Raw genomic sequence first — 56,247 nt, forward strand, 5'->3', positions numbered from 1 at the left:
TCGACAATCCGCGCAATCGCTTTTTTGCGCTGTCGGCACTGCACGCGGCCATCCAGGATGTGTTCAACACCCACGGCGTGCAGATCATGTCGCCCCATTTCATCGACCAGCCGGGCCAGAGCGTGGTGGTACCGCAGGCCCGCTGGTTCGAGGCGCCGGGCCATGCCGAGGTGGACCCGGCCGCGCACCCGCATCGCCGGGCCACGCGGCCGTGAGTGCAACCTCGGCCAGCTTCGGACTTACTCCGCCACGTGGCGGGCCTTCCAGGCGCCGTTGGACTGCTTGCAGAACCAGCCCGACCACGCTTCGGTGGCGCTGCCGCGCTGCAGTTCGGACTTCAGGCGCCGGCACTTTTGGCCCTTGTCTTCCTTGGTGGTGACGGGCGTGATGGTGCCGAGGATGGCGGCGCGCTTGCCGGCGCCCGGGTAGTTCCAGGTCACGCTTTCGTTGTCGGGGCCGCCGTCGAGGATCTTGCGCACGGTCTGTTGCAGCGAGGCGGCTTCCTTCTGGTTCAGCGTGCCGATGATGCTGCCGGACAGGTAGTTGTCGAAGTAGGCGAGGGCGGGCTGGGCGGTGCCAAGCAGCAGGGCGCAGCCAAGGCTGGCGGCAAGCGCCAGTCGAAGATGGGAACGGCGAAGGGTACCCCGGGCGTGCATGACGATTCCTCGTGAGAATGGATGACGAGGCGATTGTAAGCGCGCCCAGGCCGCTTGGGGGCATCGCGATGCTTCCCGAGACACTTGGCGCCCCGGTGCGGCGCAGCATCGCCTCCGCCGCAGTGCGGTTTGACACCGTGCCGCCGCTGACCTAGCGTGGATTGCCATGTGTCCGCGCAGCCATCCGGGCGCGGCACGGTCATGGGCCGGACGCTGGGGCGAACCCTGCCCATATCCCGGAAACGCTTGTCCCAAGCGGCTTTGGAGCTACCGCTTGAACATTTTGTTGCAAACGTTGCGCCAGCGAAACGTGACTTTTAAGTCTCGAATTGTTATGGTTTCGCATCGCAATGCAACAAATCCGTTACGGACCGGTCGATACCGATCCCGACTGAATCGGATCCGACGCCTGGTCCGTCTCTTGCTCTGGAGACCTGCGACCGACAGTCGGACGCACGCTGAAACGTCTGTTGAACACTTTCGATCCGCGCCGACGTGCCGGGTCGCCATCCATCCATTTTCCGGCCTTCATGACCGCAACCACCTCGCCGTTCCGCCCCATCCACGCCCCGACCGATGCGCCCGCGCGCCGCTTATCCGGGATGCTGGGAGGGCTGGGACGCTGGCTGGGGGGCGGGGTGCTGGCCGTGGCGGCGCTGTCCGCGCATGCGTTCGACTTCGAGACCGTCGCCGCCAAGGCCCGCCAGTTGTCGGGCGCGCCCTACAAGCCGGCGCCGCAGAACCTGCCGACCGAGCTGAAGGATCTGAGCTACGAGCGCTATCGCGAGATCGAATACAAGCCGGAGCGCTTTGCCTGGCGCGGCGCGCGACTGCCGTTCGAGGTTTCGTTCTACCACGAGGGCATGGTGTTCGATCAGCCCGTGCGCATCAACGAGGTGGTGGGCAACAGCGTGCGCGAGTTCCGCTTCGACCCGGGCGCGTTCAACTACGGCTCGCACAAGGTGGATGCGGCCAAGCTCAAGGGACTCGGCTTTGCCGGTTTCCGCCTGCTATACCCGCTGAACCAGGGCAAGCGCAAGGACGAACTGGCCTCGTTCCTGGGCGCCAGCTACTTCCGCGCGCTGGGCAAGGACCAGTGGTATGGCCTGTCGGCCCGCGGGCTGGCTGTGGACACGGCACTGAATTCGGGCGAGGAATTTCCGCGTTTCGTCGAATACTGGATCGAGCGGCCGTCCGCCAACGACAAGCAGGTGACGATCTACGCGCTGATGGATTCGCGCCGCATGAGCGGGGCGTACCGCTTCGTGATCAAGCCGGGCAACGAGACGGTGATGGAAGTGAAGTCGCGCCTGTTCCTGCGCGAAAACGTGACCAAGCTCGGTCTGGCCCCGCTGACCAGCATGTACCTGTATGGCGAAAACCAGCCGTCCGCCAATGCGGACTTCCGACCCGAGGTGCATGACTCGGACGGCCTGTCCGTGCAACTGGGTACCGGGGAGTGGGTCTGGCGCCCGCTGGTCAATCCCAAGCGGCTGCTGGTGACGTCGTTCGCGGCGACCAACCCGCAGGGCTACGGCCTGATGCAGCGCGACCGCACGTTCGACAATTACCAGGAGCTGGGCGCGTGGTACGAGCGCCGGCCAAGCGGCTGGGTGGAGCCCAAGGGCAAYTGGGGCKCSGGCCGYGTGGAGYTGGTGCARATYCCGACSCCGGACGARACCAACGACAACATCGTRGCSTTCTGGGTGCCGGACAACCCSCCCAAGCCCMRGCAGGCCTTCGACTATGAATACCGCCTGAAATGGCAGAAGGATGGCGAGAACCTGCCGCCGCTGTCGTGGGTCACGCAGACCCGGCGCGGCCAGGGGCTGACCCGCAAGCAGGACGACACGAGTTTCTCGCTGACCGTGGATTTCGAAGGCCCGGCCTTCAAGAAGCTGGCCGAGGATGCGCGGCTGGACCCCGTGATCTCGGCGGACGCCAACGGCGAACTGCTGAAGACCTCGGTCCGCCGCAACGAAGCCACGGGCGGCTGGCGCATGACGCTGTTCATGCGCCGCAAGGACGAGACAAAGCCGGTTGAGTTGCGCGGCTATCTTCGCAACGGCAATACAACCCTATCCGAGACATGGAGCTACATCATTCCCCCCGGCTAAAGCATCGCCCGGCCCAGGCGGCAGCATGCGAGCGCTATGTCGACCGCCTGCCTGCCTCGCCCGAGCTGCGCAGCGAACTGCTGGCCGACACCCCCATGCCGCCGGTGACCTCCGTGCCCGCCGAGGGCATCGAGGTGCCTTCCGCAATGATCGAACTGCAGACCCGCCTGGCCCGCCGCGACCCCAAGGAGCGCGAGGGCGATGAGGCCGCTGTCACCGCCACGCCCGGCGGTCCGACCTACGCCTCGGTGCCGCGCCGCCTGACGATGGCCTACGGCAATCCGCAGGTGGACGGCGAGCCGCTGCTGCAGCGCCGCGACGATGGCACCGTGCGCGTGGATACCGGGCCGAAGCCCGAGCGCGCGTCGATGGTGCCGCGCCAGTGGCCACCCCATGTGGTGAGCGGCTGGCTGCGCAATACCTGGCACAAGATGATGGGCCGCCCGCCCGTGCCCGAGACCTGGGACACCCTGCACGATGGCCCCGACGCCGAGGGCAAGTGGCATCCCGCCGGCTCGCATCGCCGCTGGTTCCTGCTGGGGCTGGTGGTTGCCCAGACCACAGTGGCCACGTACTTCATGGCCAAGGTGCTGCCGTACCACGGCGCCGATCCGCTCGAAGTGGCCATCCTGGCCCTGTTCGCGATCCTGTTCTCGTGGGTGTCCGCCGGGTTCTGGACGGCGATGATGGGCTTCCTGGTGCTGGCCAAGGGCGGCGACCGCCATCTGATCTCGCGCAGCGCCGCGCCGGACGCGCCAATCGATCCATCCGCCCGCACGGCGGTGATCATGCCGATTGCCAACGAGGATGTGACGCGCGTCTTCGCCGGGCTGCGGGCGACGTATGAGTCGCTCGAACGTTCGGGCGACCTCGCCCACTTCGATTTCTTCGTCCTCTCTGACAGCGGCAACCCCGACCTGCGCACCGCCGAGCACGATGCCTGGATGGAAATCTGCCGCGCCGTGGGCGGCTTCGGCCGTATCTTCTACCGCTGGCGCCGCCATCGCGTGAAGCGCAAGACCGGCAACGTGGCCGACTTCTGCCGCCGCTGGGGCAGCAAGTATCGCTACATGATCGTGCTCGACGCCGACAGCGTGATGAGCGGCGAATGCCTGGGCACGCTGACGCGCCTGATGGAAGCCAACCCCGGCGCCGGGATCATCCAGACCGCGCCGCTGGCGGTGGGACGGGACACGCTCTATGCGCGGGTGCAGCAATTCTCGACGCGCGTCTACGGCCCGCTGTTCACGGCCGGCCTGCATTACTGGCAGCTCGGTGAGTCCCACTACTGGGGCCACAACGCGATCATCCGCATCAAGCCGTTCATGGAGCATTGCGCGCTGGCGCCGTTGCCGGGCAAGGGGCCGCTGTCGGGCGAGATCCTGTCGCACGACTTCGTCGAAGCCGCGCTGATGCGCCGGGCAGGGTGGGGCGTGTGGATTGCCTACGACCTGCCGGGCTCGTTCGAGGAACTGCCGCCGAACCTGCTGGATGAGGTGAAGCGCGACCGCCGCTGGTGCCAGGGCAACCTGATGAACTTCCGGCTCTGGATGAAGCAGGGTTTCCACATGGTGCACCGCGCCGTGTTCCTGACCGGGATCATGGCCTACCTGTCGGCGCCGCTCTGGTTCCTGTTCCTGCTGCTGTCCACCGCCGCGCTGGCCAAGCACGCGCTGGTGCCGCCCGAGTACTTCACGCAGCAATACCAGCTGTTCCCGACCTGGCCCGAGTGGCACCCGGAGAAGGCGCTCGCGCTGTTCTCGGCCACGGCCACGCTGCTGTTCCTGCCGAAGCTGGCCAGCGTGATCCTGCTGCTCAAGGACGCGCGGCAGTACGGCGGCCCGGTGCGGCTCATCGTCAGCATGCTGCTGGAAATGCTGATGTCGGCGCTGCTGGCACCCACGCGGATGCTGTTCCACACCAAGTTCGTGGTCGCGGCGTACAGCGGCTGGGGCATTTCGTGGAAGTCGCCCCCGCGCGAGGATGCCGAGACCTCCTGGGGTGAGGCGTTCCGCCGCCACGGCTGGCACACGGTGCTGGGCCTGGTCTGGGGCGCGGGCGTGTACTGGCTGAGCCCGGGCTTCATCTGGTGGCTGCTGCCGATTGTCGGTTCGCTGGCGCTCTCGATTCCGCTGTCGGTGCTGCTCTCGCGCGTGACGCTGGGCCGGGCCATGCGCCGCGCCGGGCTGTTCGTGATTCCCGAGGAAGCCAATGTGCCGCGCGAGATCGTGGAAACCCAGCAGCACGTGGAGGCGGCACAGGACGTGCCGGGCTTCGTCGATGCCGTGGTGGACCCGGTGACCAATGCGCTGATGTGCGCCACGGCCACCGCCCGCAAGGTGCAGCCCACGCCCACGCGCCTGCAGCATGGCACGCTGGTGCAGCATGCGCTGACGCATGGTCCGCAATCGCTGTCGGCGGCGCAGAAGCATGTGCTGCTCGGCGATCCGTTCGCACTCTCCAAGCTGCACGAACTGGTCTGGGGCTCGCCCCTGGCCGATGCAGCGTGGAAGGAGACGCGCGTGCTGATGCGCCGCGCCGCCAACGTGCTGCCGCTGCGGCCGCGCGCGGCCTGATCAACGACTCAAGCCGCGCGCAAAGCCAAAACGGCAGGTCAGCCTAGGGAAGGCTGACCTGCCGTTTTTTTCGTCCTGTCGTTTTAAACCGTTGTATCGGGGGAGGGGTGGGTCTTATCTCAGGGCCGACACGCAGATCGGCGCATTGATATAGACATCGCCCACGCGGCGCTCGCCGCGGTCCTTGCGGGTCATGTAGCGGAACATCATGCTGACGCCAAGCTTGGTCAGAATTTCCACGTCGCGGTTGGCGCAGATGTTACGTTGCAGCGGCGCGGCGTAGTTGACCTCGAAGCTGGCCAGGTCAAGCATCGGCCCGCGATAGTTGGTCAACTCCAGCTGGAAGAGCACATGCTTGCCCGGCACCGACTGGCAGCGGCGCAGGCGCGTCTCGCCATCGATCTCGATCGGCAGGGCATCGTTGAGCTGGCGGCAGGCGCGGGCCAGCACGCCGTCGGGGCGGCTGGTGTTGCGGAGCAGTTCGGGAACGCCGGCGCCGCCGGTGTTCTGCCCGGTGGCGGCACCCTTGAGCATGCGCGACAACGCGTCGGCTTCATCCACCACAGGCACGGGAGCGGGTGCCGGCGCGGAAGCCGTGACCGGCGCCCTGACCGGCGCGGCCCACGCGGGCAACGGCGGCAGGGTTGCCATGGCAACCAGGCTCAGCGAAACAATAATCGGCGTTTGTCGTATGGTCATGCGGGCTAGCGTTGCCGGGGACGGCTCCCGTGACCCGTCTCCCGCTGTGCGTCCGACTACGCGGTCGGCGCAACATCCGTGCCGACAGGCAGGCATTGTACCCTCCACCCCCGTGCATGCGAAAGCCACGCCACACCGAAAGCACGCTTTGTAACCTGTGCAACAATTGCGCCTTGTCTTCGGAACCGTTTCATGACTGCCAGCCCTCGCGCCTCCACATCTGCTCCACGTTTTCCCCTCTGGCTGTTGATCTGCGCGTCGCTGACCGCGTTGGCGCCCCTGTCCATCGACATGTATCTGCCGAGCTTTCCGGCGCTCGCGGCAGACCTCCACACCGAGATCGGGCAGGTGCAACTGACGCTGGGCACCTTCCTGGTCGGGCTGGCGATCGGGCAGGCGTTCTATGGTCCGATCAGCGACCGCTACGGCCGCAAGGCGCCTCTCTATATAGGACTGACGTTGTACGGCGCCGCCGCTGCCGGCTGCGCGCTGGCCGGTAGCGTGGAGTCCCTGATGCTGTGGCGCTTCCTGGAGGCGCTTGGCGGCTGCACCGGCCTGGTGGTGTCGCGCGCCGTGATCCGGGACCGGCTCGAGGCCAAGGATTCGGCGCGGGCGTTTTCTTCCTTGATGCTGGTGATGGGCCTGGCGCCGATCCTCGCGCCGCTGATCGGCGGGGCCGTCCTCTCTGCCCTGGGCTGGCGCGCGATTTTCTGGATCCATTGTGGCGCGGCCGTGCTGATCCTTTGGTTCGTTCACGCACGGATGGAGGAGTCGCTCGATCCGGCGCACCGCCGCACGCTGCACCCGGGCACCGTCTTGCGCAACTACTGGGAGCTGCTGCGCGACCGCGAATTCCTGGGCTACTCGCTGGCGGCCGGCTGCGTGCAGGCAGGCATGTTCGCCTATATCGCCGGTTCGCCGTTCGTGCTGATCGAGTTGCATGGCATCGACCCCTCGCACTATGGCTTCGTGTTCGGGGCGAACGCGTTCGGGCTGATCGCGATGTCCCAGATCAATACGCGCCTGGTGCGTGCGCGCTCGCTCGACGCCGTGCTGGGCATGGCCCTGTACGCGCCGCTGCTGGCCGGCCTGATGCTGGCCGTCGCGGCGCTGGCGGGCATGGCCGTGCTGCCGGTGCTGCTGGTCGGCTTCTTCGTCTTTCTGGCGGGTATGGGGTGCATCACGCCGAATGCGTCGGCGCTGGCGTTGGCGCACCAGAGCCATCGCGCGGGCACCGCGTCCGCGCTGATGGGCACGCTGCAGTTCGGATTTGGCACGCTGGCTGGCGCCGCCGTCAGCGTATGGCACGACGGTACCGCGCTGCCACTGGCCGTGGTGATGGCGGTGTGCGGCTGCAGCGCGGTCCTGCTGCGGCGCTACGGGCGGGCCGGCGCGGCCGTGCCCGCCTGATCAGGCGGCCTGGTTGGCGGGCGTCGCCGGCGCCATCGGCATGGCCGGCGCGGGCTGCATGACCACCATCTGCGCCGGCATCGGGGCGGCAAATCCGGCTTGGCCAAAACTCTCGCGAATCACGCGGTTGGTATCGAAATAGACCTGCCAGTAGTGATCGTTATGGCAGTACGGCCGCACGGCGAGCACCGGGCCGACCAGCGTGAACTCGAGGATCTCCACGTCGACAGGCGGTTCGGCCAGTACGTTGGGAATCGCGCCGATGCGCTCCTTGAGCAGTGCCACGGCGGCCATCGCGTCAGTCGAGCCGGCCAGCTGCGCCTTCAGTTCCACGCGCCGGTAGGCATTGGCGGTGAAATTCTGGATGGTGTCCGAGAAGATCTTGTTGTTGCCGACTACGGTCAGCACGTTGTCCGGCGTGTCGAGCGTGGTGGCGAACAGGCCGATCTCCCTGACTGTGCCGGTCACGCCGCCGATGGTCACGAAATCGCCCACCTTGAACGGCCGCAGCACCACGAGGAAGGCGCCGGCCGCGAAATTCGCCATCAGCCCCGACCACGCCATGCCGATGGCCACGCCAGCCGCCGCAATCAGCGCCGCGAAGGTGGTGGTCTGGATGCCGAAGTAGCCGAGGATGCCGATCACCAGCACCACGTTGAGGGTGACGGTGACGATGGAGCCGACGTAGCGCAGCAGCGTGGGGTCCACCTTCTGCCGGGCCAGCGAGTTCTGGACCAGCCGGACGACGAAATGGATCAGCCAGCGGCCGATCACCCAGAAGGCCAGCGCGGCCAGGATCTTGACGCCGAACACGGTGGCGTAACCGACGATCAACTCGCGAAAGCTCTGCAACGAAGAGGTATCCATGGGGCATGCTCCTGTTAGGCAAGGGCATTATTGGCCTCGTCGCGGGCAAGTTCAAGTTAATAATTTCGCGAAAATCCGCCGTTCGATATGCGCAAATAACAAAGCGGCCGGAACGCTGTCCGGCCGCTTTCTCCCAGTCCCAACAAGGGTGGATTACCAGTTGGTCTCGCGCTCCGGGGTGGCCGAAATGCGGTGCAGGGTCAGGTCCGCGCCATTGAACTCGGCTTCGGCATCCAGTCGTATTCCGACGAATTTCTTCAGTGCACCGTAGACTACCGTGCCGCCCACCAGCGCGATGACGATGCCGAGCGCCGTGCCGATCAGCTGCGCGACCAGCGACACCCCGCCCATGCCGCCGAGCGCATGGGTGCCGAAGATGCCCGCCGCGATGCCGCCCCAGGCGCCGCACAAGCCGTGCAGCGGCCAGACGCCCAGCACGTCATCGATATGCCACTTGTTCTGGGCCAGCGTAAACAAATAGACGAACAGCACGCCGGCCACCGCGCCGGTGATCAGCGCGCCGAGCGGATGCATGAGGTCCGAGCCGGCGCACACGGCCACCAGCCCGGCCAGCGGGCCGTTGTAGGCGAAGCCGGGGTCGTTGCGGCCGGCCCACCACGCCGCCAGCGTGCCGCCGGCCATCGCCATCAGCGAATTGATGGCCACCAGGCCGCTGATCTTGTCCACGGTCTGGGCGCTCATCACATTGAAGCCGAACCAGCCCACCGCCAGCACCCAGGCGCCGAGCGCCAGGAAGGGGATGTTCGAGGGCGGATGCGCGCTGATGCGGCCGTCCTTCGAGTACCGGCCGCGCCGGGCGCCCAGCAGCAACACGGCGGGCAGGGCGATCCAGCCGCCCACGGCATGCACGACGACCGAGCCTGCGAAATCGTGAAACGGCGAGCCCGCAACCGAGGCGATCCAGTCCTGGATGCCGAAGCGGTTGTTCCAGGCGATGCCTTCGAAGAACGGGTAGACAAAACCGACCAGGATGAATGTGGCGACCAGTTGCGGATTGAATCGCGAGCGCTCCGCAATGCCTCCCGAAATAATCGCCGGAATGGCCGCCGCAAATGTGGCGAGGAAGAAGAATTTCACCAGTTCATATCCGCTCTTTTGTGCCAGGACTTCGGCACCGGACATGAATTGCACCCCGTACGCCACCGTATAACCGACAAAAAAGTAAGCAATCGTGGAAACGGCAAAATCAACAAGGATTTTCACCAGTGCATTCACCTGGTTTTTCTTGCGCACCGTGCCGAGTTCCAGGAATGCAAATCCCGCGTGCATGGCGAGTACCAGGATGGCGCCGAGCAGGATGAACATCGCATCGGCGCCCGTTTTCCAGTTTTCCATTGCTACCTCAATGCTCAAAATGGGAGCACGAGTATGCAAAATCCGTTCCAGACAGCGATGCAAAATGGGGAAAATAGCGCCGAGGCGGTGCGTGGCGCACTGGTGTGGCGTTTCCGGGCGAGTTGTCGGATCAACTATTGCGCGCAGCGGCTGCGCCGCCGTACGAGCCACGCCTCATTATGGATCGCCATGCGCCAAAAGCGGGCGTATAGCGCGCGCGGTGCGATCCAGAATGGTGCGTCCTCGCCCGGGGGGAGGCCGACGAAGCGCGGCCCCGTGCATGTGCGCCGCACGATACGTGTCGGGCTGAAAAAGTGACGATTCCATTTGGGGAAAAGAGGGGTAAAACCCCCGCTAAGTCTTGCCAGAGAACGTTTTCCGGCCGTTTTCGTTGCTTCGGTGCCACTGGGGATTGCCCAAGGCGCAAAGGGCAGATTAGACTGCGCCGATCGGTAATTTGCCGGCAGGCAGATGTCCGGTGACGACGACCAACAAGGGAAATCTAGCCATGAATAAAGGTGAACTGGTATCGGCCATCGCCGCGGAAGCAGAACTCAGCAACGCCGCCGCCGAGCGCGCGCTGAACGCCGCGCTGGACAGTATCAAAAAGGCAGTGGCCAAGGGGGACTCGGTCACCCTGGTGGGGTTTGGTAGCTTCAGCTCGGGCAAGCGTGCTGCCCGTACCGGCCGCAATCCGCGCACCGGCGAAACGATCAAGATCCCGGCCGCCAAGACGGTGAAGTTTTCCGCCGGCCAGGGTTTCAAGGACGCCGTGAACAAGAAGAAGTAAGCAAGTTCGCGTTCTTGAAAGTAAGGAAAGCGGCCTTCGGGGCCGCTTTTCTTTTTGGGCCATGATGTCCACGCGCGGATTTGCCCATTGGCGCGCCTCGTCGGGTTACACTGCCCGCGCCTCAGGCTCGATTTCTGGATTTTCTGCGATGAACGATCTGTCCCACCAGCTTTCCATGACCGTGCTGATGACGCCGGACATGGCCAACTTCTCCGGCAACGTGCACGGGGGCACCATCCTGAAGTACCTGGACATGGTGGCCTACGCCTGCGCCAGCCGCTACGCCGGCCGCTATGTGGTCACGCTGTCAGTGGACCAGGTGATGTTCCGCCAGCCGATCCACGTGGGCGAACTCGTCACCTTCCTGTCTGCCGTGAACTACACCGGCCGCAGCTCGATGGAAATCGGCATCAAGGTGGTGACTGAGAATATTCGCAGCAAGGTGGTACGGCATACCAATAGCTGCTACTTCACGATGGTGGCCGTGGACGACAACGGCGCGCCAGCCGAGGTGCCGCCGCTGCAACCGCGTGACGAGGTGGAGCGCCAGCGCTTTGCCGCCGCCCAGCAGCGCCGCGCGCTGCGCCAGGAAATGGAGCGCCGGCACGACGAGATCAAGGGTTCGGCGGACTGACCATGGCGAACATCCGCATCGGAATGATGGCCGTCGCCGGCCTGTGGGCGCTCTCCGGCATCACGCAGGCCGAGGAAATCGGCAGCGTCAGCACGAATTTCCGCGTCACCGGCTCCGACAAGGTGGTGATCGAAGCCTATGACGATCCGCAGGTGGACGGCATCACCTGCTACGTCTCGCGGGCGCGCACGGGCGGCATCAAGGGCTCGCTCGGCATGGCCGAAGACCCGCCGGAAGCGTCGATTGCCTGCCGCCAGGTGGGCCCCATCACCTTCAAGGGCCCGGTCAAGGCGCAGGAAGACGTGTTTTCCGAGCGGATGTCGATCCTGTTCAAGACCCTGCACGTGGTGCGTGCGGTGGACCGCAAGCGCAACACGCTGGTCTATCTGACCTACTCCGACCGCATCGTCAGCGGCAGCCCGCAGAACGCGGTGACGGCGGTACCGGTGCCGGCCGGGACACCGATCCCCGTCAAGTAAGCCTCAGCCCCTCAGCAACCTCAGGCTTCAAACAGCTTGCGCAGATTCGATTTCAGAATCTTCCCATTGGGATTGCGCGGCAGCATCTCCCCGCTGACGATAATCCGCACTGGCACCTTGAACGCCGCCAGCTGCTGCCGCACGAAATCCTGCAACTCCGCTTCCGTGGCAGCCATGCCCGGCTTCAGGCTCACCACCGCACCGGGCTCCTCGCCCAGCGTGCGGTGCGGGATGCCGACCAGCGCCGCATCCATGATGGCCGGATGGGCGTACAGCGCGCTTTCCACCTCGATGCAGTAGATGTTCTCGCCGCCGCGGATCAGCATGTCCTTCATCCGGTCGACGATATAGAGGAAGCCGTCCGCATCCAGCCGGGCGATGTCGCCAGTGTGCAGCCAGCCATCGACGAAGGTCTTGGCCGTCGCCTCGGCCTTGTTCCAGTAGCCGTGCACCACGTTCGCGCCGCGCACCATCAGCTCGCCGGTCTCCCCCAAGGGCAGCGCGCGCCCGAAGCCATCGTCGATCTTCATCTCGCCGATGGGCAGGGCCGGGCCGCTGCTGTCTGGCCGGAACACGTACTCTTCCGCGCTGTGGCTGGTGAAGGTGGCCGAGGTCTCCGTCATGCCCCAGCCAATGCCGGGAGCCGCGTGTGGAAACACTTCCTTGATGCGCCGCACCAGTTCCGGCGAGGCCGGTGCGCCGCCATAGTTCATGTTCTCCAGCGATGACAGATCGAAGTCGCCGCGCCGGGGATGCTCGATGATCTGCCAGGCGATGGTCGGCACGCCGCCGGCCCCCGTGCAGCGTTCGCGCTCGATCAGCGCCATGGCCTGGAGCGTGTCCCAGCGATGCAGCAGCACGATTTTGCCGCCCGTCGCGAGTGCGCCATTGAGCACTGACATGCAGCCCGTGACATGGAAGAACGGTACCGCCAGCAGCGCCGCCTTCTGCGGGGCGTTCGGATCCGGCTCGGGCACCGGCTCGCCGCGCCGCAGCAGGTTGCGCAGCGGGCTGAACTGGGCCGCCACGGCCACGGAGGTGGCGTTGCGGTGCGAGCCCACGGCGCCCTTCGGCTTGCCGGTAGTGCCCGAGGTGTAGAAGATCGTCGCGTCCTCGTCCGGGTCCAGCGGGATGGCCGGCAACGATTGCGAGGGCAGGCCGTTCCAGGCCGACGACGGGCCGATCACCGATTCGAGCGTAGCGATATGGGCGTCGCCCGTGATTTGGGAAAAGTCGCCGCTCTCAGGCAGTCGCGACACATAGACGCGCTCCAGCGCCGGGCAGGCCGGCAGGTGCTCGAGGATGCGGCCGAGCCGCTCGTTATCGACGATGGCGATCCGGCTGCCCGAATCGGCCAGCCCGTATTCGAGTTCGGCGCCCGTCCACCATGCATTGAGCGGCGTGACGATGGCGCCCGCCAGCAGCGCGCCAAAGAACGCCACCGGCCATTCGGGCAGGTTGCGCATGGCCACGGCAACGCGGTCGCCCTTGCGTACGCCGTCCCGGATCAGCTGGTGCGCCAGCGCCGTGGCGGCCAGTGCGAACGCGCGGTAGCTGACGCGCTCGTCCTCATAGACGACGAAGGTCTTCTCGCCCCAGCCGGCGGCCACCAGGAACAGGTCGCGTAGCGTGGGCGGGGCGTTTTTCCAGACAGTCGTGGGAATGCCACGGATCACGCGCGTCTCGGTTTCGAAGGGCGCGCCGGGCGCGGTCAGGCGGGCGTGGGCTTCGGCGAGGGACATCACCGGCCACGCGGCGGTTTGCTGAGGATGTTGCGACATGACTGCCTCCGGGGCTGCATTGCAGGTGGACGTGCAGAAACGCGAAGGGCGGCAGGGGCCGGAGCCACCGCCGCCCGGGAGGGGGTGGGGTCAGATCGTGACGCCGCCGTCCACGACCATCGCCTGGCCGGTCATGAAGGTGCTGGCGGCCGAGGCCAGGAAGCAGGCGGCGCCGGCAATCTCGACCGGCTCGCCGATGCGGCGCAGCGGGGCGCCCTGGGTCGATTGCTTGTAACGCTCGGGATCTTCCCACAGCGCGCGCGCGAAATCGGTCTTGATCAGGCCGGGGGCGATGCAGTTCACGCGCACGTTATGCGGCCCGAACTCCACGGCCAGGTTGCGCGCGAGCTGGAAATCGGCCGCCTTGGAGACGTTGTAGACGCCAATCGTCGGGGAGCCGCGCAGGCCGCCAATCGACGACACGATGATGATTGAGCCCTCGCGGCGTTCGATCATCTGCGGCGCCACCATCTGGATCAGCCAGTGGTTGGAGATGACATTGTTGTCCAGCACCTTGCGGAACTGGTCGTCCGTCACGCCGCTCATCGGCCCGTAGTACGGGTTCGAGGCGGCGTTGCAGACCAGGACGTCCACCTTGCCGAAGGTGCGGTTGGTCTCGTCCACCAGGTGCTGGAGGTCTTCCTTCGACGAGATATTGGCCGGCACGGCGATGGCGGTACCGGCGCCGTGGCGCGCGTTGATGGCGTCCACCACTTCGGCGCAGGCTTCGGCCTTGCGCGACGAAATGACCACCTTGGCGCCTTGCACGGCCATCTGCTCGGCGATGGCGCGGCCGATGCCGCGCGACGAACCGGTGATGATGGCAACCTTGCCCGACAGATCGAACAATGACATGGTGTCTCCTGAGGATCGCGGCGGTCTTGCCGTCGCTGGATATATGAGGTGCCGGGACATTATGGGGACGCCGCCCCCCTCAGTCCACCCGCAAACCGCCACGCCGGGGGTGGTATCAGCAAACTTTCTGCGGGCAATTCACGCGATGCATGACGCGTGCCGCAGCGTGGAACGCTCTGCCCCTTATATGCCCCTCATGCCTCCTTGTCGGCGGCGAGCACGCGCGGCAGGGTGGCGGCCAGCGCACCGCGCAGCGGCGCGTCCAGGGGGATGCCGAAGCGGTGGATGATCAGGTCGATGACGGCCTCGGCGTCGTCCAGTTCCTGCTTCTGGACGCTGCCGTCGGCGGCGCGCGCGGCGAACTGGCCGTTGCGAAGCGCCAGGCGCACCCCGTCCACCACCCGCGCCACCATCAGCGTCTGTGTGAACTGGCTGTCTGGATGGGTCGACACGTACCAGTTGCGCGCCACGTAATCGATCTTCGGCTGCGGGGTCAGGTCGAAGCGGTACATCACGCGCCAGTCGTCCGCGCCGGTGCCGTCATCGGACCGGAATTCGAGGTCGTAGGCGTGGAACGCGGTGCTGGCCAACTGCGCCGCCGGTGTGGGCGTCAGCCGGAACGGCACGTCAGGGTCGACCGGCAAGGACAGCGGTAGCGCGCGGTCGAGTGTGGTCCCGCCGAAGCCCACGTCGGCCAGATAGCTCTCGTGGGCCACCTCGACGCGCAGCAGCATGTGGGAGAGCCCGGTGGGCGGATGGTCCGCCGGCAGCCGCCAGCGCACGCGCGCGGCCAGGGGCACCACGGTATAGCCGAGCGCCTTGAGCCCGGCGCAGAACAGGGTATTGAGCTCGAAGCAGTAGCCGCCGCGCCCCTGGGTGACGAGTTTTTCGAACACGTCCGGCACGTCGATCCGCACGGGTCGGCCCGTGAGCGGATTCAGGTTCTCGAACGGGAGATGGGCGAGCTGGGCTGCGATCAGCGCGTCCAGCGCGGGGAGGTCGGGGCTGGCTGGCGCGGCATCGAGGCCGATCCGCGCCAGCCACGCCGGTAGCTGATCGGGCGAGAGCGGGGAAATTTCATCGACGGGAAGCATGGGGTTCGCTGTCTCCGTGGGGGTCCGATAGCGGCCCGGGTGGCGGTTGGTTTGGCGAGAATGCCAGGCTGCGCCGACGGAATCCGCTTCGTCAGCGGTGGGGTAGACCGAGGCCGGCGCGCCCACTACTATAAGTCCACAACGCCACCGGCACCGATGCCCCACGCATGACAGGGTCATCCTCAGCCGGGCCCTCTCACAGGAGACGCCCCGTGAAAACCCTGATCGAGCATCTGTCGCATTACGCGGCCTATCACCGCGATCGCCGCAACATCGTCACCCATTTCGTCGGCATCCCGATGATCGTGCTGGCCGTGACCACGCTGCTCGGCCGGCCCGCCCTGCCGCTCGGCGAGGGGGCGGCGTTCCTCACCCCGGCCATGGTCGTCTACGCGCTCTCGTGCCTGTTCTACCTGCGGCTGTCGTTCGCCTTCGGCCTCGCCATGGCGGTCATTCTGGCCGTATTCCTATGGGTTGGGGCATGGATTGCCGCGCTGCCGACGGCGGCCTGGCTCGCTTCCGGCATCGGCCTGTTCGTGGTGGGATGGATCATCCAGTTCGTCGGGCACTACTACGAGGGGCGCAAGCCGGCGTTCGTCGATGACCTCGTCGGGCTGCTGATCGGCCCGCTCTTCCTGGTGGCGGAGACCGCGTTCGCGATGGGCCTTGCCCGCGAAACGCACGACGCGATGGCCGCGCACGTGCACTGATCGGGTCAGATTCCAGATCTTCGGGCACACGCCGCGCACGCCAAAGTGGGGGGACGTACCCCCTTTACGCGTGCGCAAGGCCCGCTCGCGAGCCCGTTGCTGACGCAAAGCAGCGACAAAACCCGGGGTTTTCACTGGGTTTGACGTGCCTCATGTACGAAAACCCCTTGACTTGCGGTACTTTCCGCTATGATTCAGTGCGTACCGGCACCCGTGATTCGCAACGTGCCACTGCGGTGAGACGCAGCGATACGCAGCGATACGCCGGGACACATTCTTCAACTCACGTATATCGATATGGCGACCAAAGCGAAACCGACCACGAAGACTGCAACCAAGCCCGCTGCCAAGAAGGCACCGGCAACCAAGGCACCCGTGAAGGCTGCCGCCAAGAAGGCCGCTCCGGCCAAGAAGGCTGCTCCCGCCGCTGCTCCGGCCCCGAAGCCGCTGAAGGACACCTTCAACAAGTCGAGCCTGGTCGCTCACCTGGTAGCTCAGACCCAGCTGGAAGCCAAGGCCGTGAAGTCGGTGCTGGCCCATCTGGAAAACACCATCGTCAGCGCGCTGAACAAGAAGGGCGCCGGCGAATTCACGCTGCCGGGCCTGCTGAAGGTGACCGCACAGCAAGTGCCGGCCAAGAAGAAGCGCTTTGGCAAGGACCCGTTCACGGGTGAAGAGCGTTGGTTCCCGGCCAAGCCGGCCAGCGTCAAGGTCAAGGTCCGTCCGCTGAAGAAGCTGAAGGACGCCGCGGCCTGATCGCCACGCATCTTTGGTAGTCCTGAAAACCCCACCCGCTCCGGCGCGTGGGGTTTTTTGTTGCCCGGATGCCCGGGCGGCGAGGGCGGCGAGGGCGGGTCAGTACGCCTTGAAATTGGCCGCCACGCGCTGGCGCAGGAAATCGCCCGCCGAGATGGCTGGGTACAGCCGCGCAGGGCCCTCGATCGTCGCCTCGCGGTTGGCCTGGCAGAAGAACGCCAGGCTGTAGCGCGGGCCCATGTACTCGCCCGGCGCGGGGTTGCGTACGCGGTGGAAGTTGGACGGCAGGCGGTCATCGCTCCAGCGCATCAGCATGTCCCCGATATTGCACGTGATGACGTCCTCGTCCGGGGCGATGGGCGTCCACGCCTGCGCCTCCATCTCCTTGCCCGGACAGACCTGCAGGCCGCCCTGGCCCTGGCGCTGGAACAGCAGCGTCAGGCAGTCGAAATCCGTATGGGCACCGGCACGCCAGAGTTCGAGTTTGTCCTGCGCCTCGGGCGGAATCGCGTAGTAGTGCAGCAGCCGCAGCGTGCTCTGGTAGTCCGGCGCGGCCGGGTCGTGGGCGCGCGTGAAGAATTCCGGATCGAAGCCGAGCTTGTCGGCGAAGCAGGACAGGAGCTTCATGCCCACCTCCCAGCACTGGCGCTCGAAGGCCAGCATGGTGGCCTGGAAGCCGGCCAGCTCCGCCTCAGTGGGCCATAGCGGCGCCATGTGCGGGCGCGTGATCTGGTAGGACTCCTTCTGGTCCGGCGTGCCCGTGGACGGCCGTACCTGCGCGCGGGACTCCCAGCCGGCGTTGTTGGCCTTCTGCAGCGGATACAGGCCCTTCACGGCCTCCGGCAGCGCGAAGAAGCGTTCGGTCATGGCGAAGGCTTCGCGCACGGCGGCGAGGTCGATGCCGTGGTTCGCAACCTGGAAGAAGCCGACGTCCACGGCCGCATGCCAGAGTTCGTCGGCGATCTCGGCCTTGCGGCGGGGGTAGTCGGAGAGGTCGATGCGGCGGATCTCGCGCGCGCTGGTCTCGTGGCCTTGCGCGCCCATGCGGGATTCGCGGGCCAGTTCGTGGAGGGAGGCGGTGCTGGTCATGATCGTTCCGGAGTCAGGAAAGGTTGGGTGCGGCCCTGCCTTTCGCGCGATGACTGCCGGGGGATCTGACCTGCGGACGATCTCTTGAGCCCCGGTGCCAGTCGCGCAAGGGCGGGGCACGGACGTCAAGAGCAATTTCCTGCCGCGCACCGGGGGTGGGCGGTTGAACGCTTCTACTCTTCGGGGGGTGAGATTGCAGGTTTCGGGCCAGCCGGCACGACCCGGTTTTGACCCAGTTCCGGGCCGATTTGCGCCGGGGTGGCGCACGCCATGCCGCAGGATGGTGCGGCGCGCCCAAAAAAAACGCCGGCGCAAAGGCCGGCGTTCAGTTCTTTCCTCCCGCAGCGGGGAGGGCACCACATGACCGCTTACTGCGGTCCCAGCTTGCGGATCAGGGCGTCCAGCTTGCCCATTTCCTCTTCGTTCAGGTCCGTCAGCGGTGCGCGCACCGGGCCGGCATCGTGGCCAACCAGCTTGGCGCCGGCCTTGACGATCGACACCGCGTAGCCGTGCTTGCGGTTRCGGATGTCCAGGTASGGCAGGAAGAAGTCGTCGATCAGGCGACCCACGGTAGCGTGGTCGTCCGCCGCGATGGCGCGGTAGAAGTCCATCGCCGTCTTCGGGATGAAGTTGAACACGGCCGACGAGTACACCGGCACGCCCAGCGCCTTGTAGGCAGCGGCGTAGACCTCGGCGGTGGGCAGGCCGCCCAGGTAGGCCAGGCGGTCGCCGAGCTTGCGGCGCACGCGCACCATTGCCTCGATCTCGCCCACGCCGTCCTTGAAGCCGATCAGGTTCGGGCAGCGGTCGACCACGCGTTCCAGCAGGTCGGCGCCGATGCGCGAGTTGGCGCGGTTGTAGACGATCACGCCGCACTTGGTGGCCTTGCAGACCTCTTCAATGTGGTTGGCGATGCCTTCTTCGCTGGCTTCGGTCAGGTAATGCGGCATCAGCAGGATGCCGTGCGCGCCCAGGCGCTCGGCTTCCTTGGCGTATTCGATGGCCACGCGGGTCGGGCCGCCGGCGCCGGCCAGGATGGGTACCTTGCCACGGCAGGTTTCCACCGCGGTGCGGATCACGTTCGAATAGTCCTGCTGCGTCAGCGAGAAGAACTCGCCCGTGCCGCCGGCTGCGAACAGGGCCGAGGCGCCGTACGGGGCCAGCCATTCCAGGCGTTCGATATAGGTCGACGGGCGGAAATTGCCCTGTTCGTCAAAGTCGGTCACGGGGAACGAAAGCAGGCCGTCCGAAATAATCTGCTTGAGTTCTTGCGGTGTAGTCATGTCGCTCATCCTGATCGCCACATGGCGAAAATGGTGTGGTTTGTTAATGGGGCAAGGCCCGTTCGATGACCTCGCACCCAACTGCTGAGTGGATTCGAGATAAGTCATCGTACAACTAACAACTTGACGGTGCAAGGGCTAAGGGCACGACCGAGGGAAAACCCCGGCATTTTTGCCCGCACCGGGGGTGGGCAGACGAGGGGGGCGTCACATCGCCCAGACCGGCCGATCGCCCGCCAGGCCGCAAGCAGATTGAAAGGAAGGCCATCGGGCCCGATGCCCGAAAGCAGGGCGATTTGCACCGTTCAGGGTAAACGCGCACTGTGTCTGACGGAACCGCGTCCCTATAATCGCAGTCGTACGACGACATATCACAAGCCGGTTCCCACGCATTCTGCACCCGGTCCCCGGCTGTGAGGAGACCCCGATGAACGCAAGCCCCACTTCCAGCACCGCCGCCGCGACTTCTGTCGAAGGCGCGCGCCGCACCAACGTCCGCTACTGGATTCTCCTGCTCATCTTCATTGTGACCACGGTCAACTACGCCGACCGGGCCACGCTGTCGATCACCGGCCCCGCGATGCGCGAGGAGTTCGGCTTCAGCGCCGTGCAGATGGGCTATATCTTCTCCGCCTTCAGCTGGGCCTATGTGATGGCGCAGATTCCAGGCGGCTGGCTGCTCGACCGCTTCGGCGCACGCCGCATCTACGCGGCCAGCATCTTCGTCTGGTCGTTCTTCACGCTGCTGCAGGGCTGGCTGGGCGTGTTCGCCACCATCGGCTCGGTCATGACCGTACTGTTCGCGCTGCGCTTTGCCGTGGGCCTGGCCGAATCGCCGGCTTTCCCGGCCAACGCCAAGGTGGTCGCCAGCTGGTTCCCCACCGCCGAGCGTGGCACGGCATCGGCCATCTTCAACGCCGCCCAGTACTTCGCCGCCGTGGTCTTCACGCCGCTGATGGCCTGGGTCGTCCATAGCTGGGGCTGGCACCACGTCTACCTGTGGATGGGCCTGATGGGCATGGCGCTGGCGCTGGTATGGCTCAAGATCATGCGCAGCCCAGCCACGCACCCGGCCGTGAACCGCGCCGAACTCGACTATATCGAGCAGGGCGGCGGGCTGATCCATATGAACGAAGGCGCCGGCCAGGCCAAGGAAAAGGCACCGGCGGGCTGGTTCTACGCCAAGCAACTGCTCTCCAACCGCATGCTGGCTGGCGTGTACCTCGGCCAGTACTGCATCAACGTGCTGACGTACTTCTTCCTGACGTGGTTCCCGGTGTACCTGGTGCAGGCGCGCGGCATGTCGATCCTGAAGGCGGGCTTCGTGGCCTCGCTGCCGGCTATCTGCGGCTTCCTGGGCGGGGTGCTGGGCGGGGTGATCTCCGACAGCCTGCTGCGCAAGGGCTACTCGCTGACCTTCGCGCGCAAGCTGCCCATCGTGGTCGGCATGCTGCTGTCCGTGTCGATGATTGCCTGCAACTACGTGGATGCCGAGTGGCTGGTGGTCGGCATCATGGCGCTGGCCTTCTTCGGCAAGGGCATTGGCGCGCTGGGCTGGGCTGTGGTGGCCGATACGGCGCCCAAGGAGGTCATGGGCCTCGCCGGCAGCATTTTCAACACCTTTGGCAATATCGCCGGCATCGTGACGCCGATCGTGATCGGCTATATCCTCAGCGTCACGGGCTCGTTCAACGGCGCGCTGGTTTTCGTGGGCATCAACGCCCTGGTCACCGTGGTGAGCTACCTGGTGATCGTGAAGGACATCCGGCGCGTGGAACTGAAGCACGCCTGATATAGAGAGAAGACAAGGACCCCCCAACATGTCTGAACAGGATTCCCCGGTGGCCGCCCAGGCCGTGGCTGCCGACCCCAAGCCGCTGTACATCCGCATCCACGCCGACGACAACGTGGCCATCATCGCCAATGACGGCGGCCTGCCCGCCGGCACGGTGTTCCCGTGCGGCCTGACGCTCGTGGAACGCGTGCCGCAGGGCCACAAGGTGGCGCTGGTGGACCTGAAGCAGGACGACGCGGTCATGCGCTACAACGTGGTGATCGGCTACGCGCTGAAAGACCTGCCGCGCGGCAGCTGGATCAACGAGCGCGTGCTGCGCATGCCCGAGCCGCCGGGCCTGACCGACCTGCCGATCGGCACGCGCGTGCCGGCGCCGCTGCCGCCGCTGGAAGGCTATACCTTCGAAGGCTTCCGCAATCCGGACGGCTCCGTGGGCACCCGCAACATCCTGGCGATTACCACCACGGTGCAGTGCGTGTCCGGCGTGGTCGAGCACGCGGTGCGCCGCATCAAGGCCGAACTGCTGCCGCGCTACCCCAATGTCGACGACGTGATCGGCCTGGAGCACACCTATGGCTGCGGCGTGGCGATCGACGCCCCCGATGCCATCGTGCCCATCCGCACGCTGCGCAACATCGCCCTGAACCCCAACTTCGGCGGCCGCGCGATGATGGTGAGCCTGGGCTGCGAGAAGCTCCAGCCGGAACGCCTGATGCCGCCCGGCACGATCCCCATCCAGACCGGCGCCGGCGAGGTGCAGGTGGGCGTAGTCTGTCTGCAGGATGACCAGCACGTGGGCTTCGGGTCGATGATCGACTCGATCATGACCATGGCCGAATCACACCTCGAAGTGCTGAACGCGCGCCAGCGCGAGACCTGCCCGGTCTCCGAACTGGTGGTGGGTGTGCAGTGCGGAGGCAGCGACGCCTTCTCGGGCGTGACCGCCAACCCCGCCGTGGGCTACGCCACGGACCTGCTGGTGCGTGCCGGCGCCGCCGTGATGTTCTCGGAAGTGACCGAGGTGCGCGACGGCATCGCCCAGCTCACCGCACGGGCCGCCACCCCGGAAGTGGCCGAGGCCATGATCCGCGAGATGGACTGGTACGACCGCTACCTGGACCGTGGCCGCGTGGACCGCAGCGCCAACACCTCGCCCGGCAACAAGAAGGGCGGGCTGTCGAACATCGTGGAAAAGGCGATGGGGTCCATCGTCAAGTCGGGCAGCTCGGCCATCTCCGGCGTGCTGTCACCGGGCGAGAAGCTCAAGCAGAAGGGCCTGATCTACGCCGCCACGCCGGCCAGCGACTTTATCTGCGGCACGCTGCAACTGGCAGCCGGCATGAACCTGCACGTGTTCACCACTGGCCGGGGCACGCCGTATGGCCTGGCCGAGGTGCCGGTGATCAAGGTGGCCACCCGCAACGACCTGGCGCGCCGCTGGCACGACCTGATGGACATCAACGCGGGCCGCATCGCCACCGGCGAGGCCACCATCGAGGATGTGGGCTGGGAGTTGTTCAACCTGATGCTGGACGTGGCCAGCGGGCGCAAGAAGACCTGGGCCGAGCACCACAAGCTCTACAACTCGCTCGCGCTGTTCAACCCGGCGCCGGTGACCTGAGTCACTGGCTGGGCAGGGAAGAGAAGGGGCCGCCGTCGCGCGGTCCCTTTTTTTGCCGATGCGCTGCGCCCGGGGCGAAGCCCGCTTCGCCGCACCCCCATCCCCATCCCCCGGATCACGAATCCGCCTTCGCACTGCCCACGCGCCCGCGCCGCGACGTCGAGATCCCGCCGAGGGAAGCGGTGCCGAGCGAGCCCAGTTTCCACCCGCTGGACGACCCGATCGCGGACCGCTCCGGGCCGCTCGACACCGAGCAGTACGTCAGCCCGACCACGGTGCGCCTGCAGCGGACCCCGCGCGCGCTCACCGGCGACGTGGCCCTGTGGCTGCTGATCAAGATGAATGCCGACATGCTCGGCTGGGACAACTACGTCAAGCAGATCGATTCGCTGTTCTTCCCGGACGCGAACACGCCGCTGGGCAAGGATGGCGAGCCGTTCCTCTATGGCGGCGCGGCCCGGCTCAGCCGGCGCCGTTTCCTGCCCTTCACGGACACCGACGCCTACCGGGCCCTCAAGGTGGCGACGGAAGCCTTCGTAGTCACCTGGGGGGCCGTGGTGCCCAGCGGGCCGACGGCCAACGACATCGCCCGGCTGCTGGCCTATGACCCGACCGCCATCGCCCTGGCCAACGACCGCCTCGGCCTGAAGATCACCAAGCCGGACGTGCTGGCGAACAAGTATTTCGGCGGCGGGGCCTCGCCCACGCTCCCGTACCTGCAGCGGATTGCCTCCGCCCTGCAGGGCACGGACGCGGCGGAGCGGATCAACCGGGCGCTGACGGACCGGACCGTGCCGGAAGAGCGCGCCGCGCTACCGGGCGAAGGCGTCACGCCGACGCCCCAGCGCCACCTCGACCAGTGCGGCGAAGGCTGCCTGTGGCTCGACCACTGGAACCAGGACATCTCGGCCAAGCTGACCTATCCGCCGCTGATCGAGCTGATCTGGAGCTACTGGATGGAGGAACTCCAGCTGGTGCAGACCATGAACGCGATCTCCCGGCGCTTCCAGAACGTCTCCGCCGGCCCACGCGACCCGCTGGCCCAGTTCGAACTCGATTCCCTGCGCCCGCTCAACAACATCATCTGGGGCTGGGTGCAGGACGAGCAGCACCGCCTGCCGATCGAACGGCGCGCGGCGGAGTACCAGCACGAGTACGGTTTCCAGCTCATCGGCCGGGCCGTGCCGCAGGTGCAGCCGGCCGACACGCGCAGCAAGTTCCTGGGCGCGTTCCACACGCTGCTCAACCTGTGCGTGCCGTTCTTCCGCCAGGCCGACGACACCACGGTGGTGCCGGACGGCTTCCCGCTGCTCAACGCGCTGCGCGAGGTCCACCTGATCCTGTCCGAAGGGGCCCACAACCAGTTCCGCGACCTGCCCACCACCTCCCGCGTGGAAATGATGATGCAGCAGTGGATGCTGGCGCGCCCCGAGTTCCGTGAGTTCCTGCCCCGGCGCGCGATGGTGGCGTATCCGGAGCCGTGGATGCACTCGGTGGAGAGCATGCGCAAGCTGCAGGGCTGGGGCGATACCAACACCTACCAGTTCTGGCAGTTGGCCACCACGGGCGAGCAGATCGTCTCGTCGATCCGCTGGAGCGACTGGAACTCGGTGAGCGACCCGGTCAACGCCGCGAACTGGGCCGCCTTCTTCCGGCCGGAGATCCAGACCTATATCCACTCCTACCGGGCAGTGACCGGCGTGGATGTGGGCGTGGAGCCGGTGGACGTGCAGGTGCCCGGCATGCACCTGCTGCGCAGGCTGCACGAGCACAAGGGCGGGCTGCGCATCGCCTAGCGCGGACGGAGCGGCGCCATGATCGACTTCGCCTCGGCCTTGTATCTGGGCCTGCGGCACCCGGCGGACCAGTTGGGCGACTACGCCGCGCTGACCACTGGCTACCCGGCCTCGCTGGCCGCTGCGCCACTGGCGCGGCGGCTGGCGGCGGACGCGGCGGCGCTGCAGGGCTGCGAGGCCGGCATGGTGGCGCCATCCACGCTGCATCTGGCCATCGACGTGTTCGAGCAACTGGGCCGCACGCACGCGCTGATTGCCGACGAGGCGCTGTATCCGGTGATGCGCTGGGGCCTGGAGCGCGTACGCGGCCTGGGCGCGCCGGTGGCGTGGTTCCGGCACGGCGATCTGGCCGATCTGGCGCGGCGGATTCGCGATCACCGCCTGCGCCGGCGGGGCAGGCCGCCGGCAGTGATTGCGGACGCCACCCGGCTGGCCGGCCTGCCGTTGCCGCTGGCGCGCTATCTGACGCTAGTACGCCGGCATGGAGGATTGATCGTGATCGATCACAGCCAGATGCTTGGCCTGATGGGCGCCGCCGCGTCGCCGCGCCAGCCGTGGGGCAGCGGCGGCGGCGGCGCGCTGCGCCACGCAGGGTGCGATCCGGCGCAGCCGGTGCTGCTGGTGGCGTCATGGGCCAAGGCCTTCGGCGCGCCGCTGGCCACGTTGTGCGGGCCCGCCGCGCTGGTCCAGGCGATTGCCCGGGACGGCCCCACCCAGACCCACAGCAGCGCCGCCAGCGAGGTCGCGCTGCGCGCCGGGCTCCGTGCGCTGGAAATCAACCGCATGGCGGGCGATGTCCTGCGCGCGCGGCTCTGGCAGCGCCTGCGCCGCCTGCAGGCCGGCCTGCGCGCGCTGGCGCGGGGCTGCCTGCCGGACCTGCACGCGCCGCCGCGCGACCATCCGATGCAACACGTGCGGCTCGCCAGTACGGAACGCACCGTGGCGCTGCACACCGGCCTGCGCGCCGCCGGCTTCCGTACCGCGCTGCTGCGCCAGCCCGAGGGGCGCCACGCGCTGGCGCTGATCGTCCGGGCCAATCATCGCCGCGCGGATATCGACGCTTTGCTGGCCGCCATGACGCGGCTCGCGCCGCACTTGCCCGATGCCGCGCGCCAGGCGCCGTGGCCGTCTTCGACCCCAATGGAGGAACCCCAGCATGTTTAAGACCGCTGATGGAGACACGCTGGAGCTTGCGCCATGGCGCATGCGCCGGCTGATGGGGCTGGTGGCGGCCATGCGCCGCTATCCGCCCGGCACGCCCCCGCAGGCGCTGGTCAACGACCTGCGGCTGATCATCGCCCGCGCGCGGCGTGTGAGTACCCAGCCACGGCTGGGCATGGCCCGCTTCGAGAGCACCGACGCGTGCTGCCGGGCCTGCCTGCTGGCGCGGCAGCAGCCGCGCGGGGGGATGGAACTGGTGGGGTTGCAGCTGGCGGCGCCACGGCCGGGCGGGCACCTGTACGAGGGCTTCGCGCCGGAGCTGGAGGAGGAAGTCACGCGAGAAGTCAACGTGACGCTGGCGTGGCGGAGGTTCGAATCGCTCAAGCTGGCGGTTGATGACCGGACCGTATCGGGGCCGGGCGTCTACATCCTCGTCCGTGGCACGACGCCGATCTATGTCGGCCTGTCGAAGACGCTGGGTAGCCGCATGAAGCAGCACCGGTGGTGCGCGGGTGTGCACGGCGCGCTGCGCGGGCTCGGCGTCTGGGTAGCCAGCGTCAGGAAGGAGAAGGACCTGTCTGCCGTCGAGCACGCCGTCATCCGCGCCTTGCGTGGCAGCATTCACAACAGCGCGCTGGTCGGCGATGTTCTGCTCGCAGGGCCTTCCGGCATCACGATTGTGAACATCCTGCCGCCGAGCCTGCTGCGACGGGCGACCCAGATCAACGCCTTCCGCACGGGCGACGACAAGCGCACGCTGGCGATGAAGTCCGGCGAGAAGCTCGAACTCGAATGGCGGCTGCCATGATCGTCGACTTCCACGTCCACGCCGGCCAGGGCGACGGCATGACCGGCCCGTGGGACACCACCGCGCCGCTGGCCGCCTACGCGCGCCGCGCCAGCGAGGCCGGCATCGTGCGTTCGGTGCTGCTCCCCGTGTTCCAGTCGGACTACGCGCAAGGCAACCGTGACGTCGCTGCGTTGGTGCGGTCCGACCCGCGCCGCTGGATCGGCTTCGCCATGGTCCACGCCGAGCGCGACCGCGACCGGCTGCACGCGATGATCGAGGAAGCCGTGCTGCGGCTGGGGCTGCGCGGCATCAAGGTACATCGTCACGATGCGCGGATTCACCGGCAGGTCTGCGACGCCGCGCGCCGCTGGCGGCTGCCGGTGCTGTACGACGCCGGCGGCGATACCGGCGCGCTCTCGCTGCTGGCGCAGACCCATCCTGACGTGGCGTTCGTGTTCGCCCACCTCGGCAGCTTCGCGGACGACTGGGCCGCCCAGCGGCAGGTCATCGACCTGATCGTGCGGCATCCGAACCTGTTTGCCGATACGGCCGGCGTGCGCCGCTTCGACCTGCTCGAGGAAGCCTTCGCCCGCGCCGGCCCGGACAAGCTGCTGTTCGGCTCGGACGGCCCGTGGCTGCATCCGGGGCTGGAGCTGGCCAAGATCCGCGCGCTGCGCCCATCGCCGGAAGCCTTCGCGCGCATGGCCGGCGGCAACGCGCTGCGGCTGATTGGCGGCGCCCCCGTGGCAACGTCAGGGCCGACCTCACGGGCAGCCCTCCGTGGGCCGCCCCTGCCGGCGCAATTGCAGCGCACGCGGCGTGACGCGCAATAGCTCGGCGGCGCGGCTGGTGGACCCGGCGCGCCGTTCCGCCACCTTCACGGCGATGGCTTCCGCGATCTGGCCGATGTTCTTCAGCCCCAGCCCGGCATCGAGCGCCCCCTCGACGGCGCGGGCCAGCACGCCCTCCCAGCCGTCCATCAGGCCGGTGGCGGCCATGACATCGGCCAGCGGCAGGTCCAGGCAGCCCGTGCTGAGCACGTGGAAGCCTTGCTGGCGGTCCGCCATGCGCAGCACCACGTGGCGCAGTTCGCGCACATTGCCGGGATAGTCGCGTGCCATCAACTGCTGCATGACCTCGGGCATCACGCGCGGCGGCGTGCCGGCGTGCTCGGCCAGGAAGTGTTCGACCAGCAGCGGGATGTCGTCGCGCCGCGCCGCCAGCGGCGGGGCGTGGATGGTCCATTGGGTGATGCGGAAGTACAGGTCGCTGCGGAAGCGGCCTGCTGTCACCTCCGCGTCGAGGCTGCGGTTGGTCGCGCAGGTCAGCCGGAAGTCCGAGCGCCGCCAGTTGTCGTCGCCCACGCGCTTGTAGGCGCGCTCCTGCACCACGCGCAGCAGGCGGGCTTGCAGCAGCAGGTCCAGTTCGCCGATTTCGTCGAGGAACAGTGTGCCGCCATCGGCCAGCGCCACGGCGCCGTCACGCGCGGCCACGGCGTGGGTGAAGGCGCCGCGCGCATGGCCGAACAGCTCGCTGCCGGATAGCTCGGGGCTCAGCGTGGTGCAGTCCACCACGATGAAGGGGCCGCTGCGCCGCACCGGATCGAGATCATGGATCAGCCGCGCCAGCAGCTCCTTGCCGCAGCCACTGTCGCCGGTCAGCAGGCAGGCGCCGCTGCCGAAGCGGCCGACCTGCGCCACTGCGCGCAGCGTTTCACGCCAGGGCGCCGAGTGGCCCACCGCGCGCTTGCGCAGCCAGTCGGAGGTGAGGATCGATTCCAGCTCGTGCAGGCGCTTCAGGCGGAGCGCCAGTTCGGTCAGCATGCCCGGCTCGTCGTCAGCCGCTACCACGTCGCAGATGCCGCCGGGCCACCATGGCTCCTGCCGGCATTGCGCGCGCGTGGCGGCGGTGCAGGCGGCGATGAAGGCGTCCGGGCGGGGCACGCTGCGCAGCCAGTGCTCGGCGGCGGCGGCCACGCGTGTGTCCCGGGCCAGGACGACGACCACCAGCATGCCGTCGCCCGCGCCGGACAGGTCGATTTCCTCGGGAAGGCCGTGCTCGCACAGGCGTTGACGGAGCCGCAGCGCCTCTTCCTGATAGAGCACGACACGCATAGACACCTCGCAGGGGAGCGAAGACGATGGGAGATCAAAAACGGGGAGGGTGGGCGCCGGGTCCGGGGGGCAGGCCGGCAGGCATCCCAGAACATACTAGGCGACGGTCACGGCCGCCCCATGTCAAAAATGCTCAGCACAGGGTTGCCGGATGTTAAAGGCACAACGGGGGTGTATCGCGGGTGAAACGAGTCTTGCCGCCGGATGGCGGCCGGGGGCGAACGCGGCGGCGTCAGATATTGCGATGCATATGGCTGACAGTGCAGACGCCGCCGCGCTGGCTTACTCGCCGATGATCTGCTTGGTGAACACGGCGCGCTCCATCTCCTGCACGTTCACGCTGACCTGCACGCTCTGGCCGGCGCCGGGGCGCACCGCGTCGGTGAGGACATCGCACACGGCCTGCGCCACCTGCTTGCGCACGGCCTGCTCGCGCCCGTCCAGAATCCAGACGGTGGCGTGCACGAAGGCGCGGTCACGGTTTTCCGTGCCCTGGCGGTAGGTGGTCAGCGTCACGCAGCGGGACTTGATGTCCGGCTCGCGGAACTGGCCGGTGGCCAGCAGCGCGGCGTTGGCTTCGTCCAGCAGCTCGTCCTGCGAGCAGGTCAGGCGGGTGTTTTCGGTGAGTTCGATGATCAGTTGCGGCATGGCGGGAGCGTCGAAGGATCGGAGGGAAAGCCAGCATCGTACGGCAAACCGGCGCCCTCCGGGAAACCCCCCGGCTCAGGCCGCCACGCCGAACGCGGCCTCGATGCGGCGGATGTGGTCGCGCAGCAGCGGGCGCACCTTTTCCAGCAGATGCGCCGGCGGCACGATGGCGTTCGGGCCGCTGCAGCTGAGGGTCATCGGCGGCAGGGACTGGCCGGGCCGGAAAGCGACGGCGATCGAGTTGATGTCGGGCAGCCATTCGCCGAACGAGGTGGTGCAGCCCAGCCGGCGCGCTTCGTCGCGGCTGGCGGAGAGCACGCCCTCGGCATGGGCCGCGCTGACGCGGTCATCGGCGCGGAAGGCGGTCAGCGCCTGGCGCTGCTCGGCCGGCGGCAGGGCCACAAGGTAGGCCCGCCCGGCCGCCGTATTGAGCCCGGAAACGCGGCTGCCCACGGCCACGCGCAGCGTGAGGTAGCTCTCCGACTGGCAGTTCTCGTAGATCAGCATGCGGCCCCGGTCGCGCACGATCAACGAGGCCACGCCCTGCGAGAGATCCGCCAGTTCCTGCATGTACGGCCGCGCAACCGCCAGCACGTCCGCGCCGGGCTGGCCGGACGGCACCAGTGCCAGCGCGGAACTGCCCAGCCGGTAGCGCATCGGCTCGGTCAGCGCCTGGAGGTAGCCGAGTTCGGTCAGCGTGTGCGTGAGCCGGGAAATGGTCGACTTCGGCAGCCCGCAGCGCTGGGCCAGTTCGGCATTGCCGAGTTCGCTGTCGAAGGCGCGGAAGCACGCCAGCACGTCGAGCCCGCGCGCCAGCGCGGTCACGAAATGGCGGTCTTCCTTGCGGTTGTCCACCTTGGGCGTGGCGGGCGGGAGGTCGGGGAGGGAATCGGCCTGGCTATCCATGTGCGTGGCTCAAAGGTTGCCGGAGGCAAGCTGCTCGCGCAGCTTCGCCTTGAGGATCTTGCCGGAAGGCGCCGCGGGTAGCTGCGCCACCACGCGGATTTCGGCCGGCATCTTGTAGGGCGACAGGCGGTCGCGCAGGAAGGCGCGCAGCGCGGGCTCGTCCAGCGTCATGCCGCCGCGCACCTCGACGAAGGCGATCACTTCCTCGTTGCCCTCGGTGGCCCGGCCCACTACGGCCGATTGCAGCACGGCGGGGAACGCATTGAGCGACTGCTCGACTTCCTCCGGATACACGTTGAAGCCCGAGTGGATGATGATTTCCTTCGAGCGGCCGACGATGGATACCGCGCCGTCCGGATCGATGCGCGCGAGGTCGCCCGTATGGAGCCAGCCGTCGGCATCGATGGTCTGCGCCGTGAGGTCCGGGCGCCGGTAGTAGCCCTTCATCACGTTGGGGCCGCGCACCAGCAACTCACCGCTGCCGTCGGGCAGGGGGGAGCCGAGGCGGATTTCCACGTCCGGCACCACCGGGCCGACCGAGCAGTCGGCGCGCGGGGCATCCACGCGGGTCTGGCACACGGTGGGCGAGGTCTCCGTCATGCCGTAGCCGTTGTTCAGCACGATGCCGAAGGCGTCTTCGAACGATGCCTTGAGCGACGCCGTGAGCGGCGCGCCGCCCGACTGCGCCATGCGCAGCGACGGCGTGCGCAGCGACTGGCCCTGCGCGCGGCTCCATTCGATCACCTTGGCGTACATCGCCGGCACGCCGTGCAGCACGGTGAGCTGTTCCTCGACCAGCGTGCGCGCCAGCTTCTCCGGGCGGAAACGCGGTTCGTAGTAGACCGTGGCGCCGTTGGACACCGGGCCCACCAGCAGCACGGACAGCCCATAGACGTGCGAGATCGGCAGCACGCCGTAGACGCGGTCGCCGGCCTGTACGCGGGCCTGCAGGCGGTTGGAATGGCCGATGAACATCAGGTTGGCGTGCGTCAGCATCACCGCCTTCGAGGCGCCCGTGGTGCCGGTCGTATAGATCAGCGCGGCCACCTGCTCGCGGGCCTCGGCGGCTACCGGCTCCGCCACGGCCGTCTCGTCGATGGCGCTGACAAGCAGCTTGCCGACGTGTGGCCACACGGCAGCATCGGCCCACTGCGCGCCGCGCGCCAGCCCGTGCTCGCGGGCTTCGGGGAAATCGTTGTCCAGATAGAAGGTCACGCGCGCGCCGGCGTGCTCGACGATATTGGCAATCTCGCGCGCCGACAGCCGGGCATTGACCGGCACCGACCAGGCGTCGATGGCGCTCAGCGCCAGCAGCAGCACGGCGCAGCCGACGCTGTTCTCGGTGACCAGCACCACGCGGTCGCCGCCGCGCACGCCGAGCGCGGTCAGCGTCTGGGCGGTCTCGCGCACGGCCAGGTCCAGTTCGCTATAGCGCAGCGCGCGGTGGGCATCCATCACGGCCACGCGGTCAGGATGGCTGGCCACCCACGGGCCCATGGTCTGGTGCAGGCGCTGGAAGGCGGGGCGGAAGGAGTCGGATTGGGCGGGGGTGGACGCGTGACCAGAACGGTCCGCGGGGGAAGCGGTACTGCGCATGCATGTCTCCGGGCAAGGCTTCCGGCGTGAAGTCGCCGGTATTGATGCGTGGCATCGTCCCATCGATCCCCGGAAGCTGTCAACCGCAGCGTGGAATGGGGGTTCTGCAATGCAGAATTACTGGGATTTCCGTCTATGGGCTTTTCGCGACATGTCTTCAATGTCTACCCCGCCATAACCCGCCGAAATGCGAGGTCTGAAAGACAATGCATATGAGAACGCTTATCATTGCTGCTTTCACGGAATTCGCAGCAACATGAAGCAGGGCATTTCGACCGGTTATCGCGTGGCGGTCGCGTCGCGGGCGATCGCCGGCATCCTGGGCGGCTACGGGCTCGCAGCACTCGCCACGGGCTGCGTCTCGCTCGCGCTGGCACGCTGGACCGATATGGCGCGCGCCGAAGCGGTAGTCACCGCCTCCCTGCTGTCGTTCCTCTGGTACGCGCTGGCCGTGATCTGGGTGTTCGCCGTCGAGTCGGCATGGCGCGCGTGGATCGGACTGGCCGTGCCCTGCGCGGTCCTGGGACTGGGCTGGCTGGCCCTGCGGAGCGCGTAATGGCCGAATTGCGAAAGGGTCAGGGGCTGCGCCAGTCGATGGCGTGGCTGCATACGTGGGCGGGCCTGCTGGTGTGCTGGGTGCTGTTCCTCGTCTTCTGTAGCGGCACCGCCAGCTATGTGAAGGACGAGATCACGCTCTGGATGAAGCCCGAACTGCACGCGCGGCTGGGTGGCGACACAGACGCCGACGCGACCCGCCGGGCTGCCGACGGCGCCATCGCCTTCCTCCGCGAACAGGCACCCAATGCCGAGCGCTGGTTCATCAATCTCCCCGACGACCGCCGTCCCACCACCTCGGTGTTCTGGCTGCGCCAGCCGCGCCCCGAGGATGCCGGCAAGGGCAACCGCGCCCGGCTGGAGACGCGCACGCTCGACGCCGTGACCGGCACGCCCGTGCCCGGCGCCCGCGAGACGCGCGGCGGCGAGTTCCTTTACCGCCTGCATTTCGATCTCCACTACATGTCGGCGATCTGGGCGCGCTGGATCATCGGCTTCTGCACGATGTTCATGCTGGTGGCCATCCTGAGCGGCGTGATCACCCATCGGCGCATCTTCGCGGACTTCTTCACCTTCCGCGCCCGCAAGGGCCAGCGCTCGTGGCTCGATGCGCACAACGCCACCGCCGTGCTGGCGCTGCCGTTTCACCTGATGATTACCTACACGGGCCTCGTGACGCTGCTGTTCCTGTACATGCCGTGGGGCGTGCAGGCGGTCTATAAGGGCGATTCGAAGCGGTTCGACACCGAGCTGGGCCTCCGCGCCCCGCGCGTGCAGGCGTCTGGCGTGCAGGTGCCGCTGGCCCCGGTGGGCCCGATGCTGGCGCAGGCGACCGCCCGGTGGGACGGCGTGGCCCCGGCCCGGATCACGGTGGAGCGCCCCAACGACGCCAACGCCCTCGTCACGATGACGCGCGATGCCGGGCGCAGCCTGTCGTCGGTGCAGCCGACCGTCCTGTTCGCCGGCACCACCGGCGCGCTCAAGGAAACCTTCGGCGACGATCCGGCCAATGCCAGCGCCACGCGTGGCGTGATGGTGGGGCTGCACATCGCGCACTTCGCGCCGCCGCTGCTGCGCGGGCTTTTCTTTGCCTCCGGGCTGGCCGGCTGCCTGATGGTGGCGACCGGCGCGCTGCTCTGGGCCGTGAGGACGCGCAAGAGCCACGCCCACACGATTGCTGCCACGGGCCGCACGCCGTTTGGGCTGCGGCTGGTGGAAGCGCTCAACCTTGGCGTGATTGCCGGCCTGCCGATCGCATTCGCCAGCTACTTCTGGGCCAATCGGCTCGTGCCGGTGGGTATCGCGCAGCGGCCCGACATGGAAATCCGCATGTTCTTCGCGGCCTGGGCCATCGCGGCGCTGGTCGCCCAGATCCGCCCGACGCGCGGCATGTGGCGCGTGCTGCTGGGCATCGGCGCCGTGCTGTTCGCGGGCCTGCCGCTGCTGAACGCGCTGACCGGCACCGCCCATCTGGGCGTGACGCTGCTGCATGGGCCGGCGGTGCTGGCGGGCTTCGACCTGACGGTGCTGGCGATTGGCCTCGGGCTGGGCGCGGCGGCGTGGTGGCTCGGGCGGACTCGTCCGGCGGCACGCGGCGCAGACGCGTCGGCGCGCACCGGTGCCATGGGGGAGGCGTCATGAGCGCACCCGCCATGTGGCCGGCCTGCGTGGCCGGCATCGGATTCGCCGTGGGCGGCTTCACCTGGCTGGCCCAGACCATCGACCGGCATCACGCCGACATCTTCGGCCGGGGCGCCGAGCCCCCGCCGGCCCGCGTGCGCCGCCTGCGCTGGCAGGGCTGGATCGCGCTGGCACTGGCCCTGGCGGCGTGCGTGGCCGCCCAGGGCTGGGCCTTCGGCGTGATCTATTGGGCCGGCCTGCTCACCGTCAGCGCCCTGACAGTGGTGGGCGCCTTCTCTTATGCACCGCAGGTCACGCCGCGCATCGCGCGCGGGGCGATCGGCATCGGTGTGGCGGCTGCGCTGAGCGCGATCCTGATCGTGCAGGCGTAGCGGCACAAACGAGCGTCGCCGTCAGAGCGACGCCACCATCCAGACGGATACGGGAAAAAACCCGCCCGCCGCGATCAGCGGCGCGGACGGGCATGAAATTGTTTTACTTGGGAGTGTCACCTTGTCTTATTCCGTACCGCGTACCGGACGTGCATCCCGCACGCCGCTGCGCCATCTCGTGGCCGCGCTGGCCGCCGCCGGCGTGCTGCCGACCATCGCCTTCGCCCAGGAAGCGGCCCAGCCAGCCGCCAGCGCGGAGAGCGCCACGCTGCCCGCCGTCACCGTCCATGCCGACGCCTCGGCAGACCAGCTGCCCGCGCCCTATGCCGGCGGGCAGGTCGCACGCGGCGGCCGCCTTGGCGTGCTGGGCAACCAGGACTTCATGGATGTGCCGTTCAGCGTGACGTCGTACACGTCCCAGCAGATCCAGAACCAGCAGGCGCGCAGCATTGCCGGTGTGCTGGCCGATGATCCGGCGATCCGCACCGCCTACGGCTTCGGCAACTTCGCCGATACATTCGTGGTGCGCGGCTTCCCGCTGACCACCGACGACATCCAGTACAACGGCCTGTTCGGCATCGCCCCGCGCCAGCTGGTGGCCATCGAAGGGCTGGAGCGCGTGGAAGTGTTCCGCGGCGCCAGCGCCTTCCTGAACGGCGTGTCGCCGAGTGGCTCCGGCACGGGCGGCATGATCAACCTCGTGCCCAAGTACGCCACGGCGGCGGACATCACCCAGGCGACCATCGACTATACGAGCGACTCGCAGGTGGGCGGCCATGTGGATGTGGGCCGCCGTTTCGGCAAGAACAAGGAATTCGGCGTGCGCGTCAACGCCATGGCGCGTGGCGGCGATACCCCGGTGGACAACGAGAGCCGGCAGCAGCGCCTGTTCACGCTGGGCCTGGACTACCAGGGCGACGCGTTCCGCGTGAATGCGGACTTCGGCTACCAGAAGCAGCGGATCAACCAGGGCCGCAGCACGGTCCAGCTGTCGGGTACGGCTTTGCCGGCGGTGCCGTCCGCCTCGACGAACTTCGCCCAGCCATGGACGTATTCCGAGCTGGAAGACACCTACGGCACGATCCGCGCCGAGTACGACGTCACCAGGAACTGGACCACCTACGCCGCCTTCGGCGCGCACCACAGCAACGAGTTCGGCAACTACAGCGGCGCGAATGTCGGGAATAACGGCTTTGGCACGGCCACGCGGCTGACCGTTCCGTTCAAGCAGGATACCTACACCGGTGAAGTGGGCGTGCGTGGCCGCTTCGAAACCGGCCCGGTCAAGCACACGGTCAACCTGAGCTGGTCCGGCCTGGAGCAGAAGAAGGGCAGCGCGTTCCAGTCTTCGCCCGCGTTCCCAACCAATCTCTACAACGCGCCGACCGTGCCTTACCCGGCCGCCCCGACCACCGGCAATATGGCCGATCCGAACGTGACGGGCCGGGTCAACATCAACGGGGTGTCGTTCTCGGACACGCTGTCGTTCCTGAACGACCGCGTGCTGCTGACCGGCGGCGTGCGCCAGCAGGTGATGAACATCCGTGGCTACGCAACGGCCACGGGCGTGCAGACGGCGAACTACAGCGAGTCCGCCACGTCGCCGATGTTCGGCCTGGTGGTCAAGCCGCTCCAGAACGTCTCGCTGTACTACAACTACATCGAGGGTCTGGCGCAGGGCGGCACCGCGCCGTCCAACACAATCAACGCCGGGCAGGTGTTCGCGCCGGCCAAGTCGAAGCAGCATGAAGTGGGCGCGAAGTACGACGCGGGCAGCTTCGGCACCACGCTGGCGTTCTTCCAGATCGAGCAGCCGACGGGCGTCACGCAGGGCAATGTGTTCGCCGTGCGGGACCAGCGCAATCGCGGCGTGGAGTTCAGCGTGTTCGGCGAGCCGCTGCGCGGCGTGCGCCTGCTGGGCGGCGTGTCCTATATCGACTCGAAGGTGTCGAACACGGGCAACGCCAACACCGAGGGCAAGCCGGGTGTGGGCGTGCCGATCTACACGCTGACGATGAGCGGCGAGTACGACCTGCCGTTCCTCCCGGGCGCGACGGTGTCCGGCCGCTATATCCAGACCGGCCGCCAGTCCGCCAACACGACCAACACCATCAGCCTGCCGTCGTGGAACCGATTCGATCTCGGGGCGCGCTACGCGTTCAAGGCGTCGCAGCTGCGCTATACGGTGCGGGCGGGCGTCGAGAACATCGCGGACAAGGACTACTGGGCGTCGTCGAGCGGCGGCATCCTCGTGATCGGCCAGCCGCGTACCTTCAAGCTGTCGATGACCGTGGACTACTGAGTCCGCAACCAGTCGCGCGGGGACTGGCCGACCTTGGCCAGGAACGCACGCGACAAGGCCGACGGGTTGGCGTAGCCCAGCTCGTCGGCCATCAGTTTCAGCGGCACGCCGTCACGCAGGCGCGCCTGCGCAAGGCTGATGCGCCAGTCGGCCAGATAGTCGGCTGGCGTCTGCCCCACCACCTCCCGAAACGTCGCCGCGAACGCGCTGCGCGACATCCCGGCGCAACCCGCCATCGACTCCACGCTCCATGCCTCGCCCGGTGCCTCGTGCACGGCGACCAGCGCCCGCGCCAGGCGCGCATCGGACAGGCCAGTGATCAGGCCCGGCTGGATGCCGGCTTGCTCGGGATGGTCGAGCAGCCAGCGCAGCAGCTGGATCAGCACCACTTCGAACAGCCGGTCGGCCAACAGGCGCTGGCCACAGCGCACGCGCTCCGTCTCGGCGAACAGCAGCGCGAGCGCGGGATCGAGCCCATCTACCTGTGCCAACGGCAGCACGATCAGGGGCGGCAGGGCGCGTGCCAGCGGATTCATGGCCCCGCCATCGAAATCGAGCGTGGCGCAGGTGAACTGGGAACCCTCCACCGGCGGATTGTGGAAGGTGTGGACGGCGTAGCGCGGATAGAACAGCAGCGACGGTTCCTCGATCACCAGCCGGGTGGGCAGGGCGCTCGCGCCATGGGTGACCTCGGTGCGCCCTTCGCGCAGCACGTGCAGGAAGCCCCGGCCGGCTTCGTCGAAGCGCGTGACGCCGCAGAGCGGCCCGGTGTGGAACAGGTGCGCGCGGACGCGGAAGCGTTCGAGCAGCGCGGACAGGCGATCAGGCGGGGATTCCGGCAGCGAGGACATGGGTCTGGACGATCTGGACGAATAGGATGATTTCGTGGACGAATTGTATCCCTTCGTACGATGCCTGCGGCCATAGTAGAGACACCCCGGACGCCAGGCGATTCAGCCGGCACCCCGGGAGCCTCTCTCACTGTCGCTCTATATATAGGAGTTCATCATGACCGCACGTGTTTCCCTGCCCAACGCCAGCAACGCCCCCGCCGGCAGCGCCGCCGCCCTGGCCCAGATCCAGGCCGCCTTCGGCACGACCCCGCAGATGTTCCGCGCCGTGGCCAATTCGCCGGCCGCGCTGCAATCGATGTGGGGCGCGTTTGGCGCGCTCGGCGGCGGTGTGATTCCGGCGCAACTCGGCGAGAAGATCGCCGTGGCCGTTGCCGACCGTAACCGCTGCGAATACTGCCTGGCCGCCCATACGGCGCTGGGCCGCAAGGCCGGCGCCACCGCTGAGGAGATGGCTGCCGCCCAGGCTGGGCGTGCCGAGGATGCCCGGACGGCCGCCGCGCTGGCCTTCGCGCTGAAGCTGGTGAACGACCGGGGCCAGGTGTCGGACGCCGACGTGGCCCAACTGCGGGAAGTCGGCTTCGGCGACGAAGAAATCGTGGAAATCGTCGCCCACGTGGCCTTGAACCTGTTCACCAACTACGTCAACGTGGCGCTGAACGTGCCGGTGGATTTCCCCGGCGTGAAGCTCAACCCACGTTGAGCCGGTAAGCCGCCGTCTAGCGCAGCAGGTTCGACCGCGCCAGCTCGATGACCTCGTCGGCGCGGCCGTTCATCACGGCCTTCATCGCCCACAGGCTGAAGCCCTTGACCTGCTCCGCCTTCAGGGACGGCGGCATCGCCAGTTCCTGCGTGTTGGTTACCACGTCGAGCAGGGCCGGCCCGTCATGCGCCAGCATGGTGGCGATGGCTTCCGGCAGCAGCAGCGGGTCTTCCACGCGCTGGGCATGCACGCCGATGGCGCGCGCCATGGCCGCGAAATCGGGATTCTGCAGCGAAGTGCCCGACTCCAGGTAGCCAGACGCCTTCATCTCCAGCGCGACAAAACCGAGCACGCTGTTGTTGAAGATCACCACTTTGACGGGCAGGCCCTGCTGGGAAAGCGTCAGGAAATCGCCCATCAGCATTGCAAAACCGCCGTCGCCGGACAGGCTGATGACCTGCCGCCCCGGATAGGCGGACTGGGCGCCAATCGCCTGCGGCAGCGCGTTCGCCATCGACCCATGCGCGAGCGAGCCGATCAGCCGGCGCTGGCCGTTCATGCGCAGGTAGCGCGCGGCCCAGATCGTCGGCGTGCCGACGTCGAAGGTGAAGACGGCGTCCTCGGCGGCCTGCTCGCTCAGCAGGCGGGCCAGGTACTGCGGATGGATGGGCTTGCGGCCACTGTCGCCCGTGGCGAGGTCGTCCAGTTGACGGCGTGCGTCGCGATAGTGGCGCAGGCTCGCCGCCAGATGGGCTTCGTCGGCCTTGGGGGCCAGGCGGGGCAGCAGGGCGTCCAGCGTGGCGCCGACATCGCCGACCAGCCCCATGTCCAGCCGCGTGCGGCGCCCGAGGTTTTCCGGACGGATATCGATCTGCACGACCTGCGCGCCCTCGGGGTAGAACTGGCGATAGGGGAAATCGGTGCCGAGCATCAGCAGCGTGTCGCATTCCTGCATGGCGTGGTAGCCGGAGCTGAAGCCGATCAGCCCGGTCATGCCCACGTCGTACGGATTCTCGTATTCGATGTATTCCTTGCCGCCCAGGGCGTGCACCACGGGTGCCTTCAGCGTGGCCGCCAGTTGCACCACCTGGTCGTGCGCGCCGGCGCAGCCGCGCCCGCACAGCAGCGTTGTGCGCTGGCTGCCGCGCAGCAGGCTGGCCAGGGCGTCGAGCGAGTCGGCGTCCGGCGTGACCACCGGGGGCCGCAAGGCAATGGCGGCGGGCGCGGACTCGGCGAACGTGCCCTCGCGCAGCGCCACATCGCCCGGAATCACGATCACGGCCACGCCCCGGCGGCCCACTGCCGCGCGGATCGCGGATTCGAGTACGCCGGGCAACTGCTCGATGCTGGTGACGAGTTCGCAGTAGTGGCTGCACTCCCGGAACAACTGCTCGGGGTGCGTCTCCTGGAAGTAGCCACGGCCGATTTCGGCGCTCGGGATATGGGCGGCGATGGCCAGCACCGGCACGCCGGAGCGGTGGCAATCGAACAAGCCATTGATCAGATGCAGGTTGCCGGGGCCGCAGCTCCCGGCGCAGACGGCCAGCTTGCCGGTCAGGTGCGCCTCGGCGCCCGCTGCGAATGCGGCGGTCTCCTCGTGGCGGGTATGAATCCAGTCGATGTCGCCGCGCTGGCGCAGCGATTCAGTGATGCCGTTGAGGCTGTCGCCGACGACGCCGTAGATGCGTTCGACGCCCACTGCGTGCAGGACGCGGGTGATGAGGTCGGCTGCGTGGTTGGCCATGGTGCTCTCCTTGTACGATCGGTGCCTGCGAGCGAGGCGGAATCCCAAGGTACAAGGGTAGGCGGTGATGGCCGGGGAGGATAGCGCGCGGGGCCGGTCCTGTCCGATCCGCACGGCGCGTCGGCATGTCGAATGCGCCCGGACCATGAAAAAGGCCGCCATGGCGGCGGCCTTGCGGGGGCGCGGCGCGTCGCTTAGGCGTGCAGCGCGGCCGGTTGCAGCGATTTGCCGGTCAGGCTGGCTACGGCGACGGCCATGGCCTGCTCGCGGGCCTCGGCGGCGGCCGGCGCGGGCATGAAGCGCTCGGGGGCTTCGCGCGCCAGTTGCTGGAGGTGGCGCAGCTTGGCCTGGAGGCCGGGTTCCACGCGCGAATCGGGCGTCACCGTCGACGGGCAGGCCACGCCGAGGATGTCCAGTGCCTGGCGGAAGTTCTCTACCGTCAGGCCCTCGACCGGATTCACCTGCACGAGGTGGCGGCGCTGCGCATCCGTCATCGAGGCCGGTGCGGCCGTCGACAGGATCACCCAGCTACCCGGCGCGGCACGCTGTGCGAACCACGCGTCGATCTCGGCGCCATGGCCGCCCGCCACGCGCGGGGTCATGCCTTCCACCTGAAGATCGAGCTGTTGCAGGATCGCGGCGGGCGTGCCACGACGCCAGGCGTCGGATACCACCACGCGGGCGCCGGCAATGCCGAACAGCCGGCGCAGGAAGCCCAGCGCGATCGGATCGAAGAAACGGACATCCCTCAGGGTGCCGCTCATTGGCGTACCGCCCAGGCGGGCAGCGGAGCGGTCCGAGTAGAGGACGCCGGGTACGTCCAGCATGATGAGGCGTTCAGACATGATTTCCCTGTGGTAGTCGGTACTGTTTGGTCGAGACAAGCGTACTCGGCAATTCGGCTTCTGCGGCGACACAAAACGTGCGTAAGTGCAACAGTTCTGTAACTTCTACACCGGAGGCGTAAATGCCCGTTACCCCTTGTTCTCAAATGTTTCCGGCCGACACACCTGCCTGAATCCGGGGTCGATTCCGGCGCGGATGTGGGGCCAATGGAGAAGAAAACGAATGCACCAGCGCATCGGTTGACACGTCGCGATTAGGGGAATTACTAGGATTTACCCGAGGCGGGATTGGAGGCCGAGAAGGGGCGGGCAGGGACGGTGGGGCGATGGGGGGGCGGTGAGGCGGCTTACCGCTTGCGCAGTAAACGCATTTCGAAATGCTCGAATGATTGCTGGCACGCCGCGCTGCAAAACAGCACGGTCGGGCCCACGGGTTGCTCGCAGCCATGACAGGCGCCGCACGGCTTGAGCCGTGGCGCCCAGTCGCGGCCCGCCGCGTCGAGATCATCATGAAAGGACGAATCGTCCTGCACTGCCTTGCGTAGCGCCATGCCTGGTCCTTGCTGTGCGTCTCGATTGAGAGGCAAGCGATCATGCTAGCCGGGCCGTGACCCGGGGAGAATCAGCATTCGCTTATTTACGACAGCAAAGACCGGAAACTTTAACAATGGCGTGACATTGCTGCGGTGCAGCGTGGCAGGGCTACTGGAACTGGAAGCGCGACACGTCAGATTCCAGCGCGGCGGCTTCTTCGTCGAGCCGGTTGGCGTGCTGTGCCACGGTGTCCACCAGCGCGCCGTTCTGCGCCCCGGTCTRCCCGAGTTCCGCGAGGGCATCGCCCACGGTGCGGATGCCGGCGGCCTGTTCCTCGGCCAGCGCGCGCAGATGGCCCGCGAGGCTGTGGCTGCGATCGACCGCCGACTCGATCCCTTCCATCGCCGCCACCACGGTGCCGCTGAGGCTGGCGCCGCGTTCGATCTCGCGCGTGGCGTCGCCGACGATGCCGCCGATCTCGCGGGCGGCGTTGGCGCTGCGCTGGGCCAGCGCGCGCACTTCCTGCGCGACCACCGCGAAGCTGCGCCCCGCCGCGCCGGCGCGCGCGGCTTCCACGGCGGCGTTGAGCGCGAGGATATTGGTCTGGAACGCAATGCCCTCGATCACCGTGACCACCTCGGCGATATTGCGCGAATGGCCCAGCACGTTGGCCATGGTCCCGTTCATGTCGCGTACCACCGCCATGCCGGCGCCCGATGCAGTGCGCGCCTGGTTGGCCATCGTGCTCGATTCATTGGCCTGCTCATGCACCTGTTCGACGAGCGCGGTCAGGCGAGTCATGCTGGCCGCCGCGTGGCGCAGTGCCTCGGCCTGCTGCGCAGTGCGTGCCGCGAGTTGCTGGTTGCCGTCGGCAATATCGCCGCTGGTGTCCGTGATCTCGTGCGCTGACTCCTGAATGCGGGCCAGCACGCCGGCCAGTTCGTCGCGCATGCCAGCCAGGAAATAGAGCAGGCTGGTCTGATCGTCCCTGCGCAGGTTGATATGCGCGGTCAGGTCGCCGCTGGCGATGCGGTTGGCCGCCGCCGCGGCGTCGCGCGGTTCGCCGCCGAGTTCGCGCGTCAGGCTGCGCGCTGCAAACCACGCCAGCGCGCCGGCCGCCACGAAGCTGGCCACGAGCAGCGCGGCCATCAGCGTTTGTGCGCCGATCTGGCTCGCGGCAACGCCCGCCACGGTGTCGGCGGCCTGCCGCTCCAGGCCGGCGCGCGTGGCTTCCATCAGCGCGCCGAGCTTTTGCAGTTGCTCGCCCAGGAAATGGCCGTCGACGGAAACGGCGCTGTCGAACTGCAGCGCGTCCAGCGGCTGCTTGTTGATCAGCGCCACGTAGCCTTGCATCAGTTCACCTGCCGCTGCGCGCTCCTTTTGCAGCGCCTGTGCCTGGCGCGGCGCGGCCTGGCGCACGCCGTCCACGGCGGCGTCGAGCTGGCGCATGGCCTGCTGGATGTCCGCGCCGGCAGCGTCGCGCTCGGTGGTGCTCGTGGCCAGCGTCAGCGCCAGTTGCGCGCGGCCCAGCATAGCCAGTGCGGCCTGCGCGCGTTCCGCCGAAATGGCGCCGCGCATGTCGCGTTGATACAGGATGTCGGTGTCCTGCTTGAGGGAAACCAGATTGAGGATGCCGATCAGGCCGACCACGGCGCCGAAGACATAGACCAGAATGAATGCGGCGGACAGCCGCGCCGCCAGCGGCAGTCGCACCAGCCGTTGCCACACGGCTTCGCCGCGTGCGCGCGGCAGACTCAGTTGGATGGCTTGCAACACGAAACAGACTCCTGCCGGGATTGCCCCGGCCATGCCATGACCCGATGCCCGCCGCGTGGCTGCCTGACCGTGCCGCCCGGTGTGGACGACCGGGGCATATTCCCGTTGCGGTGCGCCGCCATGCTCGGCGAACGGTGTGACGCAGGCGTGACACCGTCGCACAACGGGGAGATCGGCGCAGGCCGCAGAGGGCGGGTTACGGCTGGAGCAACGGCTGGCCGGGTGGGCCCGTCAGGTCGGCGCGGACGGTCTGGTCGAGGATGTCGAGCCGGTAGCCCTGCGCGTACACGACATTGACGGTGACGCCGTTGGCCGGGCAGAGATCGAGCGTGCGGCGCATGCGCGAGACCAGCCCCGCCAGCGCGCGCGAGAGCGGCGGCAGGTCATGACCCCAGATCATATGTTCGATCCGCTTGCTGGCCAGGATGCGGCCCGCGTTGGCGAACAGCAGCGTGGCGAGGTCGAACTCCTTCGGCGTCATGGCGATGCGGCGCCCATTCAGCATGGCGAAGCGGCCGGGGCTGTTCAGCTCGTAGGGGCCGGCGCGCATCGGCAGGTTGTTGCGGAAGCGCGCGCCGCACATGCGTCGGCGCAGAGCGGAGATGCGCGCCAGCAGCACGCGGTTGCTCAGGGCCTCGAGCACGTAGTCGTCGGCGCCGGCGTCGAGCGCCTCCACGAGGTCGTTGTCGTTGTTATGCTGCCCGCCGATCATGATGATCGGCATGTCGCGGGCGCGCACGGCGCGCACGGCACGGATCACGTCGATGGCGGAAATGTCTTGCAGGTCGCGGTCGACCAGCAGCATGTCGTAGCTGTCATGGCTGAGGCCGTGGATCAGGTCCCGGCCGGCAAGGAAGAGGGTGCACTGGAAACCCGCGAGGGAGAGCAGGTCCTGGATGGGGTGGAGGCGGGCCGCGCGGCTGGCCAGTAAGGCAATGTTGGTCGAAACACTCATGCTACAACTACCAGAAAACTGAAACGGATTGACGGAGAGGAACCGTCAGAGCGTAGCGGCGGCATGCCCGGCCGGACAATCGCCATTCCCTTAAATGTGGGATCGCCGCGAACCGGGTCAGGCTTATCCACAGAACGTGTGGATAACTGGCGGGTGGGCGGAGGCGCACCGGCGCCGGCACGCCATTGCATCGGCGCGCCTAAAAATGAGGCAGCCCGACCGGCATATGGCGATCGGGGGGATGCCCTCATGTGACGGGTATGCCAGAATACGGCTCATCCATGTACGGGCCCGCAGCGCCGAACCATCCGCCTATGTTGATGAGTCCTAGCGTGATCGCCGCAGTGATGGTCGCCTTCCATATCGTTGGCGTGATGGCCGCACTGCATGCCGTGATGACGGTCCGCACCGCGCCCGGCGCCATTGCGTGGGCGGGGTCGCTGGTGATGATGCCGTACTTCGCGCTGATTCCGTACCTGATCTTCGGCCGCAGCACCTTCGCCGGCTACGTCAATGCCCGCCGTTTCAATAATGACCGCCTGCGCGAGATCCGCCGTGGCATGACCGCGTCCGAGCGCGAGGCCATGTCAGCCTGTGTGGTGACCGCGCCGGCGCAGGCCTGCATGCGCGCGCTGCCCGGTCTGACCGGCATGCCGTGCCTGGCCAACAACGACGTGCGCCTGCTGATCAACGGCCAGCAGACCTTCGAAGCCATCTTCGCTGCCATCGACGCCGCCACGCAGGTCGTGCTGGTGCAGTTCTTCATCGTCCATGACGACGAACTGGGCCGCGAACTCCAGCGCCGCCTGTGCGAGCGCGCCCGCGCCGGCGTGAAGGTCTATTTCCTGTTCGACAGCATCGGCTGTCACGGACTCGGACGCGGCTATGTGCGCACGCTCCAGCAGGCAGGGGTGGAGGCGCGGTCCTTCGCCACGCATCCCGGCTTCGTCAATCGTTTCCAGCTGAATTTTCGCAATCACCGCAAGCTGGTGGTCGTGGACGGCGCGCGCGCCTTCCTGGGCGGGCACAACGTCGGCAACGAATACCTGGGCGCGCGGGCGCCGCTCTCGCCGTGGCGCGATACGCATATCGAAATTCGCGGCGCGGCGGTGCTGGAGCTGCAGATGGCGTTTGCCGAGGACTGGTACTGGGCTGCGAAGGAGGTGCCGTACCTGATGCTGCCGCCGCATGGCGATGTGGGCGAGATGATCTGCCAGGTCGTGCCGTCTGGCCCGGCTGACGCGCAGGAGACCTGCTCGCTGTTCTTCGTCGAGGCGATCCAGTCGGCGCAGAAGCGGGTCTGGATCACCTCGCCGTACTTCGTGCCGGACGAGGCGGTGTTCGCCATGCTGCGCCTTGCCGTGCTGCGCGGGGTGGACGTGCGCATCCTGATTCCGTCGCGCCCGGACCACCTCGTGGTGTACGCGGCGTCCACCATCTACGCCTACCAGGCGGTGTGCGCAGGCGTGAAGGTCTACCGCTACCAGCCCGGCTTCCTGCATCAGAAGGTGATCCTGATCGATGATGAGGCCGCCGCCGTGGGCACCGCCAATCTCGACAATCGCTCGTTCCGGCTCAATTTCGAGATGATGGTGATGACCGCGCATCCGGCCTTCGCGCGGGACGTCACGCGCATGCTCGAGGCCGACTTCGCCGAGGCGCGCGAGATCAGTCGCGACGAATTTTTGGCCTCGCCCGCGCTGCTCCGGGTGGCGATGCACGTGGCCAAGCTGTTCGCCCCCATCCTCTGAGCAAATCCGCTGCCGCCGTTGTCCACATTGGCGGCTGGCGCTCCTTGTGTACACTGTCTACTATACAAAGCAGAATGAGTGGACGATGTCCACATGGGAGTTTGATATGAGCCGAGTCGCCGCCACGCCGCCCACGCGGAGCACTTATCGACATGGCGATCTACGGCGCGCCTTGCTCGAAGCCGGGATCGATCTCGCACGCACTGGCGGCCCGGAGGCCGTGGTGCTGCGTGAAGCCACGCGCCGCGCGGGCGTGGTGCCGAATGCCGCGTACCGTCACTTCGCGAGCCGGCAGGACCTGTTGGAGGCGGTGCGCGCCGCGGCCTTGTCCGGCCTGGCCATGGCCATGGAGACCGAACTGGCAGCGCTGCCCGCCAATGCCTCCGCCACCGAGCGCGCGCGCGGGAGCCTGCGCGCGGTGGGTGCGGGCTACCTCCGTTATGCGCTGGCCGAGACAGGCCTGTTCCGCACCGCCTTCTCGGTGCCGGACGATGTAGAGGACGACCCGGACCCCGCCAAGGCCGGCAACAGCGGCCTCAACCCGTTCCAGTTGCTGGGCGCCGCGCTCGATCATTGGGTCGATGCGGGCCTGCTGCCAGCGGCGCGCCGCCCCGGCGCAGAGTATGTCGCCTGGTCCGCCGTCCACGGGTTAGCCATTTTGTTGATCGACGGCCCCCTGCGCAGCCGCGCGCAGGAACAGGCCGGCATCATCGGTGCGCGGCTGTTGGACATGGTGGAGAACGGCCTGACGGTGGCCTGAGACCAAAAAAATGCCACGTGGCGGGGACCACGTGGCATCCAAGTAAAAGAATGCCAGCGAGGGGTCAACTCTGGCACTCCATCGGGTGCCTGCATTGCACAGGCGGGGCCAAGTGTAAGAAGACGATTCTGATTCGTGAATAGGAATAGTCCGAAAATGGATTTCCGCCCCGCAAATACTGTCTAACGGCCATGGGGCGACGGTCGAAGCCGCCCTCGGCTTTGATGCAGGTCAATGGGAGTGCACGATGAATGGGGCGCGCGGTTGGATGATGGCGGGCATTGCGGGCGCCACATGGATGCTGGGCGGCTGCGTGGCATATCCCGGCTATGACACGTACTACGGCAGCTATCCGTCCGGCTATGCCTCGTCAGGCTATGACTCGTCGGGGTATTACGGCGGCTACTACAGCGGCTATCCCGCCTATGCCTACGGCTATCCGTATGCCGGGTATCCGTATTACTACCGACCCTGGTATGGCGGCTTCTACGGCAGTGTCTGGTATGGCAGCGGCTATCGCGGCTACTACGGGCGTGGATATCGTGGCTATTACGGGGGCTACCACGGCTACCACGGGGGACACGGCGGGTACCACGGCGGGTACCACGGCGGCTATGGCGGCTACCGTGGCGGCGGTTATGGCTATGGCGGTGGGGGCGGGGGAAGAGGCGGCGGCGGGCGCGGTCGACGCTGAGTGCCAGCGCGCCCGCGCGATGCCGGCAGGAGCAATGCCTACGGCAACTGCCGAAGCTGTCCGATCACGGACATCAACCGCCCGTGTGCCACGATGACCGACGACTCGTCCTGCAGCGCCTCCTGATAGCGCTTGCGAAACGCCTCGTCCCCGCGCTCGCTGAACAGCTTCTGCGCGGCGGCGGCCACGGCCCGGCAGGTATCGTCATGATGTTCGTCGCCCTCGAGTTCTTCGTCGATCTCGATGATGAGGCGCGACAGCGGGTCCAGCCAGCGAAAGAAAGATTCTTCGGTGACCAGCTGCACGAACTGCCCGGCTGGAATCGGACCGTGCAGACGCTCGTATTGACCACGGTCGTAGCCGATGACTTCCTTGTGTACCTGGAGCAATGCCGCGCGCAGGGCGCGCAGGCCTAAGCGGCGGGTTTCCTGGGTGGCAAGGAACTGTTCGCTGGGCATGCCTTTTCTCCACTTTCCTGTTCCGGGGCAGGGCGTGTCGACATGACCCGTCGGCGGGGTCCTCCCGGGAACCGCCATCGCCTGCCCGATCGTTTTCGGTGTGCATCGCCATGCGGCATGACATGGAGTATGCGTGAGTCAGTATAGGAAGCGCACGTGGCGCAGACCAGCGCGCAAGCCTAGCGAGATACCCGTATTGCGGCCCTGCGGCAATCCGTGGCGGCCATGTGGGTGAGTCTGAAACAAGATGTCGATGGTGCGATGCAAGGCACCGCTCAGGCACCCGGACCTTGCAACGATGCCCCCGCCGTGGCGATGATTTCCTCTGGGGAAGGATGCGCGCGCGCAGTCAACCGCATGCGTGCGAGCAGCGGAAGATGATCGGACGCCAGCCGCGTCAGCGCGCTGCGATGGCCCGCCACCGACACCAGGTGCGCGCGTGGCGAAGTCCAGATCCGGTCCAGCGCGAGGAAGGGCCAGCGCGACGGAAATGTCGAGACATGGGGTGTGCGTTCGAAGTACGCATGCAGCCAGCGCAGCGGGCGCCCCCACAGGAACCACTCGTTCACATCGCCGAGCAGGATGGTGGGCTGCTCGGGCGCCTCCGCCAGCGCGGTGAGCAGCCGGCGCACCTGCCAGCGCCGCTCGCCGGGCATCAGTCCGAGGTGCGTGGCAATCACGCGCAGCGCGAAGGTGTCGTGCTCCACGGCGTTGCATTCGAGCATGGCGTCGATGGCGCCGCGCGGTTCATGCCCCTTCACGCTGAGGTCGATATGGCGAATGCGCAGCGGCCGGTAACGCGTGAGCAGGCCGTTGCCGTAGTCGCCGTCCTCGCGGACCAGCGTGGGGCCGGGAATGGCGTGCAAGCCGCTGTGCGCGGCGAGGAAGCGCAGCATGTCGAAGCCGGTATGGCGCGACTCCACTTCCTGCAGGGCGATCAGGTCCGCGCGCAGTTCCGTCACCACATCCGCGATGCGCTTCGGCACGAAATGCCCATCGGTGCCCACCCCGCCGTGGATGTTGTAGCTGGCCACGGCGATGTCCGCGTGCAGGGACCCGGAGGCGTCCGACGCGGGATTCGATGCGGGAGGCAACGGCGCGTTCATCAGGCCCCCTCGCGCGAAGGCGCGCTGGTGCACGGTGGCGGGTGCCGCGCCGCCGCTGTCGCGGCCGTCGCAGCCGTCGCTGCCGCATGGAGTTCGGCGTTCGCCGCACGCTCCCGGCGCTTGCGCCGCCGGCGCAGCAACACTGCCACGGTGATCGGAATCAGCAGCACCAGCGCCAGCAGGGCGAAGGTGCCCGCGCCGGGGTCTTTCGCCACGGCGGCAATCCGGTCCACCAGCGAGGCCGTGACAACAATGCCCGGCGTCATGCCGATGGCAGTGCCCAGCAGGCAGTCCCGCAGCCGGATGCGCGAGGCGCCCACCACCAGGTTGACCAGCGTGAACGGCGCCACGGGCACAAGCCGCAGCACCACCATCGCCAGCACGCCATGCTGGCGCACCTTCTGGCTCACGCGGTTCAGCCGGCGCCCGCCAAGGCGCCGCACCGCGTGGCGGCCCAGCAGCCGGCCCGCCGTATAGCCGCCGGCCGCGCTCAGCACCGAGCCGCACAACGCCAGCAGCGCGCCGTACCACGGCCCGAACACGACCAGCGTGACCACGATCAACAGCGTCACCGGAAACATCACCAGCCCGCCCGCCACGAAGGCGGCCATCATCGCGCCCGGCGCAAACGGCATGTCGCGCACGCGCTCGATCATCGTCAGCAGGTAGCGGAAATCGGCCCACTCGCGCAGCGGCGTATAGCGCCACGCGAAGGCCATGCCGCCCAGCACGAGTACCAGCAGCACGAACACCGCCACCCGGTTGGCCGCGTGGGGGCGGGCCTCCTGGCTGACGAACTCGGCCATGATCTGCTCGCTGTCGATGGGCTCGATGGGGTCCAGCAGCCGCGCATCGGGCAGCGCGGCATCCACTTCTTCCGGCACGGTCGGCGAGAACCGCTCCAGCGTGCGCCCGTCGCTGCGGTGCAGGGTTTCGATGGCGGCGTGCAGGCCGCCGGCATCCGCCAGCGCGGTGTCGAGTTCCTCCGGCGTGACGGCGAGGTGCTCGCTCAGCAGCCGCCCGCGCAGGGCCCGGATGCCGGCGGCGATCTTTGGATGGCCGTTGGCCTCCACCACGAGGTTGCATTCGGTATCGAGCCCGAACGAGCGATTGCTGAGATTGGCCGACCCGATGGTCAGCAATTGGTCGTCTACCACCATGACCTTGCTGTGGACGTTGACGCAGGCGTCGCCAAGGTCCGGCACATGCGGGCAGTACAGGTGGAACCGTGCGTGCTGGTCGGCGCCGCGCAGCCGCCGGCAGAGCCGCGCGCGCAGCACCCCCATGCTCGCTTCTTCCAGCCAGCCGCTCTCGGTGCGCCGCGAGACCAGCGCAATCTCCGGCCCCTCGGGCTCGCGCAGGCGCTTGGTGAACGCGTCGGCGATCAGGCCGGAGCTGAAATACTGGTTCTCAAGGTAGATGCCCTCGCGCGCCGCGCCGATGGCATCCAGATACAACTCGCGGATCTCGGACACGCCGGGATCGTCCTCGCACGCCGGCGCGGTCCGGCTGATGCCGACGTCCACATTGGTGAGGTCAGGCTCGACGCTCTCCGGCCACGCATCCCCCAGCGGCTGGTCCGGCACGCGCGGCTGGCGGCCCGTGGCGCGCAGCCAGCGCGCCGCCGCGAGGTCGCCCAGCGCGGTGGCGGCGTCGCCATCGACCACGCACTGCACGTCATGGAAGGGCGGATAGGGCTTGCCATCCAGATCCACGCGGCGCGGGTCGTCGGCCAGATGATGATGGGTGTCCCAACGCCGGATGGTCAGGTCCAGGCCGCCCACAAAGGCCACCTGATGATCGACCACCACGACCTTCTGATGATGCGAGGCCCCGGGCGGATGGTTGCCATCGAGCCGGAAAGACAGCCGCCGATGGGTCTGCCAGTGCATCTTGGCGTCGGGCAGCCACTCGCGCTCCAGCGCGAACACCATCGCGAAATCCCAACTTAGCACGTAGATCCGCAGCCCACGCCGGCGTTTGCACAGCGTGTTCAGGAACTCGCGCAGCGTGGGCGGCAGGCCATCGGGCGGGTCATCGCCGCCCGGATTCATCACCATCCGGCTGTCGATGTCCCAGCCGAGGATGAACACGCTGTGCGTGGCCTTGGCCAGCGCCTCACGGAGTGCGGAGAAATACGCATCGGCGTCGACCAGCATCGAAAACCGCTGGCACGGCTCCACCCGCCAGCAGTTGTGGCCGGGACGCAGGAGCGGGGAATTGGGAAGGGCGTCGGACATTACCCCGCCACAGGCGCAAGTTTTGTACCGGATGGGGATCTGGGGCTGAGGCTAGGGTCTGGCGATAGCGGAGCACCGCCGCCGGTGTGCGCTTTACTCGGCTTTGTAATTTTGACAATCGACGGAGAGGGATGGCGAGCGCGTCAGCCGCGCCGCGCCGCCTCACGCCAAGCCCCCGGCGGCAGGCCGAAGCGGCGGGCGAACGCGCGGGTAAAAGTCGTCTGGTCGGGATAGCCGACGCCGAAGGCGATGTCGGTCAGCGGCATCGTGCCGGCCATCAGCCATTGCACGGCCTGATCGAGGCGCAGGCGGGTCTGGTAGCCGTGCGGCGTGTCGCCGAAGGCTTCGCAGAAGAGGGTATGGAAGTGGCGGGCGCCCCAGCCGAAGCGGCTGGCGAGTTCGTCGGCGCGGGGTGGTTCGGCGAGGCTGGCGCGCAGGCAGGCGTCGATCGCCATGACCGGGAAGCGGGCGGCGTCGTGCCGGGTGAGGTCCTGCCCGAGCGAGGTGGCCAGATTGCCGGCGAGGATGGCCGCGCGCTGCCAGTCGTGCTGCGGCGGGGCGCCGGGGTGGGTTTTCGGGATGGTGACGAGCGTGCGCACTTGCGCGGCGAGCGGGCCCTCCAGCGCGAAGGTGCGCGGGCGGGCCATCAGCCGGGCCGGCAGGGCCACGGAACTGGCCGGGAAGTCGGCCACAAGCTGCAGGTTCTCGGTCAGGCCCACGCAGACATGGTGTTCGCCACCGGGCACGACCAGGCCGTGTTCGGCATCCACACGATAGGCGTGACCGTCGATTTCCAGTTCGATGGCGCCGTCCACGCCGAACAGCAACTGGTGGTAGTCGTGCGCATGGCCGAGCGGCTGCGGCTGGAATCGCCGCGGCTCGACCAGCGGGGCGGCGTGGTCAGCGCGCTTCGGCACGTTGCGTCCGTCCCTGGGTCTGGCACAGCCACACGCCGGCGCCGGCCACGGCCATGCCGAGCCACTGGAGCGGCACCAGATGGTCGCCAAACAGCAGCGCGGCCTGCACGGCGGCCAGCGGCGGGGCGAGGAACATCAGCGCGGCGGCGTTGGCGGCGCGCCCGCGGCGCACCAGCCCCAGCAGCAGCCACGTACCGAGCCCCGACAGCACCAGCGCGGCATAGGCCAGCGAGGCCCACAGCGTGAGGCCCGGCTCCCAGTGCAGCGCGCCCGGGCCGCCGTTGACCGTGACCAGCGCGCCGGCCACCAACATCGCGCCGGCATTCTGCCAGGCCGAGCTGGCGCGAATGTCGGCCTTGGCGATGGAGGTCTTCTGCAAGAGCGTACCCATGGTGATGGAAACAATGGCCAGCAGGCCGATCAGCACGATCCACGGCGACACCGCGTGCGGCGCGCCGGCCCGCATCGCCGGCAGGACGACCAGCCCCACGCCGGCCGCGCCGAGCGCGAGCCCGCGCCAGGTGCGCATCGAAGGTAGCTCTTTTAATAGTGGGATGGCAAGCAGCGCGGTCAGCAGCGGCTGCAGGGCGCCGAGCAGCGCCATCACGGACGGCGACAGCCCGTGCGCCACGGCGCCGTAGCCGGCACACAGGTAGATGCCCTGCATCAGCGCGCCAGCCAGCAGATGGCGGGGCACCTCGCGCGCCGCCGGCCACGCCGCCCCGGCCAGCACCGCCGCCAGCGTGAACATCAGCCCGGCCAGCGCAAAGCGGGCGAGCAGGAACAGGCTGGTGTCGGCCACGGGCACGACCGCCTTGCCGACGATAAAGCCGGTGGACCAGATCAGGACGAAGGCCAGGCCAGGCAGCCAGGCGGGCAGGGGGCGCGACATGGAAGCGGTACTCGATCAGATTCCGGGCGGCCGGTCAGTGGCCGCATTGGGGGAGATTGTCCGGCAGGGTAGCGGGGCGGGAGGGGGCTGTCTTGGCGATTCCTGCAATCGATCTTCAGACAAATCCGATGGACCTCATGGACAATATGCGCCTTGTCCACGTCTTCCGGCCCCGATCGGGCCGCGTTCCCGCCATGCCAACGACCGCGCCGCATCACCGCCTGATCCAGGATCTCGGCCTCGTGCCCCATCCGGAGGGGGGATTCTACCGGGAGACCTACCGCGACGCCGCGCGGGTCCGCCGGGCCGACGGCGTGGAGCGCGCCGCCTCCACGGCCATCTATTACCTGCTGTGCGATGACGCGTATTCGGCGTGGCACCGCATCTGCGCGGACGAAGGCTGGCATTTCTACGCCGGCGGGCCGCTCGACGTGCATGTGATCGATGCCGCAGGCCGGTTGCACACCCACCACCTCGGCAACCCGCTGCACGACGCGGGCACCGCGTTCCAGGCGGTGGTGCCGGCCGGCTGCTGGTTCGCGGCGGAGCGGGTGGCGGGTTACGCCGGCGGCTATTCGCTGGTGGGCTGCACGGTGGCGCCCGGGTTCGAGTTCAGCGAGTTCGAACTGGCCGACGCCGCCGCGCTGGCCGTCGCCCATCCGCATCACGCCGAGGTGATCGCCCGGCTGGCGCCCCGGCTCCCGCAGGGCTGACCGGCCGCGCTCCCTACGTTCGCCGGCAAGTTTTACGCGTAGCGGGCGGGCCTGGCCGCTGCCGCACGCCGATTTGGCGGCGTCGGGCGGCCGGGAACGGCTTTTGCAGAACCGGTCCACGGACCCGTTTTCGCAATGTCCGCATCCCCACCCCGCAAAAACCCCACAGAACGAGGAGTCATCATGGATAAGTCCAAGATCCCGGTCGGCCAGCGTCCGGCCCTGAGCCTGTTGCTGGACGACCATCGCGCCGTCAAGAAGCTGTTCAAGCAGTTCGAGGAAGCCAAACAGGACAGCGCCAAGCAGTCGATTGCGGCGGAAACCTGCCACGCGCTGAGCATCCACGCCCAGATCGAGGAGGAGATCTTCTATCCCGCCCTGCGCGGCGTTTCGGACAAGATCGACGACATGCTGGACGAAGCCAAGGTCGAGCACATGGTGGCCAAGCAGTTGATCGCGAAGATCGAATCGGGCGATAAGGCCATGCTCGACGCCAACTACAAGGTGTTGACCGAGTACGTCGGGCACCACGTGGAGGAAGAGGAAAGCGAGCTGTTCAAGGCGGTGATCCAGGCCAAGGTCGACCTCAAGGCGGTGGCGGCGCAGCTTGAGGAGCGCAAGCACGAACTGGAAGGCGTGACGGCCTGATCGTTGGCGCGGACGAAAAAAGGCCCATCCGAGGCGGATGGGCCTTTCTTTATCGCTGCGATGCGTGGCGTTTAGATCGCTTTATCGCCCTTAACCTTGATTGGCGAGCAGATCGGCCAGTTCATCGGCGTGTTCTTCCTCGACGGCCAGGATCTCTTCCATCATGCGGCGCGTGGTCGGATCCTTGTCGCCCAGGTACTGGACGATCTCGCGATAGCTGTCGATCGCAATCCGCTCGGCCACGAGGTTCTCGCGGATCATGCTGGCGAGGTCGTCGCCCTCGGAGTACTCCGAATGGCTGCGCGTCAGCAGGCCGTCCGGCGACAGGTTGGGTTCGCCGCCCAGTTGGACGATGCGCTCGGAAATCTGGTCCGCGTGGCCTTGCTCCTCGTTGGAATGCTGGAGGAATTCGTCGGCAACGCTCTTCGAGTTCGGGCCCTTGGCCATGAAATAGTGGCGGCGATAGCGCAGCACGCAGACGATTTCCGTGGCGAGTGCGGTATTGAGCAACTCGATCACGGTGTTGCGGTCGCCGTCGTAGCCCTCGGTGACGGCGCCGTCTTCGATCTTCTTGCGGGCACGTTCGCGGAGAGTCTTGATGTCGGTGAGGAAGGGTTGGGATTGCATTGTGATGGACTCCTTTGCCAACCGTGAGCGGGGACTTGTGTGGGCACTTTATGTGGGGATTTGGTGCGTATCTATCTTAGAGTTCCGCGCACGCCGCGCGGCGTCAGCCCGTGCCCCATTCTGCTATCGGGTTCGGTCCTACAACCCGCTCGCCGGGGCTAGGCCGGCAGCAGCCGCGCGCGCAGGAAATCCACAAAAGCAGTGACTTTGGGCGATGCCACGCGGCGGCGCGGGAACACCGCGTGGATGTCCTGCGCCGGCCCGGTCCACGCCGGCAGCACGCGGCGCAGCCGGCGCGCGGTCACGTCCGGGGCGAGGCTGCGGTCCATCGCCAGCGAGAGTCCTTCGCCGGCACACAGCGCGTCGTGCAGCAGCGCGGGGTCGCTCGCCACGATCACCGGATCGATCGGAAAATCCCGCGCACGGCCGGCGGCCTGCCGCAGGGGCCACGCATAGCCGCGCTCGCGCCGCGCCTGATGAAGCGCCAGCGTGGCGTGGTCGAGCAGGGCGGCGGGATGGTCTGGCACACCGTGCCGCTTCAGGTAGGCGGGGCTGGCATAGACGCCGGTCGGGAAACTGCCGAGCCGGCGTGCGATGAGGTCGGAATCGGGCAGCACGCCGAGGCGCAGCGCCACGTCGATCTCTTCGGCAACGAGGTCGAGCGGCACGTGCGAGGCAAGGATCTCCAGGCGCACTTCGGGATAGGCCGCACGGAAGGCGGCCAGCAGGGGGGCGATCCACGTCGTGCCGAACGAGTACGGCAGCGTCACACGGAGCCAGCCGCGCGGGCCGTGCTGCAACTGCTCGACGGCGGCCTGGGCGTCGTCGAGGTGGCGGGCCAGGAGCTGGCTGTGCTCGAAGTAGGCCGCGCCGGCGTCCGTCAACGCCAACCGGCGTGTGGTGCGGAGGAGCAGTTGCGTGCCGAGCTGGGCCTCCAGCGCCATCACGCGCCGGCTGACCGTGGTCTTGGGCATCTGCAACGCGCGCGCCGCCGCCGTGAAACTGCCCGATTGCACCACGCGCACGAAGATCAGCGTGTCGTTAAGGTCTGCCGCCATCGTTCTGGTCCCTGCTAAGGCCCGCTTTTAGGAGAAATGCGATTGTCCCATCAATGGGCCAATGCTGCCCGGATCCGGGGACTAATCACGACGCCACTCGCTCCGTAAGATCGCCCCATCGAATCCAACAAGGCAGGAAGGCGATCATGAAATTGAGCGAGTACGTGACCTATGACGCGGTCGGGCTGGGCCAACTGGTGGCGCGCGGTGAGGTGAGTGCGGGGGAACTGGCGGAAGTGGCCCGCCGTGCGATTGCCGCCGTGAATCCGAGGATTGGCGCGGTGGTGGAGGACTGGCCGGCCGATGCAGCCGGGTCTTCGGCGGCACCCGGCAGTGGGCCGCTGGCCGGCGTGCCGTTCCTCGTCAAAGATCTCGCGCTGTCGATGGCGGGCAAGCGGCTGGAGCTGGGCTCGCGGCTGGCGGCGGGCCTCGTGGCGCCATCGGACTCGTTCCTGATGCAGCGGCTGCGCGCCGCCGGGCTGGTAACAATTGGCCGAACGGCTACGCCGGAGATGGCGTTCAGCACC

52 protein-coding genes (2 of these 52 only partly in view) are annotated in these 56,247 nt (G+C 67.6%); 26 read left to right on the plus strand and 26 right to left on the minus strand.

The window, feature by feature from the left end:
* Nucleotides 1-215, plus strand: the 3' end of a protein-coding gene (locus AC1DEL_RS21275; RefSeq protein ID WP_092296674.1) for a mechanosensitive ion channel family protein. Its footprint begins 1,504 nt before the window's first position; only the last 215 of its 1,719 coding nucleotides appear in the window; its start codon lies beyond the left edge, outside the window; the stop codon is at nt 213-215.
* 24 nt (nt 216-239) lie between these two features.
* On the opposite strand, the gene AC1DEL_RS21280 is transcribed toward AC1DEL_RS21275, so the two are convergent.
* A complete protein-coding gene (locus AC1DEL_RS21280; RefSeq protein WP_092296671.1) occupies nt 240-656 on the minus strand; it encodes an RT0821/Lpp0805 family surface protein in 417 nt (138 codons plus the stop codon).
* 602 nt (nt 657-1,258) lie between these two features.
* Here AC1DEL_RS21280 and AC1DEL_RS21285 point away from each other — a divergent pair.
* Both AC1DEL_RS21285 and mdoH read left to right on the plus strand, forming a co-directional pair.
* A complete protein-coding gene (locus tag AC1DEL_RS21285; protein ID WP_477159178.1) occupies nt 1,259-2,773 on the plus strand; it encodes a glucan biosynthesis protein G in 1,515 nt (504 codons plus the stop codon).
* Nucleotides 2,746-5,349 (plus strand): glucans biosynthesis glucosyltransferase MdoH, encoded by a 2,604-nt coding sequence (mdoH, locus tag AC1DEL_RS21290; RefSeq protein WP_477126191.1) that lies wholly within the window; start codon nt 2,746-2,748, stop codon nt 5,347-5,349. Before AC1DEL_RS21285 ends, mdoH begins: the two co-directional genes overlap by 28 nt.
* 114 nt (nt 5,350-5,463) lie before the next feature.
* Here mdoH and AC1DEL_RS21295 read toward each other — a convergent pair whose 3' ends face one another.
* Nucleotides 5,464-6,000: a hypothetical protein gene (locus AC1DEL_RS21295; protein WP_477105487.1), complete on the minus strand. Its 537-nt coding sequence runs from the start codon at nt 5,998-6,000 to the stop codon at nt 5,464-5,466.
* A 240-nt stretch (nt 6,001-6,240) separates the two neighbouring features.
* Between AC1DEL_RS21295 and AC1DEL_RS21300 the strand changes: the two genes are divergently transcribed.
* Nucleotides 6,241-7,458, plus strand: coding sequence for a Bcr/CflA family multidrug efflux MFS transporter (locus AC1DEL_RS21300; protein ID WP_092296662.1), 1,218 nt, complete (start codon nt 6,241-6,243; stop codon nt 7,456-7,458).
* Here AC1DEL_RS21300 and AC1DEL_RS21305 read toward each other — a convergent pair whose 3' ends face one another.
* Complete coding sequence (locus tag AC1DEL_RS21305) at nt 7,459-8,325, minus strand: mechanosensitive ion channel family protein (protein ID WP_092296659.1); 867 nt, start codon at nt 8,323-8,325, stop codon at nt 7,459-7,461.
* A 153-nt stretch (nt 8,326-8,478) separates the two neighbouring features.
* On the minus strand, nt 8,479-9,681 hold the full coding sequence (locus AC1DEL_RS21310) for an ammonium transporter (RefSeq protein WP_441593334.1): 1,203 nt from the start codon (nt 9,679-9,681) through the stop codon (nt 8,479-8,481).
* A 508-nt stretch (nt 9,682-10,189) separates the two neighbouring features.
* Between AC1DEL_RS21310 and AC1DEL_RS21315 the strand changes: the two genes are divergently transcribed.
* The 3 genes from AC1DEL_RS21315 to AC1DEL_RS21325 all read left to right on the plus strand — a co-directional run bounded on the left by AC1DEL_RS21315 (nt 10,190) and on the right by AC1DEL_RS21325 (nt 11,584).
* Complete coding sequence (locus AC1DEL_RS21315; RefSeq protein ID WP_008651272.1) at nt 10,190-10,471, plus strand: HU family DNA-binding protein; 282 nt, start codon at nt 10,190-10,192, stop codon at nt 10,469-10,471.
* A 148-nt stretch (nt 10,472-10,619) separates the two neighbouring features.
* Complete coding sequence (locus tag AC1DEL_RS21320; RefSeq protein WP_092296653.1) at nt 10,620-11,105, plus strand: acyl-CoA thioesterase; 486 nt, start codon at nt 10,620-10,622, stop codon at nt 11,103-11,105.
* A 2-nt stretch (nt 11,106-11,107) separates the two neighbouring features.
* Nucleotides 11,108-11,584: a CreA family protein gene (locus AC1DEL_RS21325; RefSeq protein WP_369823485.1), complete on the plus strand. Its 477-nt coding sequence runs from the start codon at nt 11,108-11,110 to the stop codon at nt 11,582-11,584.
* Between the two features lie 20 nt (nt 11,585-11,604).
* Here the strand turns inward: AC1DEL_RS21325 and AC1DEL_RS21330 are convergent, their stop codons facing one another.
* The 3 genes from AC1DEL_RS21330 to AC1DEL_RS21340 all read right to left on the minus strand — a co-directional run bounded on the left by AC1DEL_RS21330 (nt 11,605) and on the right by AC1DEL_RS21340 (nt 15,314).
* Nucleotides 11,605-13,365, minus strand: a complete 1,761-nt coding sequence (locus AC1DEL_RS21330; protein WP_441593258.1) for a class I adenylate-forming enzyme family protein — start codon at nt 13,363-13,365, stop codon at nt 11,605-11,607.
* Nucleotides 13,366-13,455: 90 nt separating this feature from the next.
* Nucleotides 13,456-14,220: an SDR family oxidoreductase gene (locus AC1DEL_RS21335; RefSeq protein ID WP_092296647.1), complete on the minus strand. Its 765-nt coding sequence runs from the start codon at nt 14,218-14,220 to the stop codon at nt 13,456-13,458.
* Nucleotides 14,221-14,414: 194 nt separating this feature from the next.
* A complete protein-coding gene (locus AC1DEL_RS21340; protein WP_477126192.1) occupies nt 14,415-15,314 on the minus strand; it encodes an arylamine N-acetyltransferase family protein in 900 nt (299 codons plus the stop codon).
* A gap of 212 nt (nt 15,315-15,526) precedes the next feature.
* On the opposite strand from AC1DEL_RS21340, the gene AC1DEL_RS21345 reads away from it, so the two are divergent.
* Entirely contained in the window at nt 15,527-16,024 is a 498-nt protein-coding gene (locus AC1DEL_RS21345; RefSeq protein ID WP_477113485.1) for an Mpo1 family 2-hydroxy fatty acid dioxygenase, read from the plus strand.
* Nucleotides 16,025-16,321: 297 nt separating this feature from the next.
* On the plus strand, nt 16,322-16,780 hold the full coding sequence (locus AC1DEL_RS21350) for an HU family DNA-binding protein (RefSeq protein WP_092296638.1): 459 nt from the start codon (nt 16,322-16,324) through the stop codon (nt 16,778-16,780).
* Between the two features lie 99 nt (nt 16,781-16,879).
* Here AC1DEL_RS21350 and AC1DEL_RS21355 read toward each other — a convergent pair whose 3' ends face one another.
* Together AC1DEL_RS21355 and kdgD are read right to left on the minus strand one after the other, a co-directional pair.
* Complete coding sequence (locus AC1DEL_RS21355; RefSeq protein ID WP_477126193.1) at nt 16,880-17,869, minus strand: isopenicillin N synthase family dioxygenase; 990 nt, start codon at nt 17,867-17,869, stop codon at nt 16,880-16,882.
* Nucleotides 17,870-18,237: 368 nt separating this feature from the next.
* Nucleotides 18,238-19,152 (minus strand): 5-dehydro-4-deoxyglucarate dehydratase, encoded by a 915-nt coding sequence (kdgD, locus tag AC1DEL_RS21360; protein WP_441593251.1) that lies wholly within the window; start codon nt 19,150-19,152, stop codon nt 18,238-18,240.
* A gap of 427 nt (nt 19,153-19,579) precedes the next feature.
* Here kdgD and AC1DEL_RS21365 point away from each other — a divergent pair, with 427 nt between their 5' ends.
* From AC1DEL_RS21365 to AC1DEL_RS21390, 6 genes are all read left to right on the plus strand, one after another.
* Entirely contained in the window at nt 19,580-20,944 is a 1,365-nt protein-coding gene (locus AC1DEL_RS21365) for an MFS transporter (protein WP_092296632.1), read from the plus strand.
* A gap of 28 nt (nt 20,945-20,972) precedes the next feature.
* On the plus strand, nt 20,973-22,568 hold the full coding sequence (gene garD, locus AC1DEL_RS21370; RefSeq protein ID WP_441593248.1) for a galactarate dehydratase: 1,596 nt from the start codon (nt 20,973-20,975) through the stop codon (nt 22,566-22,568).
* Between the two features lie 182 nt (nt 22,569-22,750).
* Nucleotides 22,751-24,364, plus strand: coding sequence for an 8-amino-7-oxononanoate synthase (locus AC1DEL_RS21375; RefSeq protein WP_477126194.1), 1,614 nt, complete (start codon nt 22,751-22,753; stop codon nt 24,362-24,364).
* 18 nt (nt 24,365-24,382) lie between these two features.
* Complete coding sequence (locus tag AC1DEL_RS21380) at nt 24,383-25,528, plus strand: aminotransferase class I/II-fold pyridoxal phosphate-dependent enzyme (RefSeq protein ID WP_092296621.1); 1,146 nt, start codon at nt 24,383-24,385, stop codon at nt 25,526-25,528.
* Entirely contained in the window at nt 25,521-26,333 is an 813-nt protein-coding gene (locus AC1DEL_RS21385; RefSeq protein WP_477126195.1) for a GIY-YIG nuclease family protein, read from the plus strand. The genes AC1DEL_RS21380 and AC1DEL_RS21385 overlap by 8 nt, the downstream gene beginning before the upstream one ends.
* On the plus strand, nt 26,330-27,148 hold the full coding sequence (locus tag AC1DEL_RS21390; protein WP_477110568.1) for an amidohydrolase family protein: 819 nt from the start codon (nt 26,330-26,332) through the stop codon (nt 27,146-27,148). The genes AC1DEL_RS21385 and AC1DEL_RS21390 overlap by 4 nt, the downstream gene beginning before the upstream one ends.
* Here AC1DEL_RS21390 and AC1DEL_RS21395 read toward each other — a convergent pair.
* From AC1DEL_RS21395 to AC1DEL_RS21410, 4 genes are all read right to left on the minus strand, one after another.
* Nucleotides 27,080-28,429 (minus strand): sigma-54-dependent transcriptional regulator, encoded by a 1,350-nt coding sequence (locus tag AC1DEL_RS21395; protein ID WP_092296618.1) that lies wholly within the window; start codon nt 28,427-28,429, stop codon nt 27,080-27,082. The two genes, AC1DEL_RS21390 and AC1DEL_RS21395, sit on opposite strands and share 69 nt — an antisense overlap.
* Nucleotides 28,430-28,711: 282 nt before the next feature.
* On the minus strand, nt 28,712-29,077 hold the full coding sequence (locus AC1DEL_RS21400) for a 5-carboxymethyl-2-hydroxymuconate Delta-isomerase (RefSeq protein ID WP_092296615.1): 366 nt from the start codon (nt 29,075-29,077) through the stop codon (nt 28,712-28,714).
* A gap of 75 nt (nt 29,078-29,152) precedes the next feature.
* Nucleotides 29,153-29,983, minus strand: coding sequence for an IclR family transcriptional regulator (locus tag AC1DEL_RS21405; RefSeq protein ID WP_092296612.1), 831 nt, complete (start codon nt 29,981-29,983; stop codon nt 29,153-29,155).
* A gap of 9 nt (nt 29,984-29,992) precedes the next feature.
* Nucleotides 29,993-31,579: a class I adenylate-forming enzyme family protein gene (locus AC1DEL_RS21410; protein WP_477126196.1), complete on the minus strand. Its 1,587-nt coding sequence runs from the start codon at nt 31,577-31,579 to the stop codon at nt 29,993-29,995.
* A 286-nt stretch (nt 31,580-31,865) separates the two neighbouring features.
* On the opposite strand from AC1DEL_RS21410, the gene AC1DEL_RS21415 reads away from it, so the two are divergent.
* The 4 genes from AC1DEL_RS21415 to AC1DEL_RS21430 all read left to right on the plus strand — a co-directional run bounded on the left by AC1DEL_RS21415 (nt 31,866) and on the right by AC1DEL_RS21430 (nt 36,448).
* Complete coding sequence (locus AC1DEL_RS21415) at nt 31,866-32,135, plus strand: DUF3649 domain-containing protein (protein WP_369823484.1); 270 nt, start codon at nt 31,866-31,868, stop codon at nt 32,133-32,135.
* A complete protein-coding gene (locus AC1DEL_RS21420) occupies nt 32,135-33,775 on the plus strand; it encodes a PepSY-associated TM helix domain-containing protein (RefSeq protein ID WP_454757871.1) in 1,641 nt (546 codons plus the stop codon). The genes AC1DEL_RS21415 and AC1DEL_RS21420 overlap by 1 nt, the downstream gene beginning before the upstream one ends.
* A complete protein-coding gene (locus AC1DEL_RS21425; RefSeq protein WP_441593236.1) occupies nt 33,772-34,146 on the plus strand; it encodes a DUF3325 domain-containing protein in 375 nt (124 codons plus the stop codon). Before AC1DEL_RS21420 ends, AC1DEL_RS21425 begins: the two co-directional genes overlap by 4 nt.
* A 121-nt stretch (nt 34,147-34,267) precedes the next feature.
* The gene (locus tag AC1DEL_RS21430) at nt 34,268-36,448 is read left to right on the plus strand and encodes a TonB-dependent receptor (protein WP_477126197.1); all 2,181 of its coding nucleotides are present in this window, start codon (nt 34,268-34,270) and stop codon (nt 36,446-36,448) included.
* Here the strand turns inward: AC1DEL_RS21430 and AC1DEL_RS21435 are convergent.
* Complete coding sequence (locus AC1DEL_RS21435; RefSeq protein WP_092296597.1) at nt 36,442-37,299, minus strand: AraC family transcriptional regulator; 858 nt, start codon at nt 37,297-37,299, stop codon at nt 36,442-36,444. The genes AC1DEL_RS21430 and AC1DEL_RS21435 overlap by 7 nt on opposite strands.
* Before the next feature lie 157 nt (nt 37,300-37,456).
* Between AC1DEL_RS21435 and AC1DEL_RS21440 the strand changes: the two genes are divergently transcribed.
* Nucleotides 37,457-38,002, plus strand: coding sequence for a carboxymuconolactone decarboxylase family protein (locus AC1DEL_RS21440; protein WP_477105482.1), 546 nt, complete (start codon nt 37,457-37,459; stop codon nt 38,000-38,002).
* A gap of 16 nt (nt 38,003-38,018) precedes the next feature.
* Here AC1DEL_RS21440 and poxB read toward each other — a convergent pair whose 3' ends face one another.
* The 5 genes from poxB to AC1DEL_RS21465 all read right to left on the minus strand — a co-directional run bounded on the left by poxB (nt 38,019) and on the right by AC1DEL_RS21465 (nt 43,856).
* The gene (gene poxB / locus AC1DEL_RS21445; protein WP_092296592.1) at nt 38,019-39,746 is read right to left on the minus strand and encodes a ubiquinone-dependent pyruvate dehydrogenase; all 1,728 of its coding nucleotides are present in this window, start codon (nt 39,744-39,746) and stop codon (nt 38,019-38,021) included.
* Between the two features lie 194 nt (nt 39,747-39,940).
* The gene (locus tag AC1DEL_RS21450; protein WP_092296589.1) at nt 39,941-40,591 is read right to left on the minus strand and encodes an HAD domain-containing protein; all 651 of its coding nucleotides are present in this window, start codon (nt 40,589-40,591) and stop codon (nt 39,941-39,943) included.
* A 347-nt stretch (nt 40,592-40,938) separates the two neighbouring features.
* The gene (locus tag AC1DEL_RS21455) at nt 40,939-41,142 is read right to left on the minus strand and encodes a hypothetical protein (RefSeq protein WP_092296587.1); all 204 of its coding nucleotides are present in this window, start codon (nt 41,140-41,142) and stop codon (nt 40,939-40,941) included.
* Nucleotides 41,143-41,293: 151 nt separating this feature from the next.
* Complete coding sequence (locus tag AC1DEL_RS21460) at nt 41,294-42,901, minus strand: methyl-accepting chemotaxis protein (protein WP_477159176.1); 1,608 nt, start codon at nt 42,899-42,901, stop codon at nt 41,294-41,296.
* 196 nt (nt 42,902-43,097) lie between these two features.
* Entirely contained in the window at nt 43,098-43,856 is a 759-nt protein-coding gene (locus AC1DEL_RS21465) for a response regulator transcription factor (protein ID WP_092296581.1), read from the minus strand.
* 314 nt (nt 43,857-44,170) lie between these two features.
* On the opposite strand from AC1DEL_RS21465, the gene cls reads away from it, so the two are divergent.
* The 3 genes from cls (at nt 44,171) to AC1DEL_RS21480 (ending at nt 47,061) form a co-directional block, all read left to right on the plus strand.
* Nucleotides 44,171-45,607 (plus strand): cardiolipin synthase, encoded by a 1,437-nt coding sequence (gene cls / locus AC1DEL_RS21470; protein WP_441593230.1) that lies wholly within the window; start codon nt 44,171-44,173, stop codon nt 45,605-45,607.
* A 106-nt stretch (nt 45,608-45,713) separates the two neighbouring features.
* Nucleotides 45,714-46,367, plus strand: coding sequence for a TetR/AcrR family transcriptional regulator (locus tag AC1DEL_RS21475; RefSeq protein ID WP_092296575.1), 654 nt, complete (start codon nt 45,714-45,716; stop codon nt 46,365-46,367).
* 247 nt (nt 46,368-46,614) lie between these two features.
* Complete coding sequence (locus AC1DEL_RS21480) at nt 46,615-47,061, plus strand: hypothetical protein (RefSeq protein WP_477108370.1); 447 nt, start codon at nt 46,615-46,617, stop codon at nt 47,059-47,061.
* Nucleotides 47,062-47,099: 38 nt separating this feature from the next.
* Here the strand turns inward: AC1DEL_RS21480 and AC1DEL_RS21485 are convergent, their stop codons facing one another.
* The 5 genes from AC1DEL_RS21485 to AC1DEL_RS21505 form a co-directional block, all read right to left on the minus strand.
* A complete protein-coding gene (locus tag AC1DEL_RS21485; protein ID WP_092296569.1) occupies nt 47,100-47,519 on the minus strand; it encodes a hypothetical protein in 420 nt (139 codons plus the stop codon).
* Between the two features lie 275 nt (nt 47,520-47,794).
* Nucleotides 47,795-48,625 (minus strand): endonuclease/exonuclease/phosphatase family protein, encoded by an 831-nt coding sequence (locus tag AC1DEL_RS21490; RefSeq protein ID WP_092296855.1) that lies wholly within the window; start codon nt 48,623-48,625, stop codon nt 47,795-47,797.
* A complete protein-coding gene (locus AC1DEL_RS21495; RefSeq protein WP_477126198.1) occupies nt 48,625-50,865 on the minus strand; it encodes a VTT domain-containing protein in 2,241 nt (746 codons plus the stop codon). The genes AC1DEL_RS21490 and AC1DEL_RS21495 overlap by 1 nt, the downstream gene beginning before the upstream one ends.
* 143 nt (nt 50,866-51,008) lie before the next feature.
* Complete coding sequence (locus AC1DEL_RS21500; RefSeq protein ID WP_477113490.1) at nt 51,009-51,782, minus strand: helix-turn-helix transcriptional regulator; 774 nt, start codon at nt 51,780-51,782, stop codon at nt 51,009-51,011.
* Complete coding sequence (locus tag AC1DEL_RS21505; RefSeq protein WP_441593222.1) at nt 51,766-52,674, minus strand: DMT family transporter; 909 nt, start codon at nt 52,672-52,674, stop codon at nt 51,766-51,768. Before AC1DEL_RS21505 ends, AC1DEL_RS21500 begins: the two co-directional genes overlap by 17 nt.
* A gap of 194 nt (nt 52,675-52,868) precedes the next feature.
* Here AC1DEL_RS21505 and AC1DEL_RS21510 point away from each other — a divergent pair, with 194 nt between their 5' ends.
* Both AC1DEL_RS21510 and AC1DEL_RS21515 read left to right on the plus strand, forming a co-directional pair.
* Entirely contained in the window at nt 52,869-53,387 is a 519-nt protein-coding gene (locus AC1DEL_RS21510; protein ID WP_477126199.1) for a cupin domain-containing protein, read from the plus strand.
* Between the two features lie 183 nt (nt 53,388-53,570).
* Nucleotides 53,571-54,035, plus strand: coding sequence for a hemerythrin domain-containing protein (locus AC1DEL_RS21515; protein ID WP_092296557.1), 465 nt, complete (start codon nt 53,571-53,573; stop codon nt 54,033-54,035).
* Between the two features lie 90 nt (nt 54,036-54,125).
* Here the strand turns inward: AC1DEL_RS21515 and AC1DEL_RS21520 are convergent, their stop codons facing one another.
* Together AC1DEL_RS21520 and AC1DEL_RS21525 are read right to left on the minus strand one after the other, a co-directional pair.
* Complete coding sequence (locus AC1DEL_RS21520) at nt 54,126-54,662, minus strand: ferritin-like domain-containing protein (protein WP_441593218.1); 537 nt, start codon at nt 54,660-54,662, stop codon at nt 54,126-54,128.
* A 158-nt stretch (nt 54,663-54,820) separates the two neighbouring features.
* Nucleotides 54,821-55,720, minus strand: coding sequence for a LysR family transcriptional regulator (locus AC1DEL_RS21525; RefSeq protein WP_477126200.1), 900 nt, complete (start codon nt 55,718-55,720; stop codon nt 54,821-54,823).
* Nucleotides 55,721-55,866: 146 nt separating this feature from the next.
* Between AC1DEL_RS21525 and AC1DEL_RS21530 the strand changes: the two genes are divergently transcribed.
* On the plus strand, nt 55,867-56,247 hold the 5' portion of the coding sequence (locus AC1DEL_RS21530) for an amidase (RefSeq protein WP_477126201.1). Its footprint extends 1,077 nt past the window's final position; 381 of the gene's 1,458 nt are visible here — the first part of the coding sequence; the start codon lies at nt 55,867-55,869; the stop codon falls past the right edge of the window.

This window comes from Cupriavidus sp. 10L43_2 (genome assembly GCF_056395265.1).

Coding starts and splice junctions, on each gene's coding strand:
- AC1DEL_RS21280 (WP_092296671.1), bottom strand. CDS start 656: ATGCACGCCCGGGGTACCCTTCGCCGTTCCCATCTTCGACTGGCGCTT.
- mdoH (WP_477126191.1), top strand. CDS start 2,746: ATGGAGCTACATCATTCCCCCCGGCTAAAGCATCGCCCGGCCCAGGCG.
- AC1DEL_RS21295 (WP_477105487.1), bottom strand. CDS start 6,000: ATGGCAACCCTGCCGCCGTTGCCCGCGTGGGCCGCGCCGGTCAGGGCG.
- AC1DEL_RS21300 (WP_092296662.1), top strand. CDS start 6,241: ATGACTGCCAGCCCTCGCGCCTCCACATCTGCTCCACGTTTTCCCCTC.
- AC1DEL_RS21305 (WP_092296659.1), bottom strand. CDS start 8,325: ATGGATACCTCTTCGTTGCAGAGCTTTCGCGAGTTGATCGTCGGTTAC.
- AC1DEL_RS21310 (WP_441593334.1), bottom strand. CDS start 9,681: ATGGAAAACTGGAAAACGGGCGCCGATGCGATGTTCATCCTGCTCGGC.
- AC1DEL_RS21315 (WP_008651272.1), top strand. CDS start 10,190: ATGAATAAAGGTGAACTGGTATCGGCCATCGCCGCGGAAGCAGAACTC.
- AC1DEL_RS21320 (WP_092296653.1), top strand. CDS start 10,620: ATGAACGATCTGTCCCACCAGCTTTCCATGACCGTGCTGATGACGCCG.
- AC1DEL_RS21325 (WP_369823485.1), top strand. CDS start 11,108: ATGGCGAACATCCGCATCGGAATGATGGCCGTCGCCGGCCTGTGGGCG.
- AC1DEL_RS21330 (WP_441593258.1), bottom strand. CDS start 13,365: ATGTCGCAACATCCTCAGCAAACCGCCGCGTGGCCGGTGATGTCCCTC.
- AC1DEL_RS21335 (WP_092296647.1), bottom strand. CDS start 14,220: ATGTCATTGTTCGATCTGTCGGGCAAGGTTGCCATCATCACCGGTTCG.
- AC1DEL_RS21340 (WP_477126192.1), bottom strand. CDS start 15,314: ATGCTTCCCGTCGATGAAATTTCCCCGCTCTCGCCCGATCAGCTACCG.
- AC1DEL_RS21350 (WP_092296638.1), top strand. CDS start 16,322: ATGGCGACCAAAGCGAAACCGACCACGAAGACTGCAACCAAGCCCGCT.
- AC1DEL_RS21355 (WP_477126193.1), bottom strand. CDS start 17,869: ATGACCAGCACCGCCTCCCTCCACGAACTGGCCCGCGAATCCCGCATG.
- AC1DEL_RS21365 (WP_092296632.1), top strand. CDS start 19,580: ATGAACGCAAGCCCCACTTCCAGCACCGCCGCCGCGACTTCTGTCGAA.
- garD (WP_441593248.1), top strand. CDS start 20,973: ATGTCTGAACAGGATTCCCCGGTGGCCGCCCAGGCCGTGGCTGCCGAC.
- AC1DEL_RS21380 (WP_092296621.1), top strand. CDS start 24,383: ATGATCGACTTCGCCTCGGCCTTGTATCTGGGCCTGCGGCACCCGGCG.
- AC1DEL_RS21385 (WP_477126195.1), top strand. CDS start 25,521: ATGTTTAAGACCGCTGATGGAGACACGCTGGAGCTTGCGCCATGGCGC.
- AC1DEL_RS21390 (WP_477110568.1), top strand. CDS start 26,330: ATGATCGTCGACTTCCACGTCCACGCCGGCCAGGGCGACGGCATGACC.
- AC1DEL_RS21395 (WP_092296618.1), bottom strand. CDS start 28,429: ATGCGTGTCGTGCTCTATCAGGAAGAGGCGCTGCGGCTCCGTCAACGC.
- AC1DEL_RS21400 (WP_092296615.1), bottom strand. CDS start 29,077: ATGCCGCAACTGATCATCGAACTCACCGAAAACACCCGCCTGACCTGC.
- AC1DEL_RS21405 (WP_092296612.1), bottom strand. CDS start 29,983: ATGGATAGCCAGGCCGATTCCCTCCCCGACCTCCCGCCCGCCACGCCC.
- AC1DEL_RS21410 (WP_477126196.1), bottom strand. CDS start 31,579: ATGCGCAGTACCGCTTCCCCCGCGGACCGTTCTGGTCACGCGTCCACC.
- AC1DEL_RS21420 (WP_454757871.1), top strand. CDS start 32,135: ATGGCCGAATTGCGAAAGGGTCAGGGGCTGCGCCAGTCGATGGCGTGG.
- AC1DEL_RS21425 (WP_441593236.1), top strand. CDS start 33,772: ATGAGCGCACCCGCCATGTGGCCGGCCTGCGTGGCCGGCATCGGATTC.
- AC1DEL_RS21435 (WP_092296597.1), bottom strand. CDS start 37,299: ATGTCCTCGCTGCCGGAATCCCCGCCTGATCGCCTGTCCGCGCTGCTC.
- AC1DEL_RS21440 (WP_477105482.1), top strand. CDS start 37,457: ATGACCGCACGTGTTTCCCTGCCCAACGCCAGCAACGCCCCCGCCGGC.
- poxB (WP_092296592.1), bottom strand. CDS start 39,746: ATGGCCAACCACGCAGCCGACCTCATCACCCGCGTCCTGCACGCAGTG.
- AC1DEL_RS21450 (WP_092296589.1), bottom strand. CDS start 40,591: ATGTCTGAACGCCTCATCATGCTGGACGTACCCGGCGTCCTCTACTCG.
- AC1DEL_RS21455 (WP_092296587.1), bottom strand. CDS start 41,142: ATGGCGCTACGCAAGGCAGTGCAGGACGATTCGTCCTTTCATGATGAT.
- AC1DEL_RS21465 (WP_092296581.1), bottom strand. CDS start 43,856: ATGAGTGTTTCGACCAACATTGCCTTACTGGCCAGCCGCGCGGCCCGC.
- cls (WP_441593230.1), top strand. CDS start 44,171: ATGTTGATGAGTCCTAGCGTGATCGCCGCAGTGATGGTCGCCTTCCAT.
- AC1DEL_RS21475 (WP_092296575.1), top strand. CDS start 45,714: ATGAGCCGAGTCGCCGCCACGCCGCCCACGCGGAGCACTTATCGACAT.
- AC1DEL_RS21480 (WP_477108370.1), top strand. CDS start 46,615: ATGAATGGGGCGCGCGGTTGGATGATGGCGGGCATTGCGGGCGCCACA.
- AC1DEL_RS21485 (WP_092296569.1), bottom strand. CDS start 47,519: ATGCCCAGCGAACAGTTCCTTGCCACCCAGGAAACCCGCCGCTTAGGC.
- AC1DEL_RS21490 (WP_092296855.1), bottom strand. CDS start 48,625: ATGAACGCGCCGTTGCCTCCCGCATCGAATCCCGCGTCGGACGCCTCC.
- AC1DEL_RS21495 (WP_477126198.1), bottom strand. CDS start 50,865: ATGTCCGACGCCCTTCCCAATTCCCCGCTCCTGCGTCCCGGCCACAAC.
- AC1DEL_RS21505 (WP_441593222.1), bottom strand. CDS start 52,674: ATGTCGCGCCCCCTGCCCGCCTGGCTGCCTGGCCTGGCCTTCGTCCTG.
- AC1DEL_RS21510 (WP_477126199.1), top strand. CDS start 52,869: ATGCCAACGACCGCGCCGCATCACCGCCTGATCCAGGATCTCGGCCTC.
- AC1DEL_RS21515 (WP_092296557.1), top strand. CDS start 53,571: ATGGATAAGTCCAAGATCCCGGTCGGCCAGCGTCCGGCCCTGAGCCTG.
- AC1DEL_RS21520 (WP_441593218.1), bottom strand. CDS start 54,662: ATGCAATCCCAACCCTTCCTCACCGACATCAAGACTCTCCGCGAACGT.
- AC1DEL_RS21525 (WP_477126200.1), bottom strand. CDS start 55,720: ATGGCGGCAGACCTTAACGACACGCTGATCTTCGTGCGCGTGGTGCAA.